Source organism: Martinezella sp. CNPSo 3890, assembly GCF_057784455.1.
The window spans coordinates 1-56,356 of the sequence record NZ_JBXSOR010000026.1 but is presented as its reverse complement, the minus strand read 5'-3'; the positions used below and the strand labels follow the sequence as shown (position 1 = coordinate 56,356).

General features: G+C 54.8%; 56 protein-coding genes, 2 tRNA genes and 2 pseudogenes. 25 read left to right on the top strand and 35 right to left on the bottom strand.

What is annotated here, in order from left to right; all coding sequences use genetic code 11:
- Window positions 1-19: 19 nt before the first annotated feature.
- From tnpA to AC13RC_RS32335, 5 genes are all read right to left on the bottom strand, one after another.
- Window positions 20-412, bottom strand: coding sequence for an IS66-like element accessory protein TnpA (gene tnpA / locus AC13RC_RS32355; protein ID WP_095437993.1), 393 nt, complete (start codon window positions 410-412; stop codon window positions 20-22).
- 389 nt (window positions 413-801) lie between these two features.
- Window positions 802-1,113 carry an H-type lectin domain-containing protein gene (locus AC13RC_RS32350; protein WP_069611630.1) on the bottom strand — a complete coding sequence of 104 codons (312 nt, stop codon included), beginning with the start codon at window positions 1,111-1,113 and terminating at the stop codon, window positions 802-804.
- 1 nt (window position 1,114) lies between these two features.
- Window positions 1,115-3,547, bottom strand: a complete 2,433-nt coding sequence (locus tag AC13RC_RS32345; RefSeq protein WP_488559633.1) for a glycosyltransferase — start codon at window positions 3,545-3,547, stop codon at window positions 1,115-1,117.
- A 52-nt stretch (window positions 3,548-3,599) separates the two neighbouring features.
- Window positions 3,600-4,262 carry an FkbM family methyltransferase gene (locus tag AC13RC_RS32340; RefSeq protein ID WP_095433354.1) on the bottom strand — a complete coding sequence of 221 codons (663 nt, stop codon included), beginning with the start codon at window positions 4,260-4,262 and terminating at the stop codon, window positions 3,600-3,602.
- Between the two features lie 24 nt (window positions 4,263-4,286).
- The gene (locus AC13RC_RS32335; protein ID WP_488559632.1) at window positions 4,287-5,486 is read right to left on the bottom strand and encodes a hypothetical protein; all 1,200 of its coding nucleotides are present in this window, start codon (window positions 5,484-5,486) and stop codon (window positions 4,287-4,289) included.
- A 244-nt stretch (window positions 5,487-5,730) separates the two neighbouring features.
- Between AC13RC_RS32335 and galE the strand changes: the two genes are divergently transcribed.
- On the top strand, window positions 5,731-6,747 hold the full coding sequence (gene galE / locus AC13RC_RS32330) for a UDP-glucose 4-epimerase GalE (protein WP_488559631.1): 1,017 nt from the start codon (window positions 5,731-5,733) through the stop codon (window positions 6,745-6,747).
- A 5-nt stretch (window positions 6,748-6,752) separates the two neighbouring features.
- Here galE and AC13RC_RS32325 read toward each other — a convergent pair whose 3' ends face one another.
- From AC13RC_RS32325 to AC13RC_RS32315, 3 genes are all read right to left on the bottom strand, one after another.
- Entirely contained in the window at window positions 6,753-7,535 is a 783-nt protein-coding gene (locus AC13RC_RS32325; protein ID WP_095433351.1) for an ABC transporter permease, read from the bottom strand.
- 75 nt (window positions 7,536-7,610) lie between these two features.
- The gene (locus AC13RC_RS32320; RefSeq protein WP_488559630.1) at window positions 7,611-9,041 is read right to left on the bottom strand and encodes a hypothetical protein; all 1,431 of its coding nucleotides are present in this window, start codon (window positions 9,039-9,041) and stop codon (window positions 7,611-7,613) included.
- 176 nt (window positions 9,042-9,217) lie between these two features.
- Entirely contained in the window at window positions 9,218-9,436 is a 219-nt protein-coding gene (locus tag AC13RC_RS32315; protein WP_488559629.1) for a hypothetical protein, read from the bottom strand.
- Here AC13RC_RS32315 and AC13RC_RS32310 point away from each other — a divergent pair.
- Window positions 9,435-9,818 (top strand): winged helix-turn-helix domain-containing protein, encoded by a 384-nt coding sequence (locus tag AC13RC_RS32310; protein WP_069611416.1) that lies wholly within the window; start codon window positions 9,435-9,437, stop codon window positions 9,816-9,818. The two genes, AC13RC_RS32315 and AC13RC_RS32310, sit on opposite strands and share 2 nt — an antisense overlap.
- Here the strand turns inward: AC13RC_RS32310 and modC are convergent, their stop codons facing one another.
- From modC to rplU, 12 genes are all read right to left on the bottom strand, one after another.
- Window positions 9,819-10,892, bottom strand: a complete 1,074-nt coding sequence (modC, locus tag AC13RC_RS32305) for a molybdenum ABC transporter ATP-binding protein (protein WP_488559628.1) — start codon at window positions 10,890-10,892, stop codon at window positions 9,819-9,821.
- Complete coding sequence (gene modB / locus AC13RC_RS32300; RefSeq protein ID WP_488559627.1) at window positions 10,889-11,590, bottom strand: molybdate ABC transporter permease subunit; 702 nt, start codon at window positions 11,588-11,590, stop codon at window positions 10,889-10,891. The genes modC and modB overlap by 4 nt, the downstream gene beginning before the upstream one ends.
- Before the next feature lie 89 nt (window positions 11,591-11,679).
- Window positions 11,680-12,477 (bottom strand): molybdate ABC transporter substrate-binding protein, encoded by a 798-nt coding sequence (modA, locus tag AC13RC_RS32295; RefSeq protein WP_488559626.1) that lies wholly within the window; start codon window positions 12,475-12,477, stop codon window positions 11,680-11,682.
- Window positions 12,478-12,806: 329 nt separating this feature from the next.
- The gene (locus AC13RC_RS32290) at window positions 12,807-12,980 is read right to left on the bottom strand and encodes a hypothetical protein (RefSeq protein WP_162750795.1); all 174 of its coding nucleotides are present in this window, start codon (window positions 12,978-12,980) and stop codon (window positions 12,807-12,809) included.
- Between the two features lie 53 nt (window positions 12,981-13,033).
- Complete coding sequence (locus AC13RC_RS32285; RefSeq protein WP_229002124.1) at window positions 13,034-13,615, bottom strand: nicotinate-nucleotide adenylyltransferase; 582 nt, start codon at window positions 13,613-13,615, stop codon at window positions 13,034-13,036.
- Window positions 13,616-13,652: 37 nt separating this feature from the next.
- Window positions 13,653-14,936 (bottom strand): glutamate-5-semialdehyde dehydrogenase, encoded by a 1,284-nt coding sequence (locus AC13RC_RS32280; RefSeq protein ID WP_488559625.1) that lies wholly within the window; start codon window positions 14,934-14,936, stop codon window positions 13,653-13,655.
- A complete protein-coding gene (gene proB, locus AC13RC_RS32275) occupies window positions 14,929-16,098 on the bottom strand; it encodes a glutamate 5-kinase (protein ID WP_113420554.1) in 1,170 nt (389 codons plus the stop codon). The genes AC13RC_RS32280 and proB overlap by 8 nt, the downstream gene beginning before the upstream one ends.
- Entirely contained in the window at window positions 16,095-17,186 is a 1,092-nt protein-coding gene (gene obgE, locus AC13RC_RS32270; RefSeq protein WP_183809431.1) for a GTPase ObgE, read from the bottom strand. The genes proB and obgE overlap by 4 nt, the downstream gene beginning before the upstream one ends.
- A 267-nt stretch (window positions 17,187-17,453) precedes the next feature.
- A complete protein-coding gene (locus AC13RC_RS32265; RefSeq protein WP_113366489.1) occupies window positions 17,454-18,041 on the bottom strand; it encodes a GNAT family N-acetyltransferase in 588 nt (195 codons plus the stop codon).
- A complete protein-coding gene (locus AC13RC_RS32260) occupies window positions 18,038-18,673 on the bottom strand; it encodes a GNAT family N-acetyltransferase (RefSeq protein WP_113352816.1) in 636 nt (211 codons plus the stop codon). The genes AC13RC_RS32265 and AC13RC_RS32260 overlap by 4 nt, the downstream gene beginning before the upstream one ends.
- A gap of 129 nt (window positions 18,674-18,802) precedes the next feature.
- A complete protein-coding gene (rpmA, locus tag AC13RC_RS32255) occupies window positions 18,803-19,072 on the bottom strand; it encodes a 50S ribosomal protein L27 (RefSeq protein ID WP_004127267.1) in 270 nt (89 codons plus the stop codon).
- Between the two features lie 32 nt (window positions 19,073-19,104).
- Window positions 19,105-19,422, bottom strand: coding sequence for a 50S ribosomal protein L21 (rplU, locus tag AC13RC_RS32250; RefSeq protein ID WP_028753733.1), 318 nt, complete (start codon window positions 19,420-19,422; stop codon window positions 19,105-19,107).
- Window positions 19,423-19,727: 305 nt separating this feature from the next.
- On the opposite strand from rplU, the gene AC13RC_RS32245 reads away from it, so the two are divergent.
- The 3 genes from AC13RC_RS32245 to AC13RC_RS32235 all read left to right on the top strand — a co-directional run bounded on the left by AC13RC_RS32245 (window position 19,728) and on the right by AC13RC_RS32235 (window position 22,149).
- A tRNA-Ser gene (locus AC13RC_RS32245) sits at window positions 19,728-19,817 on the top strand.
- A 313-nt stretch (window positions 19,818-20,130) separates the two neighbouring features.
- The gene (locus AC13RC_RS32240; RefSeq protein ID WP_488559634.1) at window positions 20,131-20,793 is read left to right on the top strand and encodes an NYN domain-containing protein; all 663 of its coding nucleotides are present in this window, start codon (window positions 20,131-20,133) and stop codon (window positions 20,791-20,793) included.
- A gap of 228 nt (window positions 20,794-21,021) precedes the next feature.
- Entirely contained in the window at window positions 21,022-22,149 is a 1,128-nt protein-coding gene (locus AC13RC_RS32235) for a DUF4268 domain-containing protein (RefSeq protein ID WP_488559624.1), read from the top strand.
- A 124-nt stretch (window positions 22,150-22,273) separates the two neighbouring features.
- Here the strand turns inward: AC13RC_RS32235 and AC13RC_RS32230 are convergent, their stop codons facing one another.
- The gene (locus AC13RC_RS32230) at window positions 22,274-22,966 is read right to left on the bottom strand and encodes a DUF6998 domain-containing protein (RefSeq protein WP_488559623.1); all 693 of its coding nucleotides are present in this window, start codon (window positions 22,964-22,966) and stop codon (window positions 22,274-22,276) included.
- Between the two features lie 9 nt (window positions 22,967-22,975).
- Entirely contained in the window at window positions 22,976-24,280 is a 1,305-nt protein-coding gene (locus AC13RC_RS32225) for a PAN domain-containing protein (RefSeq protein WP_488559622.1), read from the bottom strand.
- A 302-nt stretch (window positions 24,281-24,582) separates the two neighbouring features.
- Between AC13RC_RS32225 and AC13RC_RS32220 the strand changes: the two genes are divergently transcribed.
- Window positions 24,583-24,795, top strand: a complete 213-nt coding sequence (locus tag AC13RC_RS32220) for a hypothetical protein (protein ID WP_488559621.1) — start codon at window positions 24,583-24,585, stop codon at window positions 24,793-24,795.
- A 345-nt stretch (window positions 24,796-25,140) separates the two neighbouring features.
- Here the strand turns inward: AC13RC_RS32220 and AC13RC_RS32215 are convergent, their stop codons facing one another.
- Both AC13RC_RS32215 and AC13RC_RS32210 read right to left on the bottom strand, forming a co-directional pair.
- A complete protein-coding gene (locus AC13RC_RS32215) occupies window positions 25,141-25,536 on the bottom strand; it encodes a cupin domain-containing protein (RefSeq protein ID WP_488559620.1) in 396 nt (131 codons plus the stop codon).
- A gap of 237 nt (window positions 25,537-25,773) precedes the next feature.
- Window positions 25,774-26,694, bottom strand: a complete 921-nt coding sequence (locus tag AC13RC_RS32210) for an alpha/beta fold hydrolase (protein ID WP_488559619.1) — start codon at window positions 26,692-26,694, stop codon at window positions 25,774-25,776.
- Window positions 26,695-26,838: 144 nt separating this feature from the next.
- Here AC13RC_RS32210 and AC13RC_RS32205 point away from each other — a divergent pair, with 144 nt between their 5' ends.
- Window positions 26,839-27,294, top strand: a complete 456-nt coding sequence (locus AC13RC_RS32205) for a winged helix-turn-helix transcriptional regulator (RefSeq protein WP_112724095.1) — start codon at window positions 26,839-26,841, stop codon at window positions 27,292-27,294.
- A 95-nt stretch (window positions 27,295-27,389) separates the two neighbouring features.
- Entirely contained in the window at window positions 27,390-28,052 is a 663-nt protein-coding gene (locus AC13RC_RS32200) for a flavin reductase family protein (protein WP_488559618.1), read from the top strand.
- A gap of 30 nt (window positions 28,053-28,082) precedes the next feature.
- On the opposite strand, the gene AC13RC_RS32195 is transcribed toward AC13RC_RS32200, so the two are convergent.
- Window positions 28,083-28,694 (bottom strand): TetR/AcrR family transcriptional regulator C-terminal domain-containing protein, encoded by a 612-nt coding sequence (locus AC13RC_RS32195; RefSeq protein ID WP_488559617.1) that lies wholly within the window; start codon window positions 28,692-28,694, stop codon window positions 28,083-28,085.
- A 74-nt stretch (window positions 28,695-28,768) separates the two neighbouring features.
- Between AC13RC_RS32195 and AC13RC_RS32190 the strand changes: the two are divergent.
- Window positions 28,769-29,984 (top strand): annotated as a pseudogene (locus AC13RC_RS32190) (TCR/Tet family MFS transporter).
- A gap of 81 nt (window positions 29,985-30,065) precedes the next feature.
- Here the strand turns inward: AC13RC_RS32190 and AC13RC_RS32185 are convergent.
- On the bottom strand, window positions 30,066-30,983 hold the full coding sequence (locus tag AC13RC_RS32185) for a DUF1003 domain-containing protein (RefSeq protein ID WP_113352809.1): 918 nt from the start codon (window positions 30,981-30,983) through the stop codon (window positions 30,066-30,068).
- Between the two features lie 469 nt (window positions 30,984-31,452).
- Here AC13RC_RS32185 and AC13RC_RS32180 point away from each other — a divergent pair, with 469 nt between their 5' ends.
- On the top strand, window positions 31,453-32,409 hold the full coding sequence (locus AC13RC_RS32180; protein ID WP_488559616.1) for a phytanoyl-CoA dioxygenase family protein: 957 nt from the start codon (window positions 31,453-31,455) through the stop codon (window positions 32,407-32,409).
- 114 nt (window positions 32,410-32,523) lie between these two features.
- Here the strand turns inward: AC13RC_RS32180 and AC13RC_RS32175 are convergent, their stop codons facing one another.
- The 5 genes from AC13RC_RS32175 to AC13RC_RS32155 all read right to left on the bottom strand — a co-directional run bounded on the left by AC13RC_RS32175 (window position 32,524) and on the right by AC13RC_RS32155 (window position 35,367).
- Window positions 32,524-33,009: a DoxX family protein gene (locus AC13RC_RS32175; RefSeq protein ID WP_488559615.1), complete on the bottom strand. Its 486-nt coding sequence runs from the start codon at window positions 33,007-33,009 to the stop codon at window positions 32,524-32,526.
- 18 nt (window positions 33,010-33,027) lie between these two features.
- Complete coding sequence (locus tag AC13RC_RS32170; RefSeq protein WP_488559614.1) at window positions 33,028-33,783, bottom strand: HvfC/BufC N-terminal domain-containing protein; 756 nt, start codon at window positions 33,781-33,783, stop codon at window positions 33,028-33,030.
- Between the two features lie 10 nt (window positions 33,784-33,793).
- On the bottom strand, window positions 33,794-34,648 hold the full coding sequence (gene bufB / locus AC13RC_RS32165; protein WP_488559613.1) for an MNIO family bufferin maturase: 855 nt from the start codon (window positions 34,646-34,648) through the stop codon (window positions 33,794-33,796).
- Between the two features lie 121 nt (window positions 34,649-34,769).
- Window positions 34,770-35,054, bottom strand: coding sequence for a BufA1 family periplasmic bufferin-type metallophore (locus tag AC13RC_RS32160; RefSeq protein ID WP_488559612.1), 285 nt, complete (start codon window positions 35,052-35,054; stop codon window positions 34,770-34,772).
- Window positions 35,055-35,100: 46 nt separating this feature from the next.
- Complete coding sequence (locus tag AC13RC_RS32155; protein ID WP_113331357.1) at window positions 35,101-35,367, bottom strand: BufA1 family periplasmic bufferin-type metallophore; 267 nt, start codon at window positions 35,365-35,367, stop codon at window positions 35,101-35,103.
- Window positions 35,368-35,658: 291 nt separating this feature from the next.
- On the opposite strand from AC13RC_RS32155, the gene AC13RC_RS32150 reads away from it, so the two are divergent.
- From AC13RC_RS32150 to rfbC, 7 genes are all read left to right on the top strand, one after another.
- Entirely contained in the window at window positions 35,659-36,225 is a 567-nt protein-coding gene (locus AC13RC_RS32150; RefSeq protein WP_488559611.1) for a sigma-70 family RNA polymerase sigma factor, read from the top strand.
- Entirely contained in the window at window positions 36,212-36,847 is a 636-nt protein-coding gene (locus AC13RC_RS32145) for an NrsF family protein (RefSeq protein WP_488559610.1), read from the top strand. The genes AC13RC_RS32150 and AC13RC_RS32145 overlap by 14 nt, the downstream gene beginning before the upstream one ends.
- Window positions 36,848-37,087: 240 nt before the next feature.
- A tRNA-Gln gene (locus AC13RC_RS32140) sits at window positions 37,088-37,161 on the top strand.
- A 178-nt stretch (window positions 37,162-37,339) separates the two neighbouring features.
- A complete protein-coding gene (gene rfbB, locus AC13RC_RS32135; RefSeq protein WP_113389716.1) occupies window positions 37,340-38,407 on the top strand; it encodes a dTDP-glucose 4,6-dehydratase in 1,068 nt (355 codons plus the stop codon).
- Complete coding sequence (gene rfbD / locus AC13RC_RS32130) at window positions 38,404-39,306, top strand: dTDP-4-dehydrorhamnose reductase (protein WP_488559609.1); 903 nt, start codon at window positions 38,404-38,406, stop codon at window positions 39,304-39,306. Before rfbB ends, rfbD begins: the two co-directional genes overlap by 4 nt.
- 85 nt (window positions 39,307-39,391) lie before the next feature.
- A complete protein-coding gene (gene rfbA / locus AC13RC_RS32125; protein ID WP_113389718.1) occupies window positions 39,392-40,279 on the top strand; it encodes a glucose-1-phosphate thymidylyltransferase RfbA in 888 nt (295 codons plus the stop codon).
- Between the two features lie 54 nt (window positions 40,280-40,333).
- On the top strand, window positions 40,334-40,882 hold the full coding sequence (gene rfbC, locus AC13RC_RS32120) for a dTDP-4-dehydrorhamnose 3,5-epimerase (protein WP_488559608.1): 549 nt from the start codon (window positions 40,334-40,336) through the stop codon (window positions 40,880-40,882).
- A 14-nt stretch (window positions 40,883-40,896) separates the two neighbouring features.
- Here the strand turns inward: rfbC and AC13RC_RS32115 are convergent, their stop codons facing one another.
- Window positions 40,897-41,265 carry a phosphomannose isomerase type II C-terminal cupin domain gene (locus tag AC13RC_RS32115; RefSeq protein WP_488559607.1) on the bottom strand — a complete coding sequence of 123 codons (369 nt, stop codon included), beginning with the start codon at window positions 41,263-41,265 and terminating at the stop codon, window positions 40,897-40,899.
- 290 nt (window positions 41,266-41,555) lie between these two features.
- Between AC13RC_RS32115 and AC13RC_RS32110 the strand changes: the two genes are divergently transcribed.
- From AC13RC_RS32110 to AC13RC_RS32090, 5 genes are all read left to right on the top strand, one after another.
- Window positions 41,556-42,680, top strand: coding sequence for a glycosyltransferase family 4 protein (locus AC13RC_RS32110; protein ID WP_488559606.1), 1,125 nt, complete (start codon window positions 41,556-41,558; stop codon window positions 42,678-42,680).
- A gap of 332 nt (window positions 42,681-43,012) precedes the next feature.
- Window positions 43,013-43,987, top strand: a complete 975-nt coding sequence (gmd, locus tag AC13RC_RS32105; RefSeq protein ID WP_285176982.1) for a GDP-mannose 4,6-dehydratase — start codon at window positions 43,013-43,015, stop codon at window positions 43,985-43,987.
- 28 nt (window positions 43,988-44,015) lie between these two features.
- Window positions 44,016-44,981, top strand: coding sequence for a GDP-mannose 4,6-dehydratase (locus tag AC13RC_RS32100; protein ID WP_488559605.1), 966 nt, complete (start codon window positions 44,016-44,018; stop codon window positions 44,979-44,981).
- Between the two features lie 724 nt (window positions 44,982-45,705).
- A complete protein-coding gene (locus AC13RC_RS32095) occupies window positions 45,706-48,615 on the top strand; it encodes a glycosyltransferase family 4 protein (RefSeq protein WP_488559604.1) in 2,910 nt (969 codons plus the stop codon).
- Window positions 48,616-48,657: 42 nt separating this feature from the next.
- Window positions 48,658-49,776, top strand: a complete 1,119-nt coding sequence (locus AC13RC_RS32090; protein ID WP_113389725.1) for a glycosyltransferase family 4 protein — start codon at window positions 48,658-48,660, stop codon at window positions 49,774-49,776.
- A 28-nt stretch (window positions 49,777-49,804) separates the two neighbouring features.
- On the opposite strand, the gene AC13RC_RS32085 is transcribed toward AC13RC_RS32090, so the two are convergent.
- The 3 genes from AC13RC_RS32085 to AC13RC_RS32075 all read right to left on the bottom strand — a co-directional run bounded on the left by AC13RC_RS32085 (window position 49,805) and on the right by AC13RC_RS32075 (window position 52,573).
- Entirely contained in the window at window positions 49,805-50,302 is a 498-nt protein-coding gene (locus AC13RC_RS32085) for an LbetaH domain-containing protein (protein WP_113389726.1), read from the bottom strand.
- Between the two features lie 111 nt (window positions 50,303-50,413).
- Complete coding sequence (locus AC13RC_RS32080; protein ID WP_488559603.1) at window positions 50,414-51,760, bottom strand: ABC transporter ATP-binding protein; 1,347 nt, start codon at window positions 51,758-51,760, stop codon at window positions 50,414-50,416.
- Window positions 51,761-51,772: 12 nt separating this feature from the next.
- Complete coding sequence (locus AC13RC_RS32075) at window positions 51,773-52,573, bottom strand: ABC transporter permease (RefSeq protein WP_162749422.1); 801 nt, start codon at window positions 52,571-52,573, stop codon at window positions 51,773-51,775.
- Window positions 52,574-52,743: 170 nt separating this feature from the next.
- On the opposite strand from AC13RC_RS32075, the gene AC13RC_RS32070 reads away from it, so the two are divergent.
- The 3 genes and pseudogenes from AC13RC_RS32070 to AC13RC_RS32060 form a co-directional block, all read left to right on the top strand.
- Window positions 52,744-53,787 carry a class I SAM-dependent methyltransferase gene (locus tag AC13RC_RS32070; protein ID WP_488559602.1) on the top strand — a complete coding sequence of 348 codons (1,044 nt, stop codon included), beginning with the start codon at window positions 52,744-52,746 and terminating at the stop codon, window positions 53,785-53,787.
- 12 nt (window positions 53,788-53,799) lie between these two features.
- Entirely contained in the window at window positions 53,800-56,031 is a 2,232-nt protein-coding gene (locus AC13RC_RS32065; RefSeq protein WP_488559601.1) for a glycosyltransferase, read from the top strand.
- A 22-nt stretch (window positions 56,032-56,053) separates the two neighbouring features.
- Window positions 56,054-56,179: pseudogene (locus AC13RC_RS32060) on the top strand (transposase domain-containing protein); the annotation flags it as partial.
- Window positions 56,180-56,356 lie beyond the last annotated feature (177 nt).

The following is a 56,356-nucleotide window of genomic DNA, read 5'->3' as shown; positions in this document are numbered from 1 at the left end:
ACGCCGCTTGGAACCGGGATCATCGCCGCTCCAGAACATCAAGGATGCGGCCCAAGGCTTCGGTGTCGATATCGCTCTCAACGCGAAGACGTCGACCGCGGCCGAGCTCGATCGTTACTACGCTCGTCTTCTTGCGCGGCCGTGACGGCGGTGTCGTTTCCACCGGATCAGGCCCTGGTAAACCCGCGACGACGTCAACCGGAATGAATTGCGGCGTGGGCGGCGCTGATATTTGGCAGAGCTGTCTGCGCCATCGGAATAATTGCCCGGAATGGATGTCAGCCGATCGCGCGATCTCCGATACGCTGGCCCCAGGCTCTAACGTCGCCGCGACCAGCCGCTCCTTATCCTCCCGTGACCAGCGCCGTCGCCGCTCGACCGATGTGATAACCTCAACCTGATGCTTCGCCATATGACTATCCCTAGTGCTTGCACTAGGACTTGCAGTCTTCAGCCTACCTCAGCAAGGCGGCCCTCACCGGGGGGGATACAATTCTTCCGCTCAATTTCCGTTTTCAAGGATAGAGCATCGGATGCTTTATAGCCCCGTAGCGGCCGGTGTGGAGCTAAGGCCCAAAGACAGCAGCTTGTGCAGCTTATTTACAAGTTCAACATGATCCAGCGCTTGTCGCTTGACAAAAAAGGCGGCAGCTGACTGCCAGCATTGCTGCCTAGCTACTCATCATCGCGGCGATCTGCTGACTGCTAAACTCAGACATCTGACTACTTCTTCTCGAGGCCGGAATCGGTGCCACCGAAATTAGACTCGCAGGTTTGCAAGAAACCGAAGCCTTCTAATCGTCATTCAACAATCTCGTAAGCCATCCAAGTCAAAGCAACGTAGTTAATCGTTGTGTCGGCCCAAGTCCTTATTTCCATATCGAAGCCAAAAGGTGTTATATTGTGAGGGCCCAAGACTAATCTTAGATTGGAGTCCTTCGAAGCATCTAGGCCAGAAAGCGACACGGTTACAAAAGGAGCGTGCATGAATTCTCGTTCGAATACGAGCCGCTTCCAGTAAGATCTATCGCCACTTCCTTCGGAAAGAGTCCAACCTTCCTCTGAAGAAAAAACTTCAATTCTCCCGCCTTGAATACTGTTCTTGAATAGCATCTCACTCTCCGGGCCGGCCTTGCCGGCCTTCATTCCGGCCATATTTCAAATAGTGCCATGCAGCGTCCATTCCCGCTGCCGCCACATCGGGATTGTTCTCTAGATACCAAACTGGGTCCAACTCACCACTTTTTATCAGCTCACGGATCGATCTTTGCAGCTTGGCCTTGCGATACCAGCGCGCAACCAGCCAGGGCGAAGAGTGGCGCGGCCCCGCAAGCTTTGACTGCTGATTGGAGCTTGTTGCGTTGTTATTTGCCACTTCGCCAGATCGCCACGCGTCGACAATATCTTGCACCGTCGAGAGCTTTGTATTCGCGTCCCTCAGAAGTATCTCTTGATGAGCTACCCGGGCCCGAAGCATCCGAATATATTGGTCTTTTTGATCGGCATTGCCGTTCATTTGCGCCGTGCCGATTATTGATAGTTTGTCGAGCTCAGCTTGGTACGAGGCTTCCGAGTCGGTCATGATGTTGAGATCCACGCATGCGTGGCCGGCGGCAAACCGCTGCTTGGACCTGATAATTGACAAGTTTCGGATATGGCGAGCGCGTGTATTCTCGGCGATCATGGAGCCGGCTCGACGTCTGTAGTAAAAATAGATATCACTTGAGACGATAAATCTTTTGCCAGCCCTAACCGCCCTAGCATAAAAGTCCCAATCTTCATATGAATTCAGGTATTCGTCATAAGGGAACTCAAGATAAAGTTCGCGTCGCCCAAGGCTTGTGGCCGTTGAGAAACGGTTAGCCATTGCTCCTCCACGTACGGCTTCTCCAACGAAAAGTGCATAGTCTATTACCGACATTTCTGCGTTTGACGAGGTGTCTGATACGAATGCAGTTTGTGGTACAACCAGTGAATGTTTTGGATTCCTAAGAAGTGCATTCACCGCAAGTTCGATAAAGTCACTTCGAATGAGATCGTCTGAATCAAGCGTAAGAATGAATTCGCCTTGTGCTTCGCGAATTCCGAGATTACGTGCAGCAGATAGGCCAACATTTGTGGGCGCCGAAACAACTCTCACACAGTCAAACTGCTCAGCCTGACGAATTTTCTCAAGAACCATTCGGCTATGTGCGTCGGTTGAACAATCGTCAACGAGAACAATCTCTATATTTGTATATGTCGAGGCGAGTGCCGACTCCAATGTTCTATGAATGTACCTCCCCATATTGAAATAGGGGACAACTATTGACACCAACGGCCTTTTCTTGTGGGCGAATCCGCGAACCTCGCGCGTCCGGCGAACCGGCCAAGTCATCCAATACGGTCGGTTCGCTGATTTATGTGCTACCGGATGGAGCTGGGTTTTGTGGCGATCAAGCCAGGCTCTCTCTAGGCGCTCGGCCAAGCCGAGTGAAGTGCCGTCAAACTTCAGGCAGTTCGTGCCATCTTTCCAAATAGTCTCGTTCGAAAATGCTGGATTAGCACCGTTCAGCGCAACCCAGCCTCCCTGCATCGATGCTTCATAGGCGGCAAGACAAAAGCTCTCAAATGGCGACGGAAAAACCGAAATTGACTTTTCCAGAATGGAAATTCTAACAGAAGTTGGGGCGTTCAATAGGAACGAAACTCTTTCCGCGAATTCCGGGGGTATCCTGCTGGCGAGTTGGTGTCTTAGGCCTTCATCCGAAGGATGTGCAACGAAGAGAATGTTACCCTTGTAGTCGCTATGTGAGCGCATGAAAGCCAATGCTCCATTAAGGAATACATCGGGACGCTTCAGGGCCTGGATTTTACTGGGAAAGCATATATTTGTAGTCGCCTCAAAGGTTATCGATTTCGACGCAGGCTTCAGCGGGATTGGCGGCGAGTCGACATGAACGCTGGCTAGCCACTCTTGAGATAATCCGAAGTGTTTTTGAGTGGCCTCAGCAATTGATGAGAGATGCGCGACGACAATATCTGCGTCAAGCAGCGACTTCCTTTCTAAGTCTGACAGATTTGCCGCGCCGTGGCCCCCGGTTACCGGTTCCCCCGCACGCAGAATCGAATCCGTGCTATGCAGCCTGACTGAGATCAAGGTGGATCCGAGATTGCCGAGAAGTTTCTCCTGTGTGGCGCAAAACCCTAAGCCGCCCCAGTCCGGAAACTCGACAATATCGAAGACGATTCCTCTTGCTGCTAAATCCTTTAGTGCCTGTGCGGCTTGGTATGATTTAAAATGCCACGGATGAGTCGTGAAAGCCCAATCTGGGGGAGCTAGGGCAGCGTCTGAGGTCATCGGAAGGACATCCGCCGACCTCCATAGCGTTGCCTTCGGAAAAATGTGCGCAAAAACATTGTTGTCGATGGATGAGTCGCTGAGGGCGAGAACGTGGTACTCAACCTTTTCATCTTCGTATTCGATGAGGAGATTATGGATCAGCACGCCAATCCCACCTGCGGAAAAAGGCGCAAGCTCCGGAGCGACGAAGCAAATCTTTCTCATCAGTCAAGTACCTTAGATAAACGACAAATATTAAGCTTATGACCTTAGGTCATCACACGTTCAAGGATGCCCGTGCCTCATCGGCGACGTAAATAGAGGTGTACACTGCGCGGGCCTCCATGCGGTAACCGCGAGCGCTAAGAAACATATGGATAGATGAATTTTCGGGCTGATTAAGCCGAAATCCTAAATCTTCGATCGCAATTACTTTGGGGCGAAAGATTTGCCAGTCATTTCCGCTTAATGCGTCGTAATCGACATTTTCAATGTCAATATTGAGAAAGTCTATCTCTCGGCCTTCTGAGTGAGTCTCGAATAAGGACTTCAGGGTGATCATCTCCACGTCCACGGTTTCTGTCACTTCCACCTTTTGGCTTTGTACGATATTATCGCGGAAGTTTGCGTCAATTGTATTGCTTGAGCCCCAGTCGTTAAATTTATAAAGGGTCGCCATTCCATTTTCACCTCCGATCGCCCTATTTAACGCAACATCTTCCGGCCGCTCCTCATGGCAGAGGTTGATCATAAAGGGATTGGCATCTACTAGGATGCCGCGCCAACCGCGCTCATAGAAAAGGTAGGTGTTAGAAAAGAGTGATGGATGATAGCAGCCGACATCGAAATAAAGACCTGCTGTCTTTTGTTCACCAAATAGAAAACTTACAATTTGATCTTCACCGAAATGCGAATAGCAAGTCTTATGCCCAAGTGCCATTATATTGTCCTTCTTATGTAAATCTTAGAGCCGCAGAAATTCACGATATCGAGACAGGCTTGTCTTAGTGATATTTGAGGAATAGTCAGACATCATCGCTGCTAGTTCTGAATGTGGAACTTCCGCAACTTTTGAGGCGGTCCTCGCCACAGCGTCAGCATCTAAGGGATTGTCGACTTCTGTGAGGCGGGCATAGGGGTGATTTTCAATCTCATCTAGAAAAAGACGAGCGGTTATAGAAGGCGTTCCGCATGCGATAGCTTCCAAATCAACCATTGGATGACAGTCGATCAGAGTGACATTGAATATCACGTCCACAGAGGCGACAACGTCAAGATGTGTTGCGATATCAAACTTGATTTTCTCCACTGGCTTTTCAAGCGCGAACAGGGGTCTCGTGTCGGCGTAATAAAAAATTTTCTTCACTGCTGGCGTCTTAGACGCTGCCAACATATTGGCGTGCCAGTTTTTTCGAATATCTGACCAACTCGGTAGAAACGCCGTGGTGGTGGCCTTAGTCGAAAATGGCGCGGATATCCTTTGGCGATTCCATTTGGGCGGCAGGTTCAGCAGCAGAGGGGTAAAGCCTTTGGTGAGGAATTCACTTGCATTCTGCTTCAAAATATGAGCTCGGGAAACTAGTCCGTCGTTTTGCAATTTCAGCCATCGTTGAAAAGCAGCACGCTCATCTTTATATGCGAGCTGAGCAAAGTTGCCGTGCCATACACAGAACAAGTCCGGCCCGTCAGAGCCTCCTATGCGCCTGGCTAGCAAATCCATGTTTGCTGAATAACCATGCAATACCAGGCGATCATATCCTATTCGTTGGATGGTATCGATGATTTTTGCAGTCGCATGTTGTGATAGAGGCTTCTCAGCGCGGATAGCAAGCTTAGCGCCGGGAAGATTTCCAGCTGCCGCTCTGATGCCGAAATATTCCATATGGAATATGTGCAGAGTGGAGTTGAACGAGACGTCTTTGTGGGAAAGGGCAGTATCGCGATTGTCGTCAAAAGCGTATTCGGCATTAAACGATAGGGCGTGATTGGTCGCGGTCACTTCATCCTGCTGCTCTTCCGGTTGAGACCCCAGAAAGGCGAGTGCCGCTAGTCGTGATTTAAGATGTCGATTTTCGATTTCCAGCTCTTGAATACGCTGAACGCTAGATGCGTCGTCGGAGGAAATGAAAGTCACTGTCGCTGACCCAGGCTGTTTTGGTTGCATCAGGTAGACGCCTTATATTAGCCGATCGCCTAATGTAAAAATCCACCAGATTACAATATTTTAGTTGTGTTCTTCTTGCCACAACGCAAGGAGAAATATATAAGTTGTGCGTCATGCGTGTATCCTTTTTGAATTCGCCTGTCTATATAAAACTTACATTTGTTTTTCGGCGTGAATGCTCGCGTTTGGGTAACCTATAGCCGCGGGCAAAGCGCGATTTGGATGCAATATTTTTTGAGGTCACATGGCAGTTCTTGTCACTGGAGGGGCTGGATATATTGGCAGTCACATGGTCTGGTCCTTGATTGAAGCAGGCGAAACAGTGGTCGTGTTAGATAGGCTCTCGACCGGATTTTATTGGGCTGTCGCCCCTGAGGCGCGGTTTTATAAAGGCGATATTGCTGACAGAGGTCTGCTCCGTACGATCTTTTCCGAAAACAGCGTCGATGCCATCATTCATTTCGCCGGTTCGGTTGTAGTGCCGGAGTCCGTTGCCGATCCGCTTTCATACTACGAGAACAACACAGTAAAATCGCAAGCGTTAATAGCCGCGGCCGTCGAGGCGGGAGTGCGGTATTTTGTGTTCTCCTCGACTGCTGCGGTCTATGGCACACAAGAGAATAATGATCCCGTCGTTGAGACGGCCGCCTTACGTCCGGAATCGCCCTACGGTACATCGAAACTAATGACTGAAATCATGCTGCGTGATGCATCGAGGGCTTATGATTTCACTTATACTGCCTTGAGGTATTTCAACGTGGCTGGCGCGGACCCGAGGGGACGAACCGGCCAATCGACTGTAGGTGCGACACATCTCATAAAGGTCGCAACCGAGACCGCATTAGGGAAGCGTGACAGGATTGAAATCTATGGCACGGATTACCCGACCCACGACGGAACGTGTGTGCGCGACTTCATCCATGTCAGCGATCTCACCGAGGCTCACCTTAGGGCGCTAAAGCGAATGCGTGAGGGGGGCAGCTCGATAATTGCGAATTGCGGTTATGGTCGCGGGTTTTCGGTTTTAGAAGTACTCAATTGCGTCAGGAGAGTAGCTGGTCGTGATATCAATGTCAGTTATTCCCCAAGACGAGAAGGTGATGCTGTCTCAATTGTGTCAAATCCAACTGTAGCGTTTACCGAGCTCGGATGGGTACCTAAGCATGACAGCCTTGAGTTTATCGTCAAAACGGCTCTTTCTTGGGAGGAGAATCTGGACCGGATGAATTCCAAGATTGGTCTTGAAGGTCTGGCAAGCTAAAAAAATTAGGTCACGTCTAGCAAAATTCGCCGCGAGAGCCTTTCAGAGGTCAAGCCGACAAACAATGCGCCTAAAGCAAAAGACAAAACATACTCTCGATTCAGAAGCCTATCGCTATATCCTTCATAAAATGCAACTCGCATCCATTCCACGCATTGCAACACGGGGTTGTATGAAAGCGGAATCGCGATTTGATCAGGAAGGTTTGGCGCGACAAATAACGCTCCGCTGGATATATAGAAAACAATACCCATCAGCCCGTAGCCTGTGGCCACAATTGGCAGAAATTGGGTTATGGTGCCAACAATGGTTCCTATTCCAACAGCTAGGAAAATCAGCGCCAGAAAAGCAAATGTCGCTTGAAGCGGATCGTTGGGATATGGGTCAATCCCGAGCGCCGCGAAAATAATCCATACCAGCGCAATGTTTATCATCGCCGCTATGACTTCAAGAATCGCCCTTCCAAACAAAATGTCTGTAACCTTCACAATTGGGAATGAGAGCATTGAGCTATTCATCAATAGGGAAACGGACATAAACCGGGAGATGTATATGAAGGTCAAAGTCGGGATAAGGCCAGTGGCGAAATAAAGCATTGGGCTTTCGCCGTATGGGGCAGTTCGACCCGAAGCGATATTTATCACAATCACTATGAAAATGTGAACGAGGGGCCACAAAGGCACAAGAGCAAAACCTAGCCCATGGTTGAAAAACCTTGTGCGCATGTCGCGAAGCATAACTGCCTTCATGACGTTTAGCTTTTTTGTCACGATTTCCGCGGCGTTCATGTGCTTCTTGTGCTAGGTCCGAATATTGAGGTGTAAACCGCCGGAGGGTGTGGGAGTCCCAAAGATTAATTTGAATTAGCGTCTGGTCTCAATGTCAGTGGAGGCAGCGCTCAGGGTTCCGATGAGCGATGAATCTGATGGAAAATAATCTGACATCATCATGCTGCAGAGAATAATACCGAGAGTGCTGATTATTTTCCTTCCCTCCTTCATACCATACAGCAGATAATGCGTCTCTGCGACCATTCCGGTATTCTTTACGTCCGGGTTCGCATCTAGATATTTTCGCTCGTCAAATCCAAGTTTTCGGAGCTGCTTTGCTTCGAATCTCAGAGCGCACAAGCGTCCCAACTTATCGATAAGACTCAGTTTCCCAGTCGTATATCGTTGAGCCATAAATGTAGATAGGAGATTGAGCCTGGCATTTTGCGATCTAAGATCGGAAACTTCCGAGCCGAGGAGTTCAATCGCTTTCTCTTGCGAGGCGATAATCTCATTCTTTCCCGCCAGCTCTTTTTCAAGTGCATCACACCTAGACTGGCTTTGCTCAGCATTCTGACTAACCTGTTGAAGGAGACTTTGAAGCCGGTCGAGCTCGCGCTCCAACGAAGCGCATGAATATCTGGCTTTACTTAAGTTCCTATCCGCGTCAGCAATCCAACTTGCAAGGTATTTTTCGCCCTTTCCTGTGGCCGGCACCAACGCTTCCATAAATTTGGAGCGCAGATCAGCATAGTATCCCTCATGTGGGTGAAATTCCCATGCGCCACCAATGGCGTGCTCGGATGTGTACAGGAGATCTGGTGATGATTTAATCATCACTATACCTTCATACTGAGAAACAAAATCCTCGATATCGTCCAATATAAGATTTCGTCTCGCAATCTCTCTTACGTTTGGAAGTGGAACAAATTCACCTTCCTTCAATTCGCTCAGGCATAATCTTCTAGAAAGAAATATAACTTGAACTCCTCGTTGGATTCGCTCTTGCAGTAGATCCTTGTACATTAGATCAAAATAATATTTCCAGACCTCCCAATAATAATCCGAATCTGGAGAAATTACCTCAGCGTTAGCAAGCTCTGAATCTTCCTTAAACTCAACGTTCTCAAACTCTGAGCCAAACACGCTGCTTCGTATATCCGGTAAGAAAGAATCCCCTATCTTTAGAAATTTGTTTGTAAAATCGGCTGCTGCCTCAAAAATAATTGAGCTATCGGGCGCTGCCTTCACTCGTTGATACACTACTTTCGTTGCGTCTCGCTCTAGGAGCCTTATGACTGTTTCATCACTGAATTGTCCATAATCTATGGAAACTGTTCTCGATGCGGTAATCGGAATCGCGGCGCGCCAGAAATGAGTGAAATCAAATATATCTCTCAGCGGAACAAATGACTGAAAAAGGTTGCAGCCACCCAAAGTAATGACTGAAGGTTTCGATGGAACGATATCTCGCTCCAAGATTTTCTGTCCTCCTAACGACGATATATTCGTCATTTTATTCATAAATACTGCTCCCGGAAATAAATTCAACTTACACGAAGAAAATTACGTGGTCCCAACCATAATACTGTAATTGCCTTCATAAAGAGTAAGAGTCAACAAGCCGCCACCATCCTGCATGTAACCGAGAGGGAACTTATGCACTCAAAAAGCCGCGATCAAAACGGAACGGCGCAGCGTCAGTGAGTAATTGATCGCCAGGTCATTTTGCGGTCAAAGCCGGCATTGTTTTTCCCATCCGTGCGACGATGAAGAACTCGCGCCGCTCCTGTTTGGAAGTGCGCCATTGTATTGGGAATCACATAGGCCGCTGCCGTCTTCCGTCCATTCTCCCCGGCATGTACAGGCGCGCGAAAGCCGCCTATAAACCATTGAGACCAAACCGTTACAGGTGCCATGACCGACGCTCCGCAGTCATCGTTGAAGCCCATTCTCCGCATCAGCTTTTCGGGGCAGGATCGGCTTGGGCGTGGCAAGATGGAGCTTCTCGAGCATATTCAGGAGACCGGCTCGATCTCGGCCGCCGGCCGCGCCATGGACATGTCCTATCGCCGGGCCTGGCTGCTTATCAGCGAACTCAATCATATGTTCCGCGAACCGGTCGTCGAATCGCAACGTGGCGGCCAGAAGGGTGGCGGCGCCGCCCTGACGCCGTTTGGCGAGGAGTTGCTGCGGCGGTTCCGCGGCATGGAAACGACGCTGCGCGCGGCAATAGCCGATGACCTGAACTGGCTCGAAGCCAATCGCAGCTCGGCGGACGCTTCTTCGAAAAAATCCTGACTAATGTTCGAGCGCCACGGTCTTGATGACCGCATGGACCGGCAGCCCGATGCGCAGCCCCAGCCGTTCGGCTGAGAATTGCGTGATGCGGGCAGTGACGATGTCGCCGCCGCAATCGACCCTGATCTCAGCCGTCCCGTCAGCCGCCGTGCCGATTCCCAGCACTTCGCCGCCGAGGATATTGAGGGCGCTGAGACCCTCCGGCCGCGTCGTCGCCAGCATGACGTCACGGGCGGGAATATGGACACGCACCGTCTTGCCGACCGCGGCTACCTGTCCCGGCACGATCAGTCTTGCCGCCTTCAGGGCGACGACGGTGAGATGATTGTTATCGTCGATCGCTTCGACGCGGCCTTCCAGCAGCACACCGGCTTCGCGTCGGTCTTCCGCTAGCGGGCCGGAGAGCTGGCTGAAGATGTCGATGGCGGCGCCGATCGCCTCGACCTTGCCGTCGCGCATGACGACGACACGGTTGGCGAGGCGCGCCACTTCGGCGATGGAGTGGCTGACATAGATGATCGGTATATTGGTCTCGTCGCGAAGCCGCTCGAGATAGGGAAGGATTTCCGCCTTGCGGGCCTCGTCGAGTGCTGCCAGCGGTTCGTCCATCAGCAGAAGCCGTGGAGAGGAGAGCAGGGCCCGGCCGATCGCGACGCGCTGCTTTTCGCCGCCCGAGAGCTTTGCCGGGCGCCGGTCGAGCAGTGCGCCGATGCCGAGGAGATCGACGACGCCATCGAAGCTTTCGCTGCGCTCGCTTTTGGATGCGAACCAGCGGCCGTAATTGAGGTTCTGCCGCACGGATAGATGCGGAAACAGGCGCGCTTCCTGGAAGACATAGCCGAAGCGGCGGCGGTGACGCGGCACGAAGATCTGTCTGTCGGTGTCCGCGAGCACCGCATCGTCCAGGCTGACGCGGCCGTAATCAGGGCGTGTCAGGCCGGCAATGATACGGACGATCGACGTCTTGCCGGAGCCGGAGCGGCCGAAAAGGGCCGTCACGCCGCCATCGGACGTGAATGCAGCCTCCAGGGAGAAGGCGCCGAGGCGGTGGCGGATATCGACCGAAAGCGTCATTCGAAATCCACCCTGCGGCCTGCGAGATAGGCGAGGAATTCCGAGGCGAGCAGCGCCGCCATGGAAATGACGATGGCGACGATGGTCAGCCGCATGGCGCCGGCATCGCCGCCTGGAACCTGCGTGAAGGTGTAGATCGCCGAAGACAGCGTCTGGGTCTCGCCGGGAATGTTGGAGACGAAGGTGATGGTGGCGCCGAATTCGCCCATGGCCTTGGCGAAGGAGAGGATCATGCCGGCGATGATCCCGGGCAGGATCAAGGGCAGCGTGACCGTCAGAAAGGTCCAGATGGGGCTGGCGCCCAGCGTGCCGGCCGCTTCCTCCAGCTTGCGATCGACCGCTTCAAGCGACAGGCGGATGCTTCTGACCATCAACGGGAAACCCATGACGCCGCAGGCAAGTGCTGCCCCAGTCCAGCGGAAGGAGAAGACGAGGCCGAGATATTGATCAAGTAAAGATCCGATCGGCCCCTTTCGGCCGAAGAGGATGAGGAGGATGAAGCCGGTGACGACGGGCGGCAGGATCAGCGGCAGATGGATGACGCCATTGAGGACCGATTTACCCCAGAAGCGCCCGCGTGCAAGCAAATATGCAGCTCCGATGCCGAAGGGCAGGCTGATCAGCATGGCGACGATGGAAACGCGCAGGCTCAGCTCTATTGCAGTCCATTCGTCGCTGCTCAGACCCAACGCTTCCAAATACCCGCCCCTTAAAACATCTCAGGCTCGCCACGAGTCAGCGAGCCTGAGGGCTTGAACTTTTCATACCTGACTTGCGGTGATGACGCTCACTGCTTCAGGATCGTGAAGCCTTCATGCGCGAAGAACGGAACAGCCTTAGCCGATTTCAGAAAGTCGAAATAGGCTTGTACGTCCGGGTTCTTGCTGCTGCTGGTGATGGCGATCGGGTAGACGATCGGCGGGTGGCTGTCTGCCGGAAAGGTGCCGACGACCGCAACGCCAGGATCGGCCGAGACATCGGTCTGATAGACGATGCCGTAAGGCGCTTCGCCGCGCGAAACGAGCGCGAGGGCTGCGCGAACGCTTTCAGCGCCAGCGACCTTCTTTTCGACTGAAGCCCAGACGCCGAGCTTTTCCAGCGCCGTCTTGCCGTATTTGCCTGCTGGTACCGATTCCGGCTGGCCGATCGCCAGCCTGCCGTCGCCAAGCAGGTTAGCAAGATCGAAGCCCTGCTTGATCTTGACCGGCTTCGCCTTGTCCTTGGCGGCGACGAGAACGAGCTTGTTACCCAGCAGGTTGATGCGGCTATCGTCCTTGATCAGCTTCTTGCCGGCGACATAATCCATCCAGTTCGTGTCAGCGGAGATGAAAACATCGGCCGGCGCGCCATTTTCAAGCTGCTTTGCAAGCGGTCCGCTCGCCGCGTAGGAGACAGTGACCTCCTTGCCGGTTTCCTTGGTGAAGGCGGCATCGGCGTTGTCGAGCGCGTTCTTCATGCTGGCGGCGGCAAAGACGACGATCTTGTCGGCGGCGAGGGCCGGTGCCGGAATGACCGAAAGGCCAAGCCATGCGGCTGATACCGCGGCGGTTGCGAGCTTGATCCATTGGCGTCGGCTGGTGGTCATCCTAATTCTCTCCAAAGATGTCGACATATTTTGAGAGATATAACGACACGCGAGGCTTGACTAGGGATGTATTTGCAAAAATATATCGCGAAATGATCGCGTAAACCTACGAATTTTATGGATTTTCCGCGACGCAGCGCATATGAGCGGTTTTGGCATTACAAAAATGCATGACTGAATTTGCCCAGTGGATTGGCGAACGCTCACGAAGTACGACGTAACGTTACGAACCGTGGGATCTTGCGCCATTCTTTCGCCGAATTAAGCCCGATACTGACAATCAAATGGCGAGAACTTCGCAAAAGAAGCGTTTTTTGGGCAGAAAATTTTCATAGCCATGCGTCATATGCATTGCTGCATTGCGCAATCGCCCATTTATCAATCGGTAAAATCTGGTAAAACATAATCATCGAAACGGCGATCTCCTCCTCCCAATGCCGTTCGATATGGATCAGCAACTCTCCTCCTCCCAGTTGCTGATCAGGTTCAAAAGCCCGACGCACCTCCTCCCGCGTCGGGCTTTTTATTTTTCAGGCTTCCCGAAAAATTGGCGGAATTATTGAGCGGCGCGCAAGGCGGTCGAGCTCAGTGCCGAACGCGGTCCATGGATAAAGGTCCAGGCCGGCGCACGCTTCTTCCAGAGCACGCGGGCGTCATCTTCATCCACGCGGGCATAATGGAAGGTCTTTGCCATCTTGGCCGAGAGATAGGAGAGCGTCGATCCCGGCCGGTCGATGACGGCGATCGGGAAGGTTTGCGCGATTTCCTGCCATTTCTGCCAGCGATGGAACGTATTCAGACTGTCGGCGCCCATGATCCAGATGAAATGAACCTGGCGGTTGCGTGCCTTCACGTAGGCCAGCGTATTGGCGGTATAGCTCATGCCCAGCGTCTGCTCGAACGCTGTCACCTTGATACGCGGATTGTGGAGGATCTGCTCGCTCAGCGCGATGCGCTCGGCAAGCGGCGCCAGATGATTGCGGCTCTTTAGCGGATTGCCCGGTGTTACCATCCACCAGAGCTGATCGAGGCCAAGCCGGCGAATGGCGATCTCGGCGACCAGCGCATGACCGCGATGCGGCGGGTTGAACGAGCCGCCAAAAAGACCGACCACCATGCCGCGCTCGGCATGGGGCATGCGCAGATAGCGTTGATCAACCTCTTCTTTCAGCACGTCAGGGCCGTATCTGTCCGGTGCCGCGAACGCGATATTTGAAGGAGGTGAGCTGCTCGACGCCGACAGGCCCGCGCGCATGCATCTTGCCGGTGGCGATGCCGATTTCCGCACCCATGCCGAATTCGCCGCCATCGGCAAATTGCGTTGAGGCATTGTGCAGCAGGATCGCCGAATCGATCTCGGTGAAGAAGCGCTCGACAACATCAGGGTCTTCGGCAATCACGGCTTCGGTATGGTTCGACGAATATTTGCCGATATGGCCGATTGCCCCGGAAATCCCGTCGACCAGCGCGACCGAGATGATGGCGGCGAGATATTCCGTCGTCCAATCCTCTTCCGTTGCCGTTTTGAGGCCGGGAACGAGCTGCAGGACATCGGCGGAGCCACGAATTTCGCAGCCCGCCGCGGCAAGTCCGTCAAGCAGCGGCTTCAGATGGGTGGAAGCGACCTTCTTGTCGACCAGCAGCGTTTCGGCGGCGCCGCAGATGCCGGTGCGGCGCATCTTGGCGTTGACGACGATGGATTTCGCCATGTCGAGATCGGCCGAGGCATCGATATAGATGTGGCAGAGGCCTTCGAGATGGGCAAAGACCGGCACGCGCGCCTCGGTCTGCACGCGGGCGACAAGGCTCTTGCCGCCGCGCGGCACGATAACATCGATATTGCCTTCGAGGCCGCGCAGCATGGCGCCGACGGCGGCGCGATCGCTGACGGGCACGAGCTGGATGGCATGTTCCGGCAGGCCGGCGGCCTTCAATCCTTCGACCAGGCACCCATGGATCGCCTGCGAGGAGCGGCGCGAATCGCTGCCGCAGCGCAGGATCACGGCATTGCCGGCCTTCAGGCACAGTGCGCCGGCGTCGGCAGTGACATTCGGCCGGCTTTCGAAGATGACGCCGATGACGCCAAGCGGCGTGCGGACGCGCTCGATCTTCAGGCCGTTCGGACGATCCCAGGCGGCGATGACTTCGCCGACGGGATCGGGGAGAGCGGCGATGGCGCGAATGCCTTCGGCCATTTCGGCGACACGCTTGTCGTTCAGCGTCAGGCGATCGACGAAGGAGGCGAGCATATCGGTGCCTTCGACGTCTTTCAGATCTTTGGCGTTTTCAGCGAGGATATGATCCTTGCGAGCCAGGATGGTGTCCGCCATGGCATTCAGCGCCTTGTTCTTGCTGTCAGTCGACGCGAAGGCCAGAGGTCGCGACGCAGCCCGGGCCTTGCGGCCGATATCGTTCATCAGCGCGTCGATGTCGGGGCTTTGTGCGACAGTATCAAGCATGAGCTTCATCCTTCTTCGATTTCTCGGCCTTCGCCTTGACGGATGCCGTCATGACGAGATCGTCGCGATGCACCATGGCGGCGCGGCCGGCATAGCCGAGGATCGCCTCGATCTCCGCCGATTTGCGGCCGGTGATCTGGCGGGCCTCTTCGGCATCATAGCCGACAAGGCCGCGGGCGATCTCACGGCCGGAGGGGCCGACGACGGCAACAGTGTCGCCGCGGCCGAAATGGCCGACGACGCGGCGCACGCCGGCCGGCAGCAGGCTCTTGCCAGCGCCAAGCGCGGTGACGGCGCCATCATCGACATGCAATTCGCCGGCCGGCTGCAGCTGCCCGGCAATCCAGGTCTTGCGGGCGGTGACGGGCGTTCCCGACGGCGCGAACCAGGAGGAACGGGCGCCGCTTTCGATCGCATTCAGCGGCCGGTCGGTCTTGCCGGAAGCAATAATCATGGCGCAGCCGGCTCCGGTCGCTATCTTGCCGGCATCGATCTTCGTGCGCATGCCGCCGCGCGACAGCTCCGAGGCGGCACCGCCGGCCATGGCTTCGATCTCGGGCGTGATCTCGGCGATCGTATCGAGGAATTTCGCCTGCGGATCGAGATGCGGCGGGGCGGTATAGAGCCCGTCGATGTCAGATAGCAGCACGAGAAGGTCGGCGCCGGTCATGGTGGCGACGCGGGCGGCGAGGCGATCATTGTCGCCATAGCGGATTTCGCTGGTCGCGACCGTATCGTTCTCGTTGATGATCGGCACCGCGCCGATTTTCAGGAGCTGGTTGATGGTGGCGCGCGCATTGAGATAGCGCCGGCGCTCTTCCGTGTCGCCGAGCGTCAGCAGGATCTGGCCGGCGACGATATTGTCATGCGATAGGCTTTCCGACCAGGCACGGGCCAGCGAAATCTGGCCAACAGCCGCTGCCGCCTGGCTTTCCTCCAGCTTCAGCGCGCCGGAGGGCAGGTCGAGCACGGAGCGGCCAAGCGCGATCGCGCCCGAGGAGACGACCAGAACATCGATGCCCTTGGCCTTTAATGCGGCGATATCCGCGCACATGCCGTCGAGCCAGGATTTCTTCAAGCCGGTCTTGCGATCGACGAGAAGGGCCGAGCCGATCTTGATGACGATGCGGCGGTAGCGATCGAGCGGCTTGCGGGCAGTCATCCCTGATTGTCCTCGTCGTCAGCGCCGACATCATCGGCGGACTGCATGTCGCGATGCCGCAGCTTCGGCGTTTTTGCCGGCTTGTCCGCTTCGCCGGCATTGGCTTCGACGATGACGTCGCGTAGCGCGCGCAGCACTTCCGTCATGCCGCGCCCGGTGGCGGCGGAAATCTGGAAGGGCGTCTTGCCACAGGCCCGCGCCAGCTCGCGCGTCTTCTTCTTCAGCGTTTCCTCGTCCAGCACGTCGATCTGCGAGAGGGCAACGATTTCCGGCTTGTCCGTGATGTCGTTGCCATAGGCTTCCAGCTCGTGCTTCACGGTCTTGTAGGCCTTGCCGACCTTTTCTTCCTGGGCGGAGACCAGATGCAGCAGCACGCGCGTGCGCTCGACATGGCCGAGGAAGCGGTCGCCGATGCCCACACCTTCATGGGCGCCTTCGATCAGGCCGGGAATATCGGCCAAAATGAACTCCTGGCCGTCGATGGTGGCAACGCCGAGATTAGGATGCAGCGTCGTGAAGGGATAATTGGCGATCTTCGGCCGTGCACGGCTGACGGCTGCGAGAAACGTCGATTTTCCGGCATTCGGCAGGCCGACGAGGCCGGCATCGGCGATGAGTTTCAGCCGCAGCCAGATGGTCTTTTCTTCGCCCGGAAGACCGGGATTGGCCCAGTCCGGCGCCTGATTGACCGAGGATTTGAAATAGGCATTACCGAAGCCACCATTGCCACCTGCGGCCAGCCGGAAGCGCTGGCCTTCTTCCGTCAAATCGCAGATCAGCGTTTCCTGGTCCTCTTCGAAGATCTGCGTTCCCACGGGCACTTTCAGCGTCACGTCGTCGCCCTTGGCGCCGGCGCGGTTCTTGCCCATGCCATGCATGCCGACCTTCGCCTTGAAGTGCTGTTGGTAGCGGAAATCGATCAGTGTATTCAGGCCGTTAACGGCCTCCACCCAGACATCGCCGCCGCGGCCGCCATCGCCGCCATCCGGGCCGCCGAACTCGATGAACTTCTCGCGACGGAAGGAGACGCTGCCCGCGCCACCATCGCCTGAGCGAATATAGACCTTTGCTTCATCGAGAAATTTCATCTTACGTCCGTCACCCGGTGTCGGCGCATATCCCCTCGGATCGATTGGGATTCACAAAAGCCTATGCGCTCTTTTCAATGTCTGCCGCTCCTTTTGCATCCCAAAGACACATCGGGCGGCCGTTTGCCCGTCATGTCGCCTTCGATATAGGCGCTTCGGGCTGAGGTCAAAGAATATCGTGCGGTTCCAGCGCCATAAAGGGGCGGAACTGCGTGATTGATATGACAGCCATCGCCGGACGGGCCGGCGATGGCCTATTCTCATGGCTCAGGCCGCCTGCGAGAGCCGCAGCGCGCCCGGCTTCAGCACGGTTTCGATATGCGGAACCATGGTGTTGCGGGCAAAGCTGTAGATCTCCGAGCAGCCGATGATCTCGAAGCCGAGCTTCTGCTGCAGCTTGAGCGACGCCGGATTGTCGGCGAAGACGCCGGAATAAACGGCGACTTCGGGCATGCGCCGGGCAAAACGTTCGAGCGCAGCCTTGACCGCTTCGGTCATGATGCCTTGCCGCCAGTAGAAGCGGTTCAGCCAATAACCGAGGTGCCAGCGGCCGTGGCGAAGCTCGATGCCGACGCAGCCGATATGGGCATCATCCCGCTCGGTGATGGCGAGCTCCCAATCGACACCGAGGCCGGAGGTGTGCTCGACCAGCCAGTCGAGCGCATCCTGCCGGTCATAGGGCGCGGGAACGCGGGCCAGCATGCGGGTGACGGCGAAATCCGAAAGCGATTCCGCAATCATATCGGCGTCGCTGAGCCGGTGCGGGCGCAGCGTCAGTCGGCCGGTCTGGATGACCGGCGTTGGCCCGGGCGTCAGAATCCGGGTATCGCGGCGGGTGAGGGTGAGAGCGTTCATCTCATGCCTCCCCAGCTGCGCAGCGAGATCCAGGTCTTGCGGTCGAGCCGGTACCATTCGACCGGCACGGTGCTGCCGAGCGCCAGCGACGCAGCAAGGCCGGATCCCTGGAACTGGAAGCCGCACTTCTGCACGACGCGCCTCGATGCGACGTTCGTTACCCGGCAACGGGCATCGATTTGCGCCACATTCTCACGCGTGCGGAAGACCATGTCGATGAGGGCATGGGCCGCTTCCGTCGTATAGCCCTGGTTCCAATAGGGTTCGCCCAGCCAGTAACCGATCTCGACCGTGTTCGGGTCGCCCGTGGGTTCGACCCCGCAGCAACCGAGAAAGGCGCCGTTGTCGGCTTTGGTAATCGCATAGACGCACTTGCCAATCTCGCCAAGCTTCGTGCGTCGCACGAAATCGGCGGCATCGGCGGTCGTATACGGGTGCGGCATACGCGATACCATTGTGGCGACATGGGCGTTGTTGGCGAGATGGGCAAGGGCGTCGATGTCTTCTTCGTGGGGTGCGCGCAGAACGAGCCTTTCCGACAGTAAGACAGGGCAATCGGTCCTTAACCGCTCCGGCCTCAGCCGTTCTTCGGGAGACCTCGATTGGTCTTCCCTTAACAATTCGCCTTGCATGGTTCAGTCCTCCTTGGTTGAGGGTAAAGAAAAAGGGGAGATGGCGCCCCATCTCCCCTGTTTTCTGGACTGAACCTGATGCGGTCAGCCGGGTCGATGAGACGCCGGCTGTTTTAGAGCGCTACCGGCTTATTCCGCTGCTTCCGCTTTCGGCATTACAGACACGTACACGCGGCCATTGGCCTTCGTACGGTAGTTCACGTTGCCCGCCGTAAGCGCAAAAATCGTGTGATCCTTGCCGAGGCCAACGTTGGAACCCGGGTGCCACTGCGTGCCGCGCTGACGCACGATAATGTTGCCTGCGATGACGGCTTCGCCGCCGAACTTCTTCACGCCAAGGCGCTTGGATTCGGAATCGCGACCGTTGCGCGAGGAACCGCCAGCTTTTTTGTGTGCCATTGGAGTTCTCCTTTAAACCTTGATCCCGTTACTTACTTGGCAGCCACGATGTCCGTGATGCGGACAACAGTGTGATGCTGGCGATGGCCGCGCGAACGCTTCGAGTTCTGACGACGGCGCTTCTTGAAGGCGATGACCTTCTTGCCGCGGTTGTGCTCGACCACTTCGGCCTTGACGGAAGCGCCCTTGACGAAGGGAGCACCAATCGCAGCGTCGGCGCCTTCGCCGATAACGAGGACTTCGGTGAATTCTACGGTGTCGCCGGCGGTGACTTCGAGCTTCTCGATGGTCAGCACGTCGTTGGCTGCCACACGGTACTGCTTACCGCCGGTCTTGATGACTGCGAACATTTTTTATCCTTTCATGTTCGTTCCGGCTCTCTCGCTTCGAGGGCGAGCGGCCGTCTTTTTATCAGTCGAAACTTAGCAGGGTTCCAAAGGCTTGAGCCTTCAAAAAGTTCTGCCGGTGAAACCCTGCGTGAAGCAGGGCGGGCAAGGGGCGGACTTATCCACACCTATTGCGTCGCACGGGATATATAAGCGCCCCTGATCTGTCAAGGCAAAAGGATCATAAAGCTTTCACATTCGCCCTTGCCATCCCTCTCTTCTGTCGCTATGTAGCCCCCGCGCTGAGAAACGCGCCGACCAGCATAACCGGAGAGGTGGCAGAGTGGTCGAATGCACCGCACTCGAAATGCGGCATACCTGCAAGGGTATCGTGGGTTCAAATCCCACCCTCTCCGCCATAAATCATTGCTTTTTATGATAAAATTTCAGCAATGATATTGTTGATTGTTGGCTTGATCTCCTTCGGATGCCTAGCAATCGTGCTCGCCGCCACTGCCAAGGCGCATTGAGCACGCATCTATGTAGGGGGTAGCTATCAGTGCCACCCCAATATGTAGTGGTGGTCTTGACATTTTTCGGAAAAAGAGTCCGCCGCCCCGAGTCGCTCTTTACATCTGAGAGGCAAATCACATATAACAACGACATAATCCCGTATGGTTAGCCCAGCGGACCCCACGGATTCAGGTTCGTGGGGTTTATTATTTGTGCGGCATGTATTTAACTGTCGCTATGATTCGATCTTCCTTTTTCATTGATGGGTTTAACCTGTATCACGCAATAAAGCGTCTCAATGAACCCCATCTGAAATGGGTTGATCTGATGCGCCTTATGCGTCGGCAGATATCGCCCAAGACAGAGACAGTTCAGGCGGTATACTATTTCTCCGCCTATGCTCATTGGTTACCAGATCAAAAAATCCGCCATGAGCAATACGTGGCCGCGCTCAATGCAAGCGGCGTCCAAGTTGTGTTAGGGCAGTTTAAAGAAAAGCGTAAACATTGTCATGACTGTGGAACTACATGGGTTCAACACGAAGAAAAAGAAACAGATGTCAATGTGGCACTTTATGTTCTCAATGAAGCTTATAGAAATACATATGACCGTGCTTATATAATCTCGCGTGATAGCGACTTGAAGCCGGCGGTTGAAATGGTAAAGATGCAATTTCCCGAGAAGGAAATATTTATAGTTGCTCCTCCGCATCTAGGGCATTCGAATGATCTCATCCAGGTAGCCGATGGGAAGCAGAAGATCAAAAAGGCGCAGATAGAGGAAAGCCTATTTCCTGCGTCAGTTCAAGACCGCATAGGGAATGTGGTTGCTACCCGACCGCCGGAGTATGATCCACCGGCCAGCTCCGCGCCCACCACCTAACCATTGCCATTGTGGTATATGTTCGGCGTCAGGACTTTGCGGAGTTTGAATGTAGCCGAAGTAATAGAGCGCGTGAATAATCCTTCACTCCCCGCCGGGACATTCTACGTATTATCGCCAATATCCATTTGAAACCATCTGGTGATCCGGAGATGCTTTTTGTTCACTGCCTCTCGGTGATCGGACGTTAATCGCTTTCTGTCATTCCAGAGAGAACAGGAGACGGTGATGTTTAAGATCGAAAAGGCAGATAATCGGATCGAGCGGCTTTCACCGCGTTCATTTTCTGAGCTTGGTTTTCGTGAGCGAGCTCACTTGCAAGAGTGGATTGCCAAACAACCTGATGCGCTGGGCGAAGATCTGCTGATAATCCAGAAGGAATTTGCAGGTTTCTCGGATACGCAGGAGCGCCTCGACTTGCTCGCAATAGATAAGCAAGGTTCCCTCGTAATCATTGAAAATAAGCTGGATGATACCGGACGAGACGTAACCTGGCAGGCGCTAAAATATGCCTCCTATTGCGCGCGTCTCACAAAGGACGACATTCGCGACATTTTCCAATCTTATCTGGATCGGCATTCACCTGGCATCAAAGCGGAAGAACAGCTATGTGCCTTTCTTGATGAGGACGAGTATCAAGAAGTCGTTCTGAATAAAGGCGTCACGCAGCGGATCATGCTCGTGGCCGCAAACTTTCGAAAAGAAGTTACATCGACAGTTCTTTGGCTATCGAGCTTTAGGCTCCGAATGCAGTGCTTCAAGGTAACGCCTTTCTCAAGGGGCGATGATCTTTTTCTAACGGTGGATCAGATTATTCCTACCAAGGACGCAGAAGATTTTATGATCGGCTTGGCCGCCAAGGCTCAAGACGAAGTCGAGGGTGTGGAAGCTGAGAAAGCCCGCCATGGCTTGCGCCAGGAATTTTGGGCGATGTTGCTGCCGATCATGAATAGCCGCAGCAATCTCTTCCGAAATGTCTCCCCGGGAACGAAGAACTGGATCGGCACCGGCTCGGGCACTCGTGGAGTTAGCTTCAATTTCGTTGTGAGGCGCGAAGTCGCAAGAGTTGATGCATATATCGATACCGGTAACGGTGAACTGAACAAGGCAATTTTTGACGGCCTATATGCCGACATAGCAGCTATCACGGCGCAATTTGGTGAACAGCTCATTTGGGAACGACTTGAGGGAAAACGTGCCTGCCGTATCAAGGCTCAGCAAGACGGCAACATATTTGATCGTGATCAATGGCCAACAATGATCGATTACATGGTTGATGCGATGATCCGGCTCGATCAGACTTTTCGAGGACGGCTGGTGGAGGTATCGAATAGGCTGGCTCAGTCTTCATTGTGACAATGCGTATCGGGCAAATACTTAGGTTCCCTAGAGGACTTACCATGCATCGTGCCAAATATGCCTTTAAGATCACATGTTGACGGCCCAAAACGCGGGGACCCTGACGACCTTACAGTCGTTTTCACTGGCCGCGTCTAGCATTCAAAGCCCGAATGACATCCGCGCCCAGTTGCTGCGTATTCTTAAGGGCACCCTTCGAATTGAATAGATCGACACCAACTTCCGTTGCTATCGGCCTTAGCATTTCTTTCACGACCACGGGCTGGAGCTCACCATTTCGCCGGATTCGGATCGCTCCGCTTTCATATTGAATGACTTCGAAGTCGGCGTAGGGTGCCCGCGCTGTAACTTCGAGATCTTCGACGGGCCTTTCCTCGCGAGCGCCACGACTTATTGGATACACGAGTTTGCCGGCGTTCGAGCGCATTAGCTTTTTTGCATCTTCAGAGGGAGCGTCGAGCAATTCTTCAACAGACACGCCTTTTTCATCGTCAATATTGACGCGCAGCACCATCACGCGGTCGACAAAGTGGAACGTGTTTTGATTGAAACCAACGTGCGTCGAGGTCGTGACTGTTTTGACAGAGATTCGCTCGTTCGATGCCGAGACAACATCATAGCCGCGTTGGTTGGTGTCGAGAGCCATCTGGCCGCGAGTAATCATCGCGGCGTAGAGCTCCCCGATTCGACCGGTCAGATGATTGAGTTCGCCTGGGCTAACCCCCCAGCTGATTTCCTTCTCAAGCCAGGAGAGCGCCTCCGCCAGTGACTGGATAATTTGAACCTGGGTAAGCGTAGGTCTGTCAGATTGCATCGCGCACAATTAATTTAAGCTTATTATTTTCGCCGGCGAGAAGGTCTGCAGCTTCTTCATGCCGCTGACCATATCTTTCCCGAATATTGGTGTTCCGATGAAACCCTTAAGCCAACATTCCTTCTTCTTCTTTAAGTAGGTGAAAGCCACGCACTGCGCCTCATCTATGCAAGCCAAGCGACAATCAAGCGACGTCTTGGCCGCGCGATCGGGAAAGCGGGATAAGTCGCCACCCGGCAAGTCGACATTGTCAAAAAGTGCGGACTTAGGATCGATCGTGCCAAGTGTGATCGCAGACGGGTCCGCGTCGGCGGCGCTGAGGAAACGGCCGGAAAATGCAACGCTGTTGCCGTCGGCTCGCCCTGCGCTTGATTTAAGGAAGCAATTGGGACCGCGTTTAATCTTGGGGTCGGCATTGAAGGTGAACGCTTTGCATTCTCCTTTTGTCAGCAGGCAACTCAACGCGCAGGCTGCAGCATCAACGACCCTCGTCGAAGAGATATCGTCACCGAAGAGGTCCATGCCCGTATAAATCGCAATTCTGTTCGGTCGCTTCGTGAACTGCTCGATGGGCGATACTAGTGCTTGCGTTTCTTGCGAAGTTGGAGGCGCGGATGCAGCTGCCGTAACAGGTGGCGTTTGCGAGGGCGGAGCGGTGGTCTGCGCCGGCGTGGAATTTTCGCTCGTGCTGGGCACTGTTGACGGGGAAGTCGCAGCCGCTGCCGTAGTTGATTGTGACCCAGCGCCGGTTCGATTGAGCTTATAGCGTTCGATTTCGTCCACCGTAAAAATATGCATGTCGTTGGGTGGTGTCTTGAACATCACGCTCATCACTTCAACGGGCGTATCGAATCGGTTGAGCAAATCGATAATGTCGGAAATCGCGAGCTGGGCTCCAACCAAATCAGGCGCGTCTGAGGATATCTGGTGAACGCCCAGCTGGCCGTCTGCTTTCCTCTCGATTCCAGCGAGGAATATGTAAGAGCACGAGGAGAAGCACCTGCTGTCCTTTGGAATATAAGTTGCCAGTTTTCGCTGATGAATGTCATCGGCGATCAACAATGCCATCTGAACATTTCCGCCGATGCTATTAAGAGTGACGAGCTTCGCATTCGGAGCAGCTTGAAGCGCGCGTCGAAAATTCAATGCGGAACCGGCATCAATCTCTCCGCTTAGAGTTATGACGTCCGGTTTGGCATCATCAACCGAGAACGGACCGAAGCTATTTTCGGCCGCTAGGGTTGATGCTGTCATCGCCACGCTAGCCAACAAGGCCGCAATGCCGTGAAGCGCAGAATTAAGAACTTTACGCATGACGCTACCCCAAACTACGGTTTAGCAAACTACACGGCATGGGCGATTGCAAGTCTATCTTCCGCTCGGATACGTATAATTTGGGCTGCAGTTACCCTTAAACCCTTTTGGTTGCAATTGACGCAACTAAAATACCTTTGCTTACATGGGATAATCCTTGATCCCCTGCCGGGGCGTCCTACGCGTAATCGACAGCAATAGTTGGAGAGTTCGCGGGAGCAACCATTCGAAAGCTTAAGCGCAACCGAGCTTGTATGATTCACCGTATTGAAGATTGGCGGTGATCTGCGATCCTGCTGCTTATGACGACACCTCTCAAAGACTTAAAACTCCGCCCAAGCTTGCTCGCCGAACTTAATCAACTTGGCTATGAGACGGCTGAAGATATGAGCTCAATCAGCTCTGCCGAACTCCTACGCATCCCCGGCACGGGCGGCCACGACTGGCGAAAAATTTCACGCACAATGGGGCGTGAGCTTACGACGAACCGCAAGCCGAAAAGTAAGAACGGATAATGGGTAGTCATCGCCTGTGGCCTGACGATCGGAGTCCGGAAAACACTCTGGCCGGCTTTGCCCTGCCTGTCCGCCAGTTCTCATTAATGTTTAATCAGCCGACACCATGTGGCTCCTTCATTTATCCTATGGAGCTATTTTGAAACACACGGTTGTCGTTGGTTTGGATCTGGCCAAAGACATATTTCAAGTGCATGAAGCCGATCCCGGCGGCAGGAAGACGTTCAACAAGAAGCTGCGCCCTGAGGAGGTAATCGGGTTCTTTAAGAATCCTTTCCGCCATTTTGGCCTTTGTTGCAGACTACTATTGAGCAAGCAGATTCGCTGAAAGCCAGCTCGAAAAACTTAACCCTCCGGAAACCGATAGACCACATCAGCAAAGGATCCAGTCGGAAACACATAGAAGAATTTCAGATAGGCCGATGATTCGTTGCGGATGCCGTGTTCGGCGTTGCCGGGGATAAAGACCGTGGTGCCCGCCCTGACCGTGGTTTCCTGGCCGTCGATGCGGACGATGCCGGTTCCCTCGAAGATGAAGTAGATTTCCGATGGGTCGTGGCGATGGGGTTTTAGCTCGCCGCCGGGCGCGAGTTCGGCGATACCGGCGCTCATGCTGTCGGTGGGGGTGATGTCGCTGCTGAGCAGCGTGTGCCAGGAGATGGAGCCGTGGACGGGGTCGTTCCATCCGTCGCGCGGGCGTTCTTCGGCTGTGGTGATAACGGCTTGCGATCTCTTTGTCATTTTGCCTCGAAACGCTGGGTCAGCAACCAGCCGGAACGGTGTCACAGCCGTTGGGAATGTCAATTGGATGGTGCATCGAGTCAGTCGATATCGGCCATCCCTCGCCGGCTTTATATGGCTTGTCGAAGCGCCATGTGGCGGTGGGGCGGCAGACGCCGAGCCATGTCTTGATCGACAGACGCGGGAAGGTCGCCCGCTCCTGCGCTTTGCTTTGAATTCGATCATGAACCGCGGCGTTCAAGTCCGTTGCAGGAAATCCGCGATCAGGCTTGAGATGGTCTCAGGGGCGTCCTCGAAGCAGTAGTGGCCGACGCCTGGGAGGCGCTCGATGGGCGCCGACGGAAAGAGAGCGGAAAAGAGCGGCAGGAAATGTTCTGCATGCAGCGTCCTGTCCGCCTCGCCCCATATAGCAAAAGCCGGTTTGCCACGGATAATGCGCTCGGCGGCCGGATCGGGTATCTCGAATTGGTGGGCGCCGGTTGCAAAGCCTTTGGCCCAGCCGAGCGCGCCAAGGCACTCGGCCGCGGTGGTAAAACGTGTGCCATAAGCTGCGAGCCAGGTGTCGTCGATGATGGCGTTGTTTTCGAAGCCGTTGAGCTTGAGTGTGCTCAGAATGTTGTAGTCGAGATTGTTGAGCACCGGCTCCAGCTTGCCGTCGGCTTCGGCCTTGAGGATCCATTGAAACCACGGGGATACGGCGGCGTTCGCTACCGCGCGATCGATAACATCGGCCTGGCCAAAGGAGGTTGGTCCGTTTGCCGAGATGATGCGGCGAATCCTGTGGGGATGACGAGCGGCAAAGCCCATGCCGACTGGGCCGCCGAAATCATGCATGACGAGCGTGATGTCTGTGAGGTCAAGCGCGAGCACGAAGGTCTCCAGATTGGCGATATGGTCCTGCAGCCAGTAGCTGCGTCCTTCAGGCGTTTCGCTCTTGCCGAAGCCCATATGGTCGGGAACGACGACGCGGTGCGCGCGTCTCAGTGTCGAGATGAGATGGCGAAACAGGTAGCCCCAGGTCGGCTCGCCATGCAGGCAGAGGATGATCTCGCCGTCACGTGGGCCTTCGTCGACGTAATGCATCAGGAAGCCTGCTGCCTCGGTGAAATGCGGTGCGAAGGGGAATGTATCGGCGAATGTTTCATTGGCAGGAATCACAGTCGTTCTCCCAGTGTGGTTTTAGTTTGAAACCATGTTTCCATTACCTCTTGCGGTTTTAGTTTGCAACCAATATATTGAACTCACGATCAGGCGTCTGATCGGGGTCCTAACGGCAGACATTGAAACAGGCGAAGGCACGGCATGGCCAAGAGAGTGAGCCATAAGGATTCGATGTGCGGTGTGGCGCGGCCGCTGGATGCGATCGGCGACTGGTGGTCGCTGCTGATCATCCGCGATGCTTTCGATGGGTTGCGCCGATTCGGCGAATTTCAGAAAAGCCTCGGCCTTGCCAAGAACATCCTCTCGGCCCGGCTGCGCAATCTCGTCGCGCACGGCATCATGGATACCGTGCCGGCCTCCGACGGCAGCCCCTATCAGGAATATGTGCTGACGCAGAAAGGGCAGGGCCTGTTTCCGCTGTTAGTCGCGCTTCGGCAATGGGGCGAGGATTTCTTTTTCGAGCCCAATGAGCCGCATGTGACGCTGGTCGACAGAGCGACAAAGCTGCCGGTGCGGCGGCTGGAACTGCGGGCGCAGGATGGGCGGATGCTTATGGCTGAAGATACGGTAATCGTAGCGCCGTCGCCTGAGGAATGAGGCTGGCGCGCCCGTCGTAAGGCAACAGTTCGGTCGCGGCCGAACTATTTCAGGCTCCATGTCGGTTACATTGAAACTCTCAAAGGAGAGTTGCAATGTTAACGAACACAGCCGAATTCAACGCAGTCGAGAGCGATCGCGAGCATATCGAAATCAAGCCCAGCGTGCTTTATGTCGGCACTCCCGTCGTGCTGATTACGAGTCTCAACCCTGATGGCACGACGAATATCTCGCCAATGTCCTCGGTTTGGGCTCTATACGATCGTGTCGTTCTCGGGCTGACATCGACTAGCAAGGGGCGGGAAAATCTCCTGCGCGAGCGTCAGCTGGTGCTGAATTTTCCGTCGCCGGAGCTGTGGCCAAAAGTCGAGGCGATCGCGCCGACCACGGGCCGCGATCCCGTTCCCCGGCATAAGGAAAAGATCGGCTATCGTTTCGAGGCCGATAAATTCGATGTGGGCGGCTTTACGCCGCAGCCAGCCGATCTCGTGCGGCCTCTGCGCATCGCTGAATGTCCGATCCAATTCGAGGCGAAGGTGGTGGCGGCGCATCCTCCCGGCGGGGATTGGCCCTCGGAGCGTGCCGAAGGCTTCTCCATCATAGAGGCGAAGGTTCTTCGTGTCCACGCGCACAAAGATATCGTCGTCGCCGGCACCCATCACATCGATACGAGCAGATGGAGCCCGCTGTTTTACGTGTTTCGACATTATTTCGGAACCGGGCCGGATCTTGGCCGCACCTTCAAGGCCGAGAGATGATGCGTTTCCCGGTCGGCGCCATCCTCGCAACTATATCTGTTTGCTGGTTCCGGCCCCGCTGATCAGCAGCTCAAGGCCGGCTTCGAACAGGGCTTCATGGCCTTTGGCGCGATAGACCGACAAGGCTTTGGCAAGGTTCGGATGGCTTTCGGCGGCGGCATCAATTGCCGGCCGGTCCCCGGAACCGGCTTCGTCCGCCTGCTCCTCAAGCACGCACCCCACCACATAGCGACTGATCGCGATCTGCAGCCCCAGAGCCTTTTCGGAATCAAAACCGGCGGTATGCAGGCATTCGAGCTGCGCTTCGATTGCATCGAGGTGCGGAGCATCGACCTCGGTTCCCGCATGAACGCGAGCGCCGTCGCGCCAAGCCAGCAGGGCAGAGCGAAAGCTGCGGGCATTGGCGCGCAGGAATTCCTGCCAGGTCTCTCCGGCAAGGGGTATGTTTCGGGTGTGATTTCGCCTTAGCATCTCGGCATTCATAGCCGCAAGAAGGGCCTGCTTGCCCTTGAAATGCCAATAGAGCGCGGGCTGCTGCACACCGAGGCGCTGGGCGATCAGCCGCGTCGATAGGCTGTCTATGCCGACTTCATTCAAGATGGTCAGGGCTGTATCGACGATCTGGCTCCTGTCGATTTTCATGGCCTCTCCGATTGACAGTCTCTCTCTTATAATTTATCGGCGATAAAGTTCCTTATCAATGATAAGTTTTCGCTATGAACAAGATGCTTTTGACTATCTTGGCGGTCGTCGTTCTCGATGCCGCCGGCACCGGCCTTGTTATGCCCATCCTGCCGGAGCTTCTGCGGAGTGTGGCGCATTCGCCCGAACTCGGTTGGCGTTATGGCGCCTTCCTGTCGCTCTATGCGGCATTGCAGTTCCTCGCCTCTCCCATTCTCGGGACGTTGAGCGATCGTTACGGCCGCCGGCCTGTGCTGCTCGCTTCGCTAGCGGGTGGCATGATCGATTATGCTTTCATGGCGTGGGCACCAGGCTTCTGGTGGCTGTTCCTTGGCCGCGCCGTCGCCGGCCTGACGGCCGCCAACGCCGCGGTTGCGAGCGCCTGCCTTGCCGACATCACGCCGGAGGAGCGCCGGACGGGCGCTTTCGGGCTTCTCAGTGCCTGTTTCGGCATCGGCTTCATCCTCGGACCGGTTATCGGAGGCGTACTCGGCACGATTTCGCTACGTGCGCCTTTCGTCGCGGCCGCGGTTCTGGTGATGGTGAATTTCGTAGTTGCGCTTGTCGTGCTGCCCGAGACAAGAACGGTGAAGCCCGAGCGGATTGATCCGGCGGCTTTTCATCCGCTGGCGCCGCTGCGCTGGATCGGTGCGTTTCCCGCTGGTGCCGCTGCTCTTCATGTCCATCCTCCTTGCCATTGTCGGCGAGGTCGGCGGCACCGTCTGGGTGCTCTATGGTCAGGACAAGTTCGACTGGGATACGGCGACCGTCGGCCTGTCTCTCGCTGGTTTCGGCCTGTTCCACGCGCTGGCCCAGGCCTTTGTCGCCGGCCCCTTGAGCGAGCGCTGGGGTGAACGCTGCGCGCTCATGATCGCGATCGCCTGCGACGGCGCGGCTTATGTCGCCATCGCCTTCGTCACGCAGGGTTTTCTCGTCTTTTTTCTGTTTCCGCTCTTCTGCATCGGCGGGGTCGGCCAGCCGGCGCTGCTATCCTTGCTGACCAAGCGCGTGGGTCCGGACGAACAGGGGCGTTTGCAAGGAGTGCTGACCAGCCTGACGAGCCTCGCCTCGATGATCGCGCCTCTGGCGATCAGCGAGATCTACTTCGCCTCGAGGCATGTCTTTCCCGGACTGGTCTGGGTGCTCGGCGCTTCGCTCTATCTTCTGTGCATGCCGGTTCTCTTCGCAAACCGGCAGCGGACAGATCGACAGAGGGAGGGAGCGCCGCATCGGCAAGCGGAGCCGCCGTGAGCGGCACCAGAGGGCTACGTGAAGGGGAAACGAACGACCGTGTCTATGCGGGCGCGCCGGTAAGACGGCCGCTTGCCCATGTCAGTTGACGGAATCGTCCGGATCGGAATCCTTGACCTTGGTGAAGAGGCTCTTCAGGGCACTGGTCTTCGCCTTCGCTGCCTTATTTGCCTTGATCGCCCGGGTCGCCGCCTTGGCCTGTTCGAGCATCATCTCGATCTGGATCTGCTGGATTTCGGTCAGACGCTCCCATTGGCGATTAAGGAGATGGTCGACCTTTTCATGCAGGTGGCGGATTTCCAGTTCGGCCTTCAGATTGACCTTGTAGTCGTTGAGGGCACGCAGGCGGTCCTTCTCTTCCTGGCGGCGCTGGCTCATCATGATGATCGGCGCCTGGAGTGCTGCGATGGTCGACAGAACGAGGTTCAGCAGGATGAACGGATAGGCGTCGAAGGCCTGTTTCTCGCCCATGGCAAGATTGATGCCCATCCAGACGGCGAGAAACAGGCAGAAAGAGATGATGAAGGTCCAGCTGCCGCCGAAGGACGCGACGCCGTCCGCCATGCGGTCGCCGATGGAGCGGTGGTCTTCGTAGTCCTCTTCGATGTTCTCGGCCAGCGTATCATGCGTCTTCAGGCTTTCGACGACCTCGTCCTCGAGGTTAGAAAGCTCGCCGCGCTCCACCGTCAGCAGCTCGGCGATATACTGAGCGCGATAATCGTCCATGACCTTGCGGCTGATATAGTCGTCCGCGCGAAGCTCCGGGTGCTTCAGCCGCATGAAATCCGCGAGCGACGGGCGGAGGTCATCGACATGCACGGCGTCTTTTTTCTTGAGCACCTGACCGGTAATGGCGTCGACCAGCTTGACGGACTTGGCCTTCGCCTGAGCAAGGCTCTTGGTATAATCGTCCATTTCCACCACGGTCGGGCTTTCGCCCTCACCCGCGTCGAAATCGACGATGCCTTCTGCCGGCTCCAAGCTCTTCGTTTCTGTCATCTAAGGGGCCTTCTTTGACGTTTTCTCGCTCATTAGCCAATAATGCGAACAGGAATATGACTGTTAGAAGACAATGGAAATTGTCGCCGACATGGACCGCAGCCGCCCATCCGCAACTTCTCTGCTATTTGCTCCTATCAAATTTTTAGCGCCATTATCCTAAGCAACGGCAAACGCGATACGCCGTTCCCGCAATCCCTTGCGTCTGTCTCGCCCGCCACCCCGGAAAAGCAACCCTTCCGGGCGAATTCGTCAACAGTTCCGAAAGCGTTGCGTGTTTCTGCAGAAATTTCTACCGATTCGATCAGGTTTTGATTTTCATCCCCTTGACCAAGGCCGGCCGACTTCTATTTGCCGCGGTGCAGCAGACATTCGCGAGAGCGAATAAATGTTAAAGTTTCAATGAATTATCGTCAGCGGGTTGGGGGCCTGCTGTCACGGATCTTTTAAATGCGTGGAAAGGATCGCTATGCACAATCCCCCGGCAGAAGACTTGGAGTCTATCGCCCGACGGGGCGGCCGATTCAAGCGAATGGCTGTCAGGATACCCACCTACCTGACCGATCTTAAGGAAAACCCGGCCTGGCTGCCGATGTTCCTGCTGGCCAGAACCTTGCCGATTCGGCGCATCCATTGGCTGGCCACCAAGCAGCCCGTCAGACTTCCGGTTTCCGGCGCTTCGATGTTTGCCGGCACCGATCGCAGCGCCGTCGTCAACGCCCTGCGGACCGATGGCATCTATCCGAGCCTGATGCTGCCGGATCATATTCATCGCGAAATCGCCGAATTCGCCGCCAACACCGCCTGCTTCGGCAATTTCAACCGGAAGCTCGAATTCGTCGCAGGCGAACATAAGGAAGCGGAGGCTCGTTTTGGGCGGCCGATTCTGAGCGGACATTTTTTTGAGCGCTCGCTCGATTGCGAAGCGGTCATGGCGGTCCAGCGCGATCCGCTGCTGATCGACGTCGCCCGCCAATATCTCGGCGGTCAGGCCAAGGTGATCACCACCCGCATCTGGTGGAGCTTCCCGACCCAGGCTTCCGAAGCCGACCGAAGCCTCGCCTCGCTCGACAAATATCACTTCGATCTCGACGACTGGCGGATGCTGAAATTCTTCTTCAATCTTGTCGATGTGGATGAGGGCACTGGTCCGCATGTCTTCGTCAAGGGAAGTCACAAGCGTCGCCGGGTCCGTCATCAACTGACCTTGCTGGTCGGCCATCCGGCAAACGAAGTGCTCGATTATTATGGCGAGGCGAATGCACTGACACTGACCGGCAAAGCCGGCTCGGGCTTCGTCGAAGATCCCTTCGGTTTCCATATGGGCACCGTGCCGACTCAGAAGCCGCGGCTGATGATGGAGGTGGGTTTCGGGGTCTCGAAGCCGTCGCGTCGCCGTTTCCACGGAGAACCCGTCCTGCGTTAAGGCATCTCGCGCAGAAGTACGCCGTGGTTTTGCGACAACGACATGCGCGGAAAATGTGCATTCAGCTGGCATCACGGAGCGCCACTTGCAATTGGCGCTTCCATCTGACCGATCTCAGGCCGAGCGGCCGAATCGCCTGGCAATCAGGTGGTCGAGCGCGATCCGTCCCGGCCCGCCCGCGATGATCACCAGAAAGCAGGTTGCCCATGTGCCATGCGTCGGCCAGGCATCCGGATAGACGAAGATCTCGATGACCAGCGTCATGCCGAGCAGCGCCAGCGCCGAGAGCCGGCTCGCCAATCCGATGACCAGCAGAAATGGGAAGAAGTGCTCGCTGAAGGCGGCAATGTGCGCGGCGATCCAGGGATCGACCAGCGGTAGCTTGTATTCCGTCTGGAAGAGATAGACGGCATTGTCGGTCACGTGCCAGCCATCCACCTTGGTCTGGCCGGATTGCCAGAAGACGGCGGCGATCGACAATCGCGCTATCAGAGCAATCAGGTCATGCGGAATGCGGTCGAGAAGCTTCAGGCCGCTATAGAGCCTTTGGGGCAAGGTTTCGCGTTCGGCCGTAGCGGCCGTCATCATCTGGTTCTGCATCTTCGTTCCTCTTGGCGTTCAGCGAATGGCCATGAAAGCGCCTGCCGTGAACGCTCCGGCGAGGTTGGCGGAAAGATCGAAATTGGCGGCTTCAGCGAGAGCCGTCTCATAGGCCTGGCCAAGGGCGGCACCCGAAAACAACTCTTCCAGAAAGGTTGCGCCACCCGGCGGCAGGCGATGCACCTCGACGAGCATCTGCGGGCGGATGACGAGAGCATCCTCGCCCGTCCAATCGTTTATATCTGCAAGCTCGATTTCGCCGGTGTTCATCGCCCAGATGGTGACGGCCGGATAGGCGGAACGTGCGACCGACGCGGAAGGGTGCGGCACGAAAGTCAGCTCCGCCAGACCGGCCGGCTCGATGGTCGCCACGAGCGCCGCATCGAGCGGCACGGCGTCGGCCGCATGATAGGCCCGACCCCGAAGTACCTCCAGCCGCATGACATCGGGCAGATATGGGATTTCTCGCGCCGGTTCGAAACTCCCGGCGAAATCGGGGAAGTCATCGCCATAGGCAAGCAACAGCGGCGAGCGCGGCGGATGCAGGCGGATGAACTCATGCGCCATGGCGGCGAAGAATTCCTCGCCGACGATCCTTTCCGCAGCCGGAAAGCGCGAGGCGAGCGCGCCGATCAGACCGATGGCGACATTATTGCGATAGACACCGAAACGCCGTGTCGGCTGGGGGCCATTCCAGGCCGTCAATCCATCGGGCACCGCGAGAGCGGGATCGATGAGTGCTGCGGCGAATTCGCTTTGCGTGGCGAGAGACATCGATCCCTCCTCAGGCTGCTCGAAGTGCCGCGGCACGCTTCAGGATGGCATCGGCCGCTTCGGCCTCAGCCCTCAGAACCGGCCATTCCGGCACGTCGTTATCCCATTCGACCAGGCTAGCTACTGGACCAATCCGGCCGATGAGCTCTTCATAGAGCGCCCATACGGGATCTTTCACCGGCGTATCGTGGCTGTCGATCAAAAGCGGCGCGCCGGCATCGTCGATCGTCTCCGAATGGCCGCTCAGATGGATCTCGCGCACCCATTGCACCGGGAAGCGCTTAAGATAGGCGCGTGCGTCCATCTGGTGATTGGTGGCGGCGACGAAGACATTGTTGACATCGAGCAGCAGGCCGCAGCCCGTGCGTTTGGCGACCTCGGCCAGAAATTCCGTTTCCTCGATCGTGCTCTCTTCGAAGAGCAGGTAGGTAGCCGGATTCTCGAGCAGCATCTGGCGGCCGAGTGTCGTCTGCACCTGATCGATGTGGGTGCAGACCTGGGAGAGCGTCGCCTCGGTATAGGGCAGGGGCAGAAGATCGTTGAGAAAGGTCGTGTCGTGGGTCGACCAGGCGAGATGTTCCGAAAAGCTCTCCGGCTCGTAGCGATCGCAGACGGTCTTCAGGCGGGCAAGATGTTCGCTGTCCAAAGGCTGCATCGAGCCGATGGAGAGGCCGACGCCGTGGATGGACAAGGCATAATCCTGGCGCAGTCTGCCAAGCTGGGCATGCGGCGGACCACCAGCGCCCATATAGTTTTCCGCATGGACTTCGAAGAAGCCGATCGGCTGCGTGGCGCCATTAATTGCGACAAAATGCTCCGGCTTGAAGCCGACGCCGGCGCGACGGGGGAGTTCTGACGGTTTCATTGCGGGCCTCCGGGTTGGGGCAATTCCAGCAAAGTTACGAAGCGGTTTATGTTCGGAAGGCGGGCGACGCCTGTAAAAGGCTGCGTCGCCCACGCGTTTGCGCTGCCCAGTCAGATCAGGGTCAGACCGGGGCCGGACCCTGCATCAGGGTGCCGTGGCCGTTCGGCGTCTTGATCGTCTCGCAGGTCCCGGCGGGAACCAACTTCCATGAGTTGCGCTGATAATCGACTTTCGACGTGCCGGCGCAGGTCGTGCCGGGGCCGGCGGCGCAATCGTTCTGACCCTTGAGGGCGACGCCGTAGCATTTTTCCTTGGCATCGGCGGCAGATGCTGTCGTTGCGCCGGTAACCAGCGCCACCGCCGTTGCGACCGATGCGGCCAGGGCGAGTGCGGACATCTTGGTCATGACAAACTCCTTACGAGAGATGATTGACGATCAATCTGGTTTCGGATCAGGCCGGCGTCAGCGAACCGTGGCCCTTCGGGGTCTTCATCGAGGTGCAGGTGCCCGTGGGAACAAGCTTGAAGGACATCTTGTCATAGCTCATGGTCGACTTGCCGGCGCAGTCATGCTTGCCGGCGGCGCAATCGTTCTGACCCTTGAGGGCGACACCATAGCATTTTTCCTTGGAATCGGCCGCCGAAGCCGGAACGGCGACGGATGCAAGTGCCGATGCGATCGAGCCAGCAATGGCCAGGGTGAGGATGCTGTTCTTCATGGATCTGTCTCCTAGATGGATGCGAGCCGTCATTGGCTTGCATCGAGGTCTACGGAGCGTCTCGAGCGGATGTTACAGCCGCGTCGGAATTTTTTTCAAGATGGCGTCACTTATAGTGTGCCGGCTATCTGCCGCGGTGGGAAATAGCAGGGCAGATGTGGGGGCAAGGCCGACATGTGCATGGATAGAACCGCATCTGGTGGAGAACCCGCCATGGAGTCGAAAGGGCTTGAAAAATAGTTGCCGTTGCCGGTAACGAAAGCCTGCGGTCCCGCGTAGAGGAGATGTCGGATGAATCATTCGGCGCGCGAAGAGGAATGGGCAGTCTGGATGCGCGCGGCGATCGGCGGCGATGCGCAGGCCTATCACCGTTTCCTCACCGCCGTGACGCCGCATCTGCGCGCCATGGCCCGCCGGCGCTGCGATCAACTGGGCGCGCCGATGAGCGAGGCCGAGGATGTGGTGCAGGAAGTGCTGCTTGCCATCCATCTGAAGCGCGGCACGTGGGATTCATCCCGCCCGATCGGACCCTGGCTGTCGACGATCGTGCGCAACAAGCTGATCGACAGCCTGAGACGGCGCGGGCGGCATATGAGCGTACCGATCGACGATGTGATCGATTTCCTGGAGGCGGAAGAGCATACCGACGCCTTGGACCGGTTCGATGTCGATCGTATGCTGGAGCTGCTGAAAGACCCGCAGAAGACGATCGTGCGCTCGATTTCCGTCGAGGGAAGCAGCGTCCGGGAAACGGCGGACCGGCTGAAGATGACGGAAGGGGCGGTGCGCGTGGCGCTGCACCGCGCGTTGAAGATGCTTGCTGCTTTGTATCGGAGTGAGACCAGTGAAAACCGATGACCTCATCAATCTTCTGGCGCAGGACGCGCCGGTCCGCATGCGGATCGGCAAGGTCCTGACCCTGGCGGTCGTCGCGGGCGTCCTGATCAGCGGCGGCATCTTCTTCGCCATGATCGGTTTTCGGGCCGATATCGATACAGCGATGCAGACCGTCCGTTTCCTCTTCAAGTTCGTTGTGACGATCGCGCTTGCTGCAACAGCCTGCGCTGTCGTCTTCCGCATCGGGCGGCCGGGCGCTTCGCTGCGCCTGTGGGGCTGGACGCTGCTCTTGGCACCCATCTTGCTACTTGCCGCCGCGGCCGTCGAAATGGCCGTCATGCCGGCCGACAGCTGGAGCGCGCGGATGATCGGCCACAATGCCCGTTTCTGCCTGACGCTCATCCCGCTGCTGTCGATCGGCCCGCTCGCCAGCTTCCTTTTCGCGCTGCGCCAGGGCGCGCCGGAAAAACCGGGCGCGGCCGGCGCCGTTGCCGGATTGGCCGCCAGCGGCATCGCCGCGACCTTCTATGCCTCCAACTGCACGGATGACAGCCCGCTTTTCGTCCTGCTCTGGTACCCGATCGCGATCGCGATGGTGACGGCTGTTGGATATCTTCTCGGCAAGCGCCTGTTGCGCTGGTGACGCGATCGAACGCCCGATTTCGAAACCGGCGAAGTCGCTTCTGGGGCATGCGTTTCGGCCAATGATGCAGTATCGCGCGGAAAACCTTGTGGCAGCAGGCGGGTTCCTGACCTATTATGTCTAAGTGAAAGCGACTTTCAAAAAATCGCATTTCCCTGCGTTAAAGTGTTTGCATCCGCGGCAAATTCGATTATAGAGGCCCTGCTTTCCCCGCGGGGCACTTTTCGGCCCGGCGGCTGTTGGGAAATAGTTCAATGGTAGAACAGCGGACTCTGACTCCGTTAATCTTGGTTCGAATCCAGGTTTCCCAGCCAATTTCAAATTTCCTGATTTGAATGAGCATTTTGGTTTGCCTCTGGTGCTTGAGGCGGATATCCCTCTCTCTGTGATTGAGAATCTTTCGAAGGAGAAACTACTCCTTGTCGTGAGATTTGATTTGTCTTGGATTTTTATCGCCAATTTACCTGTGTGCCTAAAATGGAATAGGCTTAGATGACGATATTGGTTTCGGGTGGGGCTGGTTTTATCGGCGGGAACTTTGTCCTGGACTGGTTTGAACGGCATGACGAGACGGTTGTCAATCTGGACAAACTGACCTACGCCGGCAATTTGGATACGCTGAAGGGGTTGAAGGGTGATAATCGCCATGTATTCGTGCATGGGGATATTGGCGATCGCGAGCTGGTGAGCGATCTACTGTCGATATACAAGCCGCGGGCGGTGATCAATTTTGCCGCCGAGAGCCATGTCGATCGCTCCATTCACGGCCCAGGCGATTTCATTCAGACGAATATCGTCGGCACTTTCAACCTGCTGGAAGCGGTACGAGCCTATTGGGATGGCTTGCCGGAAGACGAGAAGCAAGGCTTTCGCTTCCTTCATGTCTCGACGGACGAGGTCTACGGCACGCTGGCGAAGGATGATGCGCCGTTCAACGAACTCAACCGCTATGAGCCGAACAGCCCCTATTCCGCCAGCAAGGCGGCCTCGGACCATCTGGTGCGTGCTTGGCACCATACCTATGGTCTGCCCGTGTTGACGACGAACTGCAGCAACAATTACGGGCCTTACCATTTTCCGGAAAAACTGATCCCACTGGTGATCCTGAACGCACTTTCGGGAGAGAGCCTGCCGATCTATGGCGATGGCCAGCAAGTCCGCGACTGGCTCTATGTCCGCGATCATTGCAGCGCCGTTCGCCGTGTGCTGGAAGCCGGCACGGTTGGCGAAACCTATAATGTCGGTGGTTGGAACGAAAAGCCCAATCTCGATGTCGTGCAAACGATCTGCTTCATCCTTGACGAGCTCAGACCAAAGGCCGATGGCGGCCGCTACAGCGATCAGATCGCCTTTGTTAGGGATCGGCCCGGTCACGATCGTCGCTATGCGATCGATGCCCGCAAGCTCGAGCGCGAGCTCGGCTGGAAGCCTGCGGAAACCTTCGAGACTGGCATTCGCAAGACGATCGCATGGTATCTCGAAAACCAGGATTGGCTGAAGAATGTCACCAGCGGCGCTTATCGCGAATGGGTCGGTAAGCAGTACGAGGTTGAGCTGTGAGTGCCATTCTGGTCTCCGGCGCCAATGGACAAGTCGGTTTCGAGCTTCAGCGTTCACTTGGGTCGCGAAGTGGCGTGACGGCATTAAACCGTGCCGAGATAAATCTCGCCGACGAAGCAAGCATCCTGGCGGTTCTTCGTGAGCACAAGCCACACATCATCGTCAATCCGGCCGCCTATACAGCAGTGGACCGGGCCGAGAGCGATAGGGAGCTGGCGATGGCGGTCAATGCCACTGCTCCTGGGATATTGGCGCGGTGGGCCGCCGATAACGGCGCCTTATTGATTCATTACTCGACGGACTATGTCTTCGACGGCACGAAGACCGATCCCTATGTCGAAGGCGATGCCGTCAATCCGCAGTCGGTCTATGGCGAAAGCAAATGGCTGGGTGAGGAGGCGGTTCGCGCCTCCGGCGTACAGCATGCCATATTGCGAACGAGCTGGGTCTATGGTCATCATGGCAGCAATTTCCTGAAGACTATTCTTCGGCTGGCCGGTGAACGAAGCGCATTGAACGTCGTTGCCGACCAGGTTGGCGCACCGACGTCGGCGTCCCTGATCGCCGATATCACCCGTACGGTAATCGAGTGCATCGCGGCGTCACAAACACCCGACGACCTTTCGGGCACTTATCACCTTTCCGCACAAGGCAGTACGTCCTGGCATGGGTACGCCGCGCATATCGTCCGTGAAGCGGCGGCGCGCGGCTTCAATCTCACGCTCACGTGGGAGGCGCTGAACCCCATTCCAACAACCGACTATCCGACGCCGGCAAAGCGGCCGCAGAACTCCAGATTGAGCTGCGCCAAGCTGACGAATTACTTCGATGTCGCGTTACCGCAATGGCAAGAAGGCGTTGATGATGTTTTAGCCCGATTGCGCGTTGCGGAAAATTGAAGGCCGCCGCTTCGAGGACGGTCCAAACCATTTTTCGGCGACCGGTAAGACATAGACAGATGGACTGAAGACGAGGCGCTGGATCATGATGAAAGCACGCAAAGGGATCATACTCGCCGGCGGATCGGGCACGCGCCTATATCCATTGACGCTCGCAGTCAGCAAGCAGCTTCTGCCGATCTATGACAAGCCGATGATCTACTATCCGCTGACGACGCTGATGCTGGCGGGTATGCGTGAGATCCTGATCATCTCGACGCCGCAGGATACGCCTCGTTTCGAACAGCTGCTTGGCGATGGCAGCCAATGGGGCATCAAGCTGGATTATGCCGTCCAGCCCAGTCCGGACGGTCTGGCCCAGGCCTTGCTGATCGGCGAGACGTTTCTGGATGGCGCGCCCTCTGCCCTAGTTCTTGGAGACAATATTTTCTACGGGCATGATTTTACCCGATTGTTGCACGAGGCGAGCACCAAGGAAACGGGTGCGACTGTCTTTGCCTATCACGTGCAAGACCCGCACCGCTATGGCGTGGTCGAGTTTGACGCAAGCGGCCGCGCCATCAGCCTGGAGGAAAAGCCGAAGGCGCCGAAGAGCAATTATGCGGTCACCGGCCTTTATTTCTACGACGAAAGCGTCATCGAGGTCGCGAAATCCATCCGACCGTCGCTGCGCGGCGAGCTGGAAATCACTGACGTCAATGTTCACTATCTGCAGGCCGGCCAACTGGACGTTCAAAAGATGGGTCGCGGCTATGCTTGGCTCGACACAGGCACGCATGAATCCATGCTGGAAGCGAGCCATTACATTGCGACCATTGAAAATCGGCAGGGCCTGAAGGTTGCATGCCCCGAGGAGATTGCTTATCGCAGCGGCTGGATCAGTGCCTCCGAGGTCGAGGCATTGGCGCATCCGCTGAAGAAGAATGCTTATGGGCAATATCTTCTTGGGATCTTGCGTGAGCAGATATTCTAAGTCGCTGCGGAGTGCCCGCAGCCATCCCTAAAAACGCGTTGAGCAAGAACACCAATGAAAGCCATCGATACCGCTATTCCGGACGTCAAGATCATCGAGCCGACGGTATTTGCCGACGATCGCGGCTTTTTCTTCGAAAGCTTCAGCAAGGCGAAGTTCGAAGCGGCGATCGGCCGAAGCGCCGACTTCGTGCAAGACAATCACAGCCGATCGGGGAAGGGCGTTTTGCGCGGGCTGCACTATCAGCTGCCGCCGCATGCCCAGGCGAAGCTGGTGCGGGTCGTCGTTGGCGAAGTCTATGACGTTGCCGTCGACATCCGGAAATCCGCACCCACATTCGGGCAATGGGTTGGCGTTCTTCTGACTGCGGAAAACAAGCGCCAGCTCTGGATCCCCGAAGGCTTTGCTCATGGCTTCCTGACATTGAGCGACCATGTGGAGTTTCTCTACAAGACTACCAACTACTATGCGCCCGAGAGCGATCGCGGCATCCGGTGGGACGATCCGCAGATCGCCATCGACTGGCAGGTGACGGAGGCGCTCACGCTCTCCCCCAAGGATCAGCGGCAACCCTTGTTGGCGGATGCCGAGCTATTCGATTGATGTCGGCTTCGATATCAGACCCGATTGTAGTCGTCACTCAGCCTAATGATATCGTTCTCGTCGAGCAGCTCGCCGTATTGAATTTCGATAAAAACCAAAGGCTTATCTCCGGTGCACGAAACACGGTGTGTCGCCTTGAGCGGAATATCGACCGTATGCCCGAGCTGCAGAGCGTGTTCCGTTCCGTCAATCTCAGCGATACCGTGCCCCGAAACGGCGGTCCAACGCTCAGAACGGTGATTGTGATACTGCAGCGATAGTCGCTCTCCCGGATTCACAACAATGCGTTTGACGACGTGGCTATCACCGATATCGAGCACATGCCATGTGCCCCAAGGGCGTTGATCGTTGTCGTCAACCTTATAAAGACTTCCGGACTTCAATGAATTTTCCTCTTCAACCGCCGGTCGACAACCGCGCGACCGAAAATATGCGCGCGATTAATTCACTGGTGCCCGTCGAGCAAGGGGTTTCTGCCAATAGCCACAAAAGCACCTTATTGCATATTGCTATCCAACTTCCTTAAGCACAGGAATTAGTCGGCTGATCAAGCGGTCGACCTGTAGCCGAGATATGGCGGCCATCGGTCTGGAAATTTCGAGGCTTCTGATGTTTTCTCCGAGAAAACGATGCTCGACGTGACGTAGCGATCGCTTTTCGATACAGGAATGAAATGCGCGTTTTACATTTTTTCAAAACATATTGGCCCGACACATTTGGTGGGGTTGAACGGACCATTCACGCGATCGCCAAGGGTACCGCCAAATATGGCATAGAATCAGATGTTCTTTCACTTAGCAAAACACCGCTAGAAAACAGCGTCGAATTCGATGGTCATATGGCGTATAAGGCTAAGCTCGACTTCGAATTCGCATCCACCGGTTTCTCGCGCGAGGTGTTTGGACGATTCCGGGAACTGAGCCAGAAGGCGGATATCGTCCACTACCACTTTCCGTGGCCGGTGATGGATATCGTCCATCTGACCGTGCCCCCCGGTAAGCCGACTGTTGTGACCTATCATTCCGATATCGTGAAGCAGAAGGTCTTGTTGCAATTCTACAAGCCGTTGATGTTTCGATTTCTGAATGATGTCGACCGCATTGTTGCGACGTCGCCCAATTACCTCATGTCGAGTGATGTGCTGGAAAGGTTCAAATCCAAGACGGTGGTGATCCCGTTGGGCCTAGACGAGGCCGATTATCCGAAGGCAGATAACGCGAGTTTAGCACGTTGGCGCGGTAGGCTTCCCAATCGCTTTCTCTTATTCGTCGGTGTCCTGCGATATTACAAGGGAGTTCATATCCTACTGGAGGCTGCGAAACGCAATGGCCTTGATATCGTGATCGTCGGCAGTGGGCCGATGGAGGCGGAACTGAAGCAGGCTGCTGGGCAAAATCTGCACAATGTTCATTTTCTCGGATCCTTGTCGGACAACGACAAGATCGCTTTGCTCGAACTTTGTGCGACGTTTGTGTTTCCCTCGCCTCTTCGCTCCGAGGCCTTCGGACTTTCTCTGGTCGAAGCGGCAATGTTCGGCAAGCCGATGATTTCCTGTGAGATCGGCACGGGAACAAGCTATGTCAACTTGGACAGAGTGACTGGGTTCGTGGTGCCACCCAACGATGTGGATGCTCTGTCGAACGCTATGAACTCCATCTTGGATGACGAGCAAAAGACTGCCGCGCTGGGTGCTGCGGCGCGTGACCGCTATCTCGCGTGTTTTACGGCAGAGAAGATGTGTTCACAATATTATAGCCTCTACCGACAATTGAGAGGTGCCGTTGCGCACGACTTTTGAGGTACCAATTCGAGCCGTCACAATATTGACGCCTCAATATTCGAACCAACGCAAAGGCGTCATCGGTTCAAAATCTCAAGCTGGGCGTTACAACGCAAGGAACTGTGGCTTCTAAAAGTTTTGTGAGCGCAGTTGGAGATTATTTCGCCCATTTTTTCGTAAATGATTTCGCATCGCCTGCGGGCCATGTTGAGCGAAATTGCGCTTGATCGTTGTCATCGGGCTTTATACGGGCTAAATGGCGCTGGAACATTGATAGCCAAGTGTCGCGCTGCGGTAGAGGTCTGCGAACTTGGTGGATCCGCGCGATGCGGCAAAATTGGAGATGGAACTTGGCGAAGAAAGCATTGGTAACGGGCATTACGGGCCAGGATGGCGCCTATCTTGCGGAACTTCTGCTGAAGAATGGCTACGAAGTGCATGGGCTTGCACGTCGTTCCAGCACCGCGGATGTCAATCTCACTCGCCTGGAATGGTTAGGTATCGAGCGCGACGTCCGCATTGTCGATGGCGACCTCCTGGATCTTTCCGGTCTTATCCGCACAATAAAGGACGTGAAGCCGGACGAAGTCTATAACCTTGGGGCTCAATCCTTCGTGAAATCGTCTTGGCAGCAACCTCTGTTGACGGGTCAGGTGACGGCTCTCGGCGTGACGAATGTCCTCGAGGCGGTTCGCATCGAACGGCCTGAGGCTCGTTTCTATCAGGCGTCCTCCTCCGAAATGTACGGCCTCATTCAGGAACCGATGCAGTCGGAGTTAACCCCTTTCTATCCACGCTCACCCTATGCCGTTGCCAAGCTTTACGGTCACTGGATTACGGTCAACTACCGCGAGAGCTTCGGCTTGCACGCGTCGAGCGGCATTCTCTTTAACCATGAATCTCCGCTTCGCGGCATTGAATTCGTCACCCGCAAGGTGACGGACGCCGTCGCTCGCATCAAGCTTGGCTTGGCAAAGGAGCTGCGGCTCGGAAACATCGATGCCAAGCGCGATTGGGGCCATTCGAAAGACTATGTTCGCGCCATGTGGATGATGCTTCAGCAGGACGTTGCCGACGACTACGTGATCGCGACCGGCCGCACGACAACCGTCCGCGACATGTGCGCCATCGCTTTCAAGCATGCCGGTTTGAACATGGACGATCATCTTGTGATCGATCCTGAACTTTTCCGTCCGGCGGAAGTGGATGTACTGCTTGGCAACCCAGAGAAGGCCCGGAAAAAATTCGGATGGGAGCCTAAGATTGGTCTTGAGGAGATGATTGTTGAAATGGTCGAGGCCGATCTTAAGCGATTGAGCAAATAAGTTTTTCGGCTGAATGACGAGGCATCCTATGCCGAGAGAACATCGTATTCTCATTACTGGCGCGAGCGGCTTTGTCGGATCGTGGTTGCGGCGCGAATTGGAAAAGCGGCGGCTGGACCAGGGCACGAACCTCATCGTCTTGACCGCCGGTCAGGGAGATGTATCGGACTGGAAGACAGATATTGCGGATCGGGGCCAGGTTATGACCCTGATCCGTGGTTGCCGGCCGACGGCAATCATTCATCTAGCCGCAATTGCAGCCCCTGCGGATGCTCGCAAGATGCCGCAACGAGCTTGGGACGTGAATTTTCAGGGCACTATGAACCTCGCCTACGCCACGATGGAGCTTGCGCCGGAAGCGCGCTTCATCTTTGTGGGTAGTTCCGAAGCCTATGGCGCTTCGTTCATCGATGCTGCAAATGCTCCGGTAAAAGAGGGTGCGGCGCTCAAGCCGATGAATGTCTATGGTGCAACGAAAGCGGCGGCAGACGTGCTCGTCGGACAGCTTGCCCATGATGGGTTGAAATCCATACGCTTCCGTCCGTTCAACCATACCGGACCCGGCCAGACGGATGCTTATGTTGTTTCTGCTTTCGCCAAGCAACTCGCGGAAATATCGCTGGGCGTAAAACACCCTCGCATCGCCGTCGGAAATCTCTCAGCTTTCCGCGATTTTCTTGACGTGCGAGACGTTGTACGTGCCTATGCCGATGCTGCTCTGGTCGAGGACGTCTCCAAAAGTCTTGGCGGCGTTTTCAATCTGTCTTCGGGCCGGTCGGTGCAGATCCAGTCGATCCTCGACATGCTTATTCAACTTTCCGGATTGAAGGTGGACGTCGAGATCGACCCGCAGCGCTTGCGTGGACCTGAAATCGCGGTGGCCTTGGGCGATAACAAGGCGGCGTTAACGGCCTTTGGCTGGAAGCCGGAAATAGAATTAAGCCGCACACTCGGCGATGTGCTTGACGATTGGAAGATCCGGCTGGCGCGTTGACAATATGATGCCCAGTGATCGACCATATGTTCATAATATCTGAGGAAATCATTTGCTCACTAGTGTTTTGGAAATATGGGCATTTTATGCTTGCCGTCAGCGGCGAGTTGCGCGCACGGTTTCCGCGTTCGCGTCTGGTGCCCTATGGTTTATCCTCCATCCGCTAGCGCAGGCATTGATATTCTTGATCATTCGGGCTGACTTTGTGCAGGCAAAGATGCCGAATGTTAATCATCCGTGCGCCTATCCGATCTATCTTTCGTGACGCATGGCCGAATGGGGTCTGTCCAGCGAAATCTTGACGCGGAAGCATGACCGTATGCATTGAACAGGTGCAAGCATTCAAGAGGATCCCAATTGCACCGAACCTATAATAGTCTTTCCTCGCGCCTTACCCGACCGTTTCGCATGGGTTCTTCATTGCTGTTTAATGTGAAGAGGTTCCCGCGGCTTGTCGTCACGACTCTGCTTGAGAAGCTCATTCGTTGGCTTTCTCGGAGACCACGAGTGAAGGATAAGTGCCTTCGGCTAGCCTATCGCTTTCCAAGGATAAGGGGTCGGCTTATGGCATTCGCGGCAGCCCGCGGGTATGGAGTTCAACCGTTTGATTGGTTGGACGACAGTCAAGAAGGACAGTGGTATATCGATGCGCCCAAGGGCACGGTCGCTCAATGGGAAATATTGCTTCGAGATACGTCAAAATTGCAATGAAAGACGATCTTCAATGCGCTTATGGATTGATGGGCAATGCTTCCAGACCGCAAGCAAGTGGCGTGGAATCGGGCGTTATGTGCAAGAACTTATTCTTGGTATTGTCGACAATCATCCCGACGTCGAACTTCTTATTTCCCTCAACGCTAGCATGCCGCTGGAAGCACTTGCAGCTCGCGACCACCTCCAGAAATGGATAGAACCTGCCAATATTTCCATGTGGCATGGTGTTGCTGAAGGCGGAGAAGCGATAGAAGGCTATACGGAGAAGAGACGGCTCAGCGAGATCGCTCTGGCTTATCATGTCGCGTCGCTGAATCCAGACATCGCGCTATCTGCGAGCCCGTTCGAAGGTAGCTTTGACAAGGCCGTTCCGCTCCTTCCCAATAGTATCTCGAAAATTCCCTTCGCATCGATCTTTTACGATGCGATACCTTATCGCTACCCCGAGCAATATCTCTCATCCTCGGCGTTGCGTGCCTATTACGACCGTCGTCTCGCCTCCTACTCAGAATTCAATCTAAATCTTTGTATTTCTGAATACTCCCAACGCGAGTGTTTCGAGATCTCAAGAAATCCTCGTGTATTCAACATGCTTGCGGGCGTATCGAGAGATTTCAGGGATGCGATGGAGCGTGCCGAAACGAACGAGCCAAAGCTGACCGAGAAACCCTTCATCCTCTACGTCGGAGGGCTCGATTGGCGCAAGAATGTGAGGTCCGCCATTGAGGCATTCGCACAATTGCCGGCAGATTTGCGAGAGCAATACAGTTTTGTGCTGGCCGGCGATCACCCGCGGTCGCTGTTACGAGACGAACAAGACAGGTGGAAGAAGCTGGGGCTTCCCGAGCAGAATCTCGTGGCTATTGGTCATGTGACGGACCACCAGCTCGTGGCGCTCTACAGGGGGACGGATCTCGCCATTCAGCCTTCGCTACTGGAGGGGTTCGGCTTGACCGCTCTGGAAGCCATGACGTGCGGCGCGCCTGTCATCGCGTCGAACACGGGCGCTCTGCCTGAAGTCATTGGAGACAGGGAACTTCTTTTCAATCCAGCGGATGTCAAGGACATAGCGCGAGTAATGCAGAAGGCGCTTGGCAACCGTGAAGCGATGAGGGCGATGGCTGACAAACAGCGCAATCGTGCCGCCGCATTCAGCTGGGCGAAATCCGCTGCTATTGCCGTTGCTGCGCTGAAGGATGCCGTGGCCCATTCGGCGAAGAGCGGCAGGGTTGAATCGCTCTCGACGGCTAGATATGCGGCTTTGCAGCGACTTGGAAATACGGATCTTCCGACGAATTTTATCGCGCAGACATTTGCACGATCGGAGTTAGTCAAATCTGATAGGCCGCGACTGATCGTTGATGCGACATCAACATATCGCGTGGATCACAAGACCGGTATTCAGCGTGTTGTCAAAAATATTTGTTCCAATCTCGAGCCAACGCAGGGTGATGGTGTCGAACGGATAGTCGCATATAGCGATTCTCTCGACGGTTGGTTTGCGATCCCGAAGACGCTGGAAAAAACCAACATCGCAACTGACTTCACAGAAGATACTCGGCTGGAATTTTCCCCGAATGACCGCATCTTGATGCTCGATAGCTCTTGGGAGTTTTATAGGCATCACTACACAACGTTACGCTCCGCTCGCTTGAGGGGCGCTATTGTCATTTCATGCCTCTATGACACGATTCCGCTCAGATTCCCAGGTTTCTGCGACCCTGGCATGCCCCCCACATTCTCGAACTGGTTTCAAGCCGCTCTGTCCTATTCGAATGCGTTTATCTGCATTTCAAAAGCCGTTGCCGATGAACTGATCAGGATACTTGAAGCGATCCAGTTTCCACGGGAGATGAAGATAGGCTATTGGCACCTCGGGGCCGATTTTGCCAAGGCGACCATTGCTGCTGATGTTACACCGGTCCGCCGCAAAGAGCGCTCTGAGTTCCTGATGGTTGGCACACTGGAGCCGCGTAAAGGGCACGGTATTGCCTTGGAGGCTTTCGATAGATTGTGGGACGAAGGCATGGACGTTGGGCTGACGATTGTCGGAAAGCCTGGCTGGGCGGGCGAGCATTTCGTTCGGCGAATTGAAAAGCATCGTGAGTATGGGAAGCGTCTGATCTGGATGAACGGCATTTCGGATGAAAAATTACAGAATGCCTACAGCGACAGCGATGCCTTGATTGCTGCCTCATATGCTGAGGGTTTCGGCCTTCCCATTGTTGAGGCCGCGCACTTTGGAAAAGCTGTGATTGCAAGCGATATTCCGGTTTTCCGCGAAGTCACCGGCCAGAATTGCCATTTCTTTACCGTCGGTTCCTCCGAATCCCTCGCAAGGACGATCCGTTCGTTCATTGGTACAGGAACGAACACCATCGAACCCCCCCCCGCGTTGGTGCGAAGTGCCAATGGGGGGATAACTTGGAAGGAAAGTGCCGACCAATTGCAGGGGGTCGTGCTTACTGACGATTGGTATCGCGTATATAGGCCGCAGTCGAATGCGACTTTCGTACCAATAAGCAATATTGGCATCACGAAAATAGGAGAGGCGCTGGCTTCCGAAGAAACTCGGCATAAAATCGAGTTGGTGGAAGGGCCGATTGCAACTGACAACGACACACTGAAGTACATAGTTCGAGTTGTAAACTTATCCCATAAGTTGTGGGGAAGCGTGGGTGCTCCGGATGGTTCGTTGGCGGTGACGGCAAGCTATCGCATTCTATCGAACAATGGAGAGGCTATCTCTCTGGAGAACCGTAGGTCTCGCATTCCATTCGTGTTGCCGCCTGGCGATAGCCTATATATGTCAATCGAGGTCCCTTCGACATTCAAGAGGAAGGGCGGTGCTTTCGCCGATATAGGCTTGCTTCAAGAATCAGTCGGTTGGTGGAGTAATCCGCTACGAGTCCCGTTGTGATGGGACGACCGCGAGACGCAGTGGTACATGGATAGCTCGTGAATGAAAATCGGTATCGATGCACGTAATTTGGTAACGAGCATGACCGGCATCGGACGGTACGTGCTGGAAATGAGCCGGCATCTCGCGTTTCGCGGCCATGAACTTCATTTCTATTTGCCCGAAGCTCCATATGGTGATCTGAAAGAACTGCCTGCGGCAAAATTGCATGTTGCGCGCTTTCCTGGCGGAATAAGGCGGATGATCTGGGCGCAGACGAAACTACCATGCCGTGCGGCGCAGGATAAGATCGATGTGTTTTGGGGTCCCGCTCACCGTCTACCGTTTTTTCTCGATAGTCACATTGCGCGTGTCATCACAATTCATGATCTCGTCTGGCGGAATATGGCTGCAACTATGCGGTGGCAGACTTGGATGGCCGATCGCTGGCTAATGAAACCGGGGGTCGCCGTTGCCGACGAGATTGTTGCTGATTCCGCTGCAACGGCTGATGCGCTAAAGGCTCAGTTTCCGAGATGCGGCGGCAAGCTTAACGTTATCTATCCTGGGTTGACGAGCATCGGCGGAGTAGCGAGCCCAAGGAATCTTTCACAATTTGGGATCGATCGACCCTACATTCTCTTCGTCGGAACGCTTGAGCCCCGCAAAAATCTGCTCAGATTGCTGCAAGCCTATGCAGCGTTGCCCGAAACCACGCGGCAACAATTTCTTCTGGTGCTTGCCGGTGGCCAAGGCTGGAGGCTGGGTGATCTGAAAGGGCATGTTGCGGAATTGCAAATTGAATCATCTATTCGGCTGACCGGCTACGTGTCCGATACCGATCTTGCTCAACTGTACGGTCACGCTCGCTTTCTCGCGATGCCGTCCCTTTATGAAGGGTTCGGATTTCCGATCATAGAAGCGAATGCGATGGGAATCCCGGTGCTGACGTCCAATACCTCCTCCATGCCCGAAGTTGCTGCAAAAGCCGGTATTCTTGTTGATCCGAACGATGTGCAATCCATTCGTAATGGCTTGGAAAGCCTTGCTACCGATGACGTGTTGCATGCGCGTCTTTCTGATAATGCAAGGTCGAATGCTGCGCGATTCGCTTGGACCGAAAGCGCGCGCCAGCTGGAGCGTGTTTTCGAGAAGGCGATAGTTAAGCGCCGCAGCATGTAGCCCGAATTACTTAGCAGATTGATAACATTCAGCGAATACGCTTTGCAGGGCATCCTGCGTAAACGCTGTCGGATTCAATTGTATCATGAGTAACAATCGCACCCGCAGCGATAACTGCTCTATCACCTATTCGGCAGGGACCGAGTATCACGGCGTTACTGGCAATCCAGACGCTATCGCCGATAAAAATGTCACGCCCACTCTCAGGAAATGCTTGGCGCTCGGCCTTCTCCTTTTCGAGAAAGTGAGTGCCGGTGAGAAGGGAAACGTTATGACCAAAAAATGAGAAATCACCAATAACAATTTTGCCGGACGAAACATTCAACAATGTGTTGACCAGGTTCACTTGCTTTCCCAGCTCAACCTTACTCCAGTCTCCCCCCCAAATTGTAGGGGTAGTCAGAAGGTTTTGAGCGATTTTTGTCGTAAAATCCCGGCTTTCAAGGTAATTCGTCAGCTCCTGCAATTTCTGATCAACTTGATCCTTTACAATCCTCCTAATCAAATTTTCAAAATATCTAATCATATATTTCTCGACTTGCAGAAGGAGGGTGAATCAAGAGTTAGATTACGCAGGCGCGAGGATCACAAGGCGTGATGAGCGCTGAAAGCTTTCGATCTATGGCGGAATTCCTCATTATATCACATGGATAACTTCATATGGTGTATGAACAACGCCCCATAGATCTTTTATGTCTCCAGAATTAGGAAAACGAACTGAAAAGCGGGCTCCACCGACGCAGTAGTCAACCACTTGCTTAGGTACAGAAAGACTATCGGATTGTGGATGTTTATCCAGCGGTCCGATGCCTGCTATAATACCATACTCCCCCGGGCAGAGCACGTTATTGAAACGGAATTCAATGCAAGCGTTATGGCCAATACTCATGTTGTTAAGGTAGATGTTCTTGACGGCAGAGCTAAAGTGCAAAATTTGCCGGCCCATTTTATCAGTAATGCCAACTGCTAGAGCACAATCGTCCGGCATCTTTGCAAACTGTCGGAGGTATACTTTTATTCTGAGAAGCTCATCAATCTCAACGCTATCAACATCGCTACAAATCGAAATGTCCGTGATACGCACTTCGCCGCTGCCGGTACGCAGAGCTTCAACGCGCTCAGCAAAAGCCTTGGCTCTTGAGTGATCAACCTCGTTGTTGCTTAATGTAGCAGAAGGCTCCGACCCAGTGTCTGGGTTTCCGTCAACTACTTTTTCGGTTTGCTGCGAGTGAGAAATTTTCTCGAACATAGCGGCATTGTATCTTTCGCCGACTTCGCTTGACGAGGCAAAAAGCTTCGGGCGCCCTTTTTCCATCCAAAGCCCTTTATTGCAGAGTGCTCGCACGCTGTCAGCTGTATGCGTGACGTAAATAAATGTCACACCGTCATCAAGTAGGCTTTTGATTTTATGCAAGCACTTATTCTGGAAATAGGCATCGCCGACACTCAGAGCCTCGTCCACAATAAGAATGTCTGGGCGCACGTAAACCGCGCATGCAAAGCCAAGCCGAACCCCCATACCACTGCTGTACGTCTTAACGGGATAATTGATAAATTCTCCGAGTTCACTAAACGCTATGATTTTCGGTATGGCTTCTTGGATTTCATCACTGGAAAGGCCGTGGATGACCCCGAATGCTTCGATGTTGTCGCGTCCCGACAGATCGCCATTAAATCCTGCACCCAATTCCAGCAAGGCTGAGACACGCCCCCTCACGGATACGCTACCGGACGTGGGCGTGAGAACTCCACTGATGACTTTCAATAGGGTACTTTTGCCACTTCCGTTCTCCCCTACAATGCCAAGGCGATCTCCTTTCTGTAGTTCAAGGGAGACATCACTCAGGGCATTGACACGATGGCCCAGTTTACGCCGATTTCCGGAGAGAAGCTCCGCAAGCCTATGCCAAGGTTTTTCGTAGGTCGTATATGCCTTGCTAACGCCATTGAGGCTGATCGTTGGCGCGATTATATTGGCGTCCATATCCTAATCTCCTCAAAGCACATCCGCGAAGCCGGGACGCAACTTCCTAAAAACGTAGGTGCCAAAGGCCAAAAAGATAAGCCCATATATTGCGGCTATGAGGAGATCTCTCCATATTTCCGAAGCGGCGCCAAGTACGGATAATCGTGCCGCCTCCGTGATATAATAAAACGGATTTATATTTAAGATAATCCACTGGATAGATGGCGATGCAGCGCTCACCATTGAGGGAGGATAGAGAATTGGCGTCAACCAAAAAATAATATTGATAACGATAGGCACTATTTGATTCATGTCGGGAATGAACACCGAAATGCTCGCGACAATAAGTGCGACTCCAAGAGTAATTGTGAAGCTGGTCAGCCAAACCAAAAAAATTATAGGAGTAGATGGCGATGGAGGGAGCGCGTACGTCCACATATACACTGCGCACAGGAAGGCAATCACAAGCTGCGTAACGAGCGCCGATGCAAATGGAATTAGAGGAATTATCCAGATAGGAAACCCCACCCTAGTCTTTAGAATGTACGAATATTCGCGGATAATGTTCGCTGATCTAGGCACAACTTCTGCAAACATAATCCATTGTGAGAGTGCGACGAAGTAGAAGACGGTGAACGGTACATTCCCATATCGCTCCCCCATTTGCCCTCGCATCAGCAAGGAGAATACGACAATATTTATAAGTGCGTAAACAAGAGGAACGCCAATTGCCCATACAAAGCCTGCGTAAGATGCAGCATAGCGATTTCGCAAATCACGCTTTGCCAAAAGCCATGCCAATCTTACGTCGCCGTACACTTTATCAAACAACTGCTTCTCCAGTCCATTTCGAACATTTTCCGTTGTCCAAATCATCGGCCATTTAAGCCATGATCGGACATGGCGCAATCCATTCGCACATGCGAATGATTGGAACTTGCCATTTTTCAGTCGATTAATTAAAGCGTACCACCTCAATTCAATGCCCAAGGGGAGTTCGAATGAGCTTCAAAGACAAAATTAAATCGTCAGCAAAACCTATCGTTCGCCCTATGTGGTTGGCCATTTGGCACAGAATTGCGTTTCGCGTTAACTCAATGATCGCCGGAGCTGTCGATCCGCTAGCTCGGCGAATTTCATTGTTGGAAATGGGTACGCCTGCGCAACAGGACAGCGGTATTTTAAGTTCACTGTCTGCGCTAGCTAGAGCTTTTTCGGTACAGGTCAAACAAACTGAATTATTGGAGAAGAAATTTGCCGATACGCTTGAAGGTTTAACAGCGGATTTGAGGCGTTTGGAAGAGCGCCTTGATCAGTCAATCGCAGGTGATCAGCAGTGGCTTCGAGAGCGCCTCGAGGGACATATCATGCGGGATCAACGTAAGCTGGAAGAGCGGGTCGAGTTTTTGCGACGTGAGATTCTTTTCGAAATGAAATATGGTGAGCGAACAGCTTCAAATGCGAGTTCGGAGTTTGATCGAAATGCCCTCGGGGATTCTGCTGAGCCACTTCAAGCGAGAATTATCGCGCCTGACAAATTAACCGCATTTGGCAAAGGGCATTATCAGTTGAATCTTGGCTGTGGCCTGCATCCATTGGAAGAATACATTAACGTTGATATGAGAGAACTCCCTGGCGTCGATGTTGTCGCGTCAGTGGACGGGCTTCCTTTTGAGAAAGGTGATGTGGAAAAGATCTTTAGCGCGCACCTTGTCGAGCACTTTCCTCAGGAAATGCTTAAGCGCCGATTGCTACCATATTGGAAATCTCTCTTGAGGCCAGGCGGTGTTTTTCATGCAATTATGCCAGATTGCGAGGCAATGATTAAGCATGCGGCCACTGGCGAGTACAGCTTCGCCGAATTTCGGGAGGTTCTGTTCGGAGCGCAAGACTATGCTGGTGATTTTCATTACAATGCATTAACTCCAGATAGTTTTGCCGAGCTTCTGAAGGCGGAAGGATTTTTGAATATAGATATTAAGGCGCGTGGTCGCCGCAATGGCCTATGTTACGAATTTGAAATTTCTGCATCCTCTCCTAGCTAAGCAGGATTAGTTATGTTGTCGCCCGACGCGGACGTGAAATCATTCAGCATTGTGATCAATACAGACGGCCGAGCAAAGACGATCGGTGCAACCTTATCTAGCCTGTTGCATATCGACTATCCGCGATTTGAAGTTTGTGTAGTTATTGGACCTACAGCGGACGGCACTGAGGAAATCGTCAAGAGTTATGGTGCTGCGTTCAAAATCGCTCATTGTTCAGAAAGGAATTTGTCAAAGTCACGAAATATCGGCATTGCGATGGCCGCGGGCGACATCGTTGCGTTTATTGACGACGATGCAATCCCGGAACCTGAATGGCTAAGAGATCTGGCCGTTGAATATCGCCAAAGCTCTGTCGGCGCAGTGGGCGGATTTGTTTACGATAATACCGGCGTAAATTTTCAAAGCCAGTATGTTTCGGTTAATCGACTTGGTCGTCCTTTTGACTGGCATCGCGCTACCCCCGAATTCAATTTTCCGATGTCAGCGGTAATACCTCATTTACTTGGTACAAACTCGTCATTTCTTCGCGCCGGATTACTTGAGATCGGAGGATTCGACGAAGAGTACGAGTATTTTCTCGATGAAACTGATGTATTGTGCCGACTTTTGGATCGTGGTTATGAGATAATTCAGTCTGATCGCGCCTTTGTGCATCATAAATTTGCAGAAAGCGGTATTCGTGATAGTAAGAAAATCGTTAGACGCTGGTATCCCCTGATAAAAAATCGCGTTTACTTTGCACTCAAAAACGCGTCTTTCCACTATAGTATTGATGATTGTATACGTGCCGGCTTGGATGATGTAAGGGCGTGGACCGAGGCAGTAGATGCGGGATATCGATCCGGTCTTTACAGCGAAAAAGAACGCCGAAAGTTTGATGAGGAAATATCTGACGCATTGCGGGACGGGACTCAACGCGGCTTGGCGCCGTCCAGGCGCTTGCTTTCAGAAAGCGTGATACAAACGCACGCAGAGGTTTTCCGAAATGTATCTGTTTTACAGCCACTCCAGGGGCGGAAAACTATATGCTTCATAAGTCAGGACTATCCCCCCAACCAAAATGGCGGAATCGCCCGCTACATATCGCAACTTGCTACTGCGCTTGGTCGAATGGGGCATAATGTTCACGTTATCACAAAGGGATCGGGCCACGATCGGCTGGACTACGAGGATAATGTGTGGGTTCATCGTGTTATTCCAAAGCACATAGACCTGCCGCACGAAAATCCAATTGCCCCGGAAATAATCCCACAGCACATTTGGAATTGGTCCAATACCGCACTGTCCATCATACGACATATTTCTGATCGCCGTCGGGTGGATCTTGTGTATGCTCCAATATGGGATTGCGAAGGAATTGCAGTCCTTTTGGATAAAGAGTTCCATCTGGTCACGTCACTGCAGACGACAATGAACCATTGGCTCGATAGTTATCCCGAAAAAAGAGCCGATGAAGAATGGATGCGAGTTTTCGGGAAGCCGATCCTTTCTATGGAGCGGTTGCTAGTAAAATCTTCGTGGCGCGTTCACTCTATAAGTCGGGCAATCGCTAAAGACGTTGAGGCACTCTGCCATGTTGATTTCGGAGCGCGGGTGTTGGTGGCTCCGATAGGATTATCCGACTGGGGAAAGATGCCTGCTGAGTTCCTGCCATCGACGACCATAAAGCTATTATTTGTAGGGCGATTGGAAAGCCGCAAAGGGATTGATATTCTATTGGAGGTCGCGCCAAGGCTTTTAGCCGAGTTTCCGGAAGTCATATTGGATATCGTCGGCGACGACACGATTTCGATAGGCGGGCGTGCAACATATCGTTCGGAATTCGAAGGCCGAAAGGTACCACGGCATGTGCGTGAGCGGATCCATTTTCATGGTCGGTGCGATGAGGATGCGTTACAGGAGTTTTACAAAGCGTGCGATATTTTCGTGGCGCCGTCGCGGTATGAGTCGTTTGGGTTGATTTCATTGGAGGCGATGATGTGCGCTAAGCCTGTGGTTGCGTGTAGAACGGGAGGAATGCCAGAGGTTGTTATTCACGGTGAAACAGGTCTTTTGGCCGAACCCGCCGACACAGAGTCGCTCTACGAGATGTTGAAATCGCTGATTTCCGATGCAACATTAAGGGCGCAAATGGGAAAAGCCGGCCGAGCTCGCTATGAACTGTTATTTACCGCAGAGGCTATGGCTCATTCCTTTTTGCCATTACTTAGTACCGTGAGCGAGCCGCAGCCTGTGGTCTAGGTCGGGAACCCATCGTCCAGAGATTCTGCCCGTCATCGAAACAGTCAAACTGTACGGCCATAATCCCAAGGTCCATCTGACAGATGTCCTGACCCGGATCCAGGATCACGCCAAAGACCGAATTGAAGACCTGCTGCCCTGGAACTAGGTGCCGGCAAACGCTCGATGCGAGGCCGCCTGATGGCACGCTCAAGGTTCATCTACACGCTAAGGCAAGTCGCCAGCATGATCGGCGAAAACCTTGAACTGATCGAGGAAGTGACGGCCAACTCGGACAACATCTCCGAAGGCGAACTGGTTTACGTTAGCGATGGCACTGAAGATG

Bases quoted from the DNA above. Each gene is read 5' to 3' on its own strand.
- AC13RC_RS32160 (WP_488559612.1), bottom strand. From the start codon at position 35,054: ATGACCAAGATGTCCGCACTCGCCCTGGCCGCATCGGTCGCAACGGCG.
- AC13RC_RS32240 (WP_488559634.1), top strand. From the start codon at position 20,131: ATGTATTTAACTGTCGCTATGATTCGATCTTCCTTTTTCATTGATGGG.
- AC13RC_RS32085 (WP_113389726.1), bottom strand. From the start codon at position 50,302: ATGATTAGATATTTTGAAAATTTGATTAGGAGGATTGTAAAGGATCAA.
- proB (WP_113420554.1), bottom strand. From the start codon at position 16,098: ATGACTGCCCGCAAGCCGCTCGATCGCTACCGCCGCATCGTCATCAAG.
- AC13RC_RS32350 (WP_069611630.1), bottom strand. From the start codon at position 1,113: ATGCTATTCAAGAACAGTATTCAAGGCGGGAGAATTGAAGTTTTTTCT.
- rplU (WP_028753733.1), bottom strand. From the start codon at position 19,422: ATGTTCGCAGTCATCAAGACCGGCGGTAAGCAGTACCGTGTGGCAGCC.
- AC13RC_RS32265 (WP_113366489.1), bottom strand. From the start codon at position 18,041: ATGAACGCTCTCACCCTCACCCGCCGCGATACCCGGATTCTGACGCCC.
- AC13RC_RS32180 (WP_488559616.1), top strand. From the start codon at position 31,453: ATGCACAATCCCCCGGCAGAAGACTTGGAGTCTATCGCCCGACGGGGC.
- modA (WP_488559626.1), bottom strand. From the start codon at position 12,477: ATGACCACCAGCCGACGCCAATGGATCAAGCTCGCAACCGCCGCGGTA.
- AC13RC_RS32070 (WP_488559602.1), top strand. From the start codon at position 52,744: ATGAGCTTCAAAGACAAAATTAAATCGTCAGCAAAACCTATCGTTCGC.
- AC13RC_RS32090 (WP_113389725.1), top strand. From the start codon at position 48,658: ATGAAAATCGGTATCGATGCACGTAATTTGGTAACGAGCATGACCGGC.
- modC (WP_488559628.1), bottom strand. From the start codon at position 10,892: ATGACGCTTTCGGTCGATATCCGCCACCGCCTCGGCGCCTTCTCCCTG.
- AC13RC_RS32235 (WP_488559624.1), top strand. From the start codon at position 21,022: ATGTTTAAGATCGAAAAGGCAGATAATCGGATCGAGCGGCTTTCACCG.
- AC13RC_RS32280 (WP_488559625.1), bottom strand. From the start codon at position 14,936: ATGCTTGATACTGTCGCACAAAGCCCCGACATCGACGCGCTGATGAAC.
- AC13RC_RS32345 (WP_488559633.1), bottom strand. From the start codon at position 3,547: ATGAGAAAGATTTGCTTCGTCGCTCCGGAGCTTGCGCCTTTTTCCGCA.
- AC13RC_RS32335 (WP_488559632.1), bottom strand. From the start codon at position 5,486: ATGCAACCAAAACAGCCTGGGTCAGCGACAGTGACTTTCATTTCCTCC.
- AC13RC_RS32315 (WP_488559629.1), bottom strand. From the start codon at position 9,436: ATGGCACCTGTAACGGTTTGGTCTCAATGGTTTATAGGCGGCTTTCGC.
- rfbA (WP_113389718.1), top strand. From the start codon at position 39,392: ATGATGAAAGCACGCAAAGGGATCATACTCGCCGGCGGATCGGGCACG.
- AC13RC_RS32200 (WP_488559618.1), top strand. From the start codon at position 27,390: ATGTTAACGAACACAGCCGAATTCAACGCAGTCGAGAGCGATCGCGAG.
- AC13RC_RS32285 (WP_229002124.1), bottom strand. From the start codon at position 13,615: ATGCCCCATGCCGAGCGCGGCATGGTGGTCGGTCTTTTTGGCGGCTCG.
- AC13RC_RS32175 (WP_488559615.1), bottom strand. From the start codon at position 33,009: ATGCAGAACCAGATGATGACGGCCGCTACGGCCGAACGCGAAACCTTG.
- AC13RC_RS32100 (WP_488559605.1), top strand. From the start codon at position 44,016: ATGCCGAGAGAACATCGTATTCTCATTACTGGCGCGAGCGGCTTTGTC.
- obgE (WP_183809431.1), bottom strand. From the start codon at position 17,186: ATGAAATTTCTCGATGAAGCAAAGGTCTATATTCGCTCAGGCGATGGT.
- AC13RC_RS32340 (WP_095433354.1), bottom strand. From the start codon at position 4,262: ATGGCACTTGGGCATAAGACTTGCTATTCGCATTTCGGTGAAGATCAA.
- AC13RC_RS32195 (WP_488559617.1), bottom strand. From the start codon at position 28,694: ATGAAAATCGACAGGAGCCAGATCGTCGATACAGCCCTGACCATCTTG.
- tnpA (WP_095437993.1), bottom strand. From the start codon at position 412: ATGGCGAAGCATCAGGTTGAGGTTATCACATCGGTCGAGCGGCGACGG.
- AC13RC_RS32185 (WP_113352809.1), bottom strand. From the start codon at position 30,983: ATGACAGAAACGAAGAGCTTGGAGCCGGCAGAAGGCATCGTCGATTTC.
- AC13RC_RS32170 (WP_488559614.1), bottom strand. From the start codon at position 33,783: ATGTCTCTCGCCACGCAAAGCGAATTCGCCGCAGCACTCATCGATCCC.
- AC13RC_RS32065 (WP_488559601.1), top strand. From the start codon at position 53,800: ATGTTGTCGCCCGACGCGGACGTGAAATCATTCAGCATTGTGATCAAT.
- rfbC (WP_488559608.1), top strand. From the start codon at position 40,334: ATGAAAGCCATCGATACCGCTATTCCGGACGTCAAGATCATCGAGCCG.
- AC13RC_RS32110 (WP_488559606.1), top strand. From the start codon at position 41,556: ATGCGCGTTTTACATTTTTTCAAAACATATTGGCCCGACACATTTGGT.
- AC13RC_RS32320 (WP_488559630.1), bottom strand. From the start codon at position 9,041: ATGAATAAAATGACGAATATATCGTCGTTAGGAGGACAGAAAATCTTG.
- AC13RC_RS32225 (WP_488559622.1), bottom strand. From the start codon at position 24,280: ATGCGTAAAGTTCTTAATTCTGCGCTTCACGGCATTGCGGCCTTGTTG.
- AC13RC_RS32205 (WP_112724095.1), top strand. From the start codon at position 26,839: ATGGCCAAGAGAGTGAGCCATAAGGATTCGATGTGCGGTGTGGCGCGG.
- AC13RC_RS32150 (WP_488559611.1), top strand. From the start codon at position 35,659: ATGAATCATTCGGCGCGCGAAGAGGAATGGGCAGTCTGGATGCGCGCG.
- AC13RC_RS32230 (WP_488559623.1), bottom strand. From the start codon at position 22,966: ATGCAATCTGACAGACCTACGCTTACCCAGGTTCAAATTATCCAGTCA.
- AC13RC_RS32095 (WP_488559604.1), top strand. From the start codon at position 45,706: ATGCGCTTATGGATTGATGGGCAATGCTTCCAGACCGCAAGCAAGTGG.
- AC13RC_RS32260 (WP_113352816.1), bottom strand. From the start codon at position 18,673: ATGCAAGGCGAATTGTTAAGGGAAGACCAATCGAGGTCTCCCGAAGAA.
- bufB (WP_488559613.1), bottom strand. From the start codon at position 34,648: ATGAAACCGTCAGAACTCCCCCGTCGCGCCGGCGTCGGCTTCAAGCCG.
- rfbB (WP_113389716.1), top strand. From the start codon at position 37,340: ATGACGATATTGGTTTCGGGTGGGGCTGGTTTTATCGGCGGGAACTTT.
- AC13RC_RS32155 (WP_113331357.1), bottom strand. From the start codon at position 35,367: ATGAAGAACAGCATCCTCACCCTGGCCATTGCTGGCTCGATCGCATCG.
- AC13RC_RS32325 (WP_095433351.1), bottom strand. From the start codon at position 7,535: ATGAACGCCGCGGAAATCGTGACAAAAAAGCTAAACGTCATGAAGGCA.
- AC13RC_RS32310 (WP_069611416.1), top strand. From the start codon at position 9,435: ATGACCGACGCTCCGCAGTCATCGTTGAAGCCCATTCTCCGCATCAGC.
- AC13RC_RS32220 (WP_488559621.1), top strand. From the start codon at position 24,583: ATGACGACACCTCTCAAAGACTTAAAACTCCGCCCAAGCTTGCTCGCC.
- AC13RC_RS32215 (WP_488559620.1), bottom strand. From the start codon at position 25,536: ATGACAAAGAGATCGCAAGCCGTTATCACCACAGCCGAAGAACGCCCG.
- galE (WP_488559631.1), top strand. From the start codon at position 5,731: ATGGCAGTTCTTGTCACTGGAGGGGCTGGATATATTGGCAGTCACATG.
- rpmA (WP_004127267.1), bottom strand. From the start codon at position 19,072: ATGGCACACAAAAAAGCTGGCGGTTCCTCGCGCAACGGTCGCGATTCC.
- AC13RC_RS32080 (WP_488559603.1), bottom strand. From the start codon at position 51,760: ATGGACGCCAATATAATCGCGCCAACGATCAGCCTCAATGGCGTTAGC.